Here is a 53,838-nt window from a genome sequence, read left to right as displayed (position 1 = left end):
GCCGACATCGTGCAGGAAGGCCAGGTCGCCGAGCAGCACCCGAGTCACCCCGGGGGCGCCGTCCGCCTGGCTGGCCAGCGCGATGCCGATGCCCGTCGCCACCGTCCCGTCGATGCCCGCCAGCCCCCGGTTCGCGTGCACCGGCACCTTCTTGCCGCCGAGCACCTGATCCGCCACACGCACCAGGCGCGACGATCCGAACATGAGCCGGTCGTGCGGCCAGGTTGCGCGCCACACGGCATCCACCAGGATCTGCCGGTCGACGCGCCTGCGCACCGCGTCGAGCTCGGCACGCACCGCATCGAGGCGTACGGCGCTGTCATCGGAATACAGTCCCTTCTGGTCGGGCGCCGGCGCGCTGAGGTCGACCGTGCGCGCCTGCGAAGCCGACATCCACTCCCCCAGCCAGGCCCGATCGGCCGCACCGGGCTCGACGGCGAGCGCGGCGGCGGGACGGGTGCGTCGGTTGAGATTCAGCTGCTCGCCGCCGCGTCGCACGGCGATCACCTCGATGTCGGGGCGCGCGAGCAGCGCGGCGACCTCACGGGTGAGGGTGGGATGCCCGAACACGACAACCCGTTCGATTCGGCCTCCGAGTGCCGCATCGCGCAGCAGCTCCCGATACCCGTGCACGAGCAGGCGCCCGAAGCGCGCGCCGCTGACGATCTCGGCGATGAGGGGCCAGCCTCCGTCGTGCGACAGCTCTTCGGCATCCGGTCCGGCATCCGCCCCCGCGACGACCACCGTGCGGGGCCCGCGCACCAGCACGACGGGCTCGACGGCGTCCGACGCCGGCAGCCGGCCGGGCGCGGCCGCGACGTCGCCGGGCGCCGACAGCGGCTCGCGACTGGGCAGGTTCAGGTGCACGGGGCCGCGGACCCCCGCGAGGCCGTCTCCGTCGAGACCGAGCGCTGCGCGCACGGCCCGCTCGCCCAGGCCCGACCACGCCGTCTGAGATCGCAGATCGTCCGCTCGTGCACCGGCGTGTTCACTCTCGACACTCCCCCGCGGAACCGATCCGTCTGCGATCTCCGACACGGCATCCACCGAGTCGGGCACGTCGGCATCGACGTGCAGGCGGACGAACGGGCCGAAGAGGCCCGGCTGCACGGTCGCCTGGTTCGCGCCCACGCCGCGCAGCTCGGGAGGCCGGTCGGCGGTCAGCAGCAGAAGGGGCACTCCCGAGTGGTAGGCCTCCATGGCCGCAGGCAGCAGGTTGCCCGCCGCCGTGCCCGACGTGCAGACGACAGCGACGGGAGCGCCTGTCTCGCGCGCCAGTCCGAGCGCCGTGAACCCCGCTGCCCTCTCGTCGATGCGCACGTGCGATCGCAGCGCCCCGGTGCGAGCGAGTGCGGTCGCCGCGAGCGCGAGGGCCTGCGAGCGCGAGCCCGGTGAGAGCACGAGGTCGCGCACGCCGTGCGCGATGAGCTCAGTGAGCAGGTCGGCCGCCGCGTCGCTCGCCGGCGATCCCGTCACGGGCGAGGTTCCGTGCCGTCGGTCTCGTCGTCGAGGCGCGCGAGCTCCTCTTCCAACTGCCGGATCCGGGCATCCTGCTCCGTCGAGCTCATGCGCTGCAGGGCAACCGGGTCGTCGTCCGGCCCGGTCACGAAATCGCTGATCAGCTCGCCGCGGCGGCGGCGGCCGATCCAGAACCAGAGGATGCCGCCGATGACCGGCAGCAGAACGACGATCAGAACCCACGCGCCCTTCGACACTCCGCGGTGCCGGCCGGCAGGCTGCGCGGCCACGTCGACGATGCTGAACACCCAGAAGATGACAGCCAGAAAACCGCCGACGATCAGGAGACGAGCCATACTCCCAGTGTAGTTCGCCCCGGACCGCGTGGGTCCGGGCAGTCAGCGCACAGCAGGCGCCTAGGCCGCGCTCGTAGACTGTCGGGGTGAAGCTGCCACCCCTCCTCGTGTACACCGTGCTGCGGCTGCTGGCGTTCGTCGTGCCGCTGGGGATCCTGTGGCTTTTTCCCGTCTTCCGCGAGTACTGGTGGCTGGCTGCGCTGTTCGCCGCCCTGATCGGCATGAGCATCTCGCTGCTGTTCCTGCGGGCGCCGCTGTCGCGCGCATCACGCGAGATCTACGCCAAGCGCAACCGGGATCGCGGTCACACCGACGAGGACGCAGAGGATTCCGCCTCCGGCGCGTGACGCGATTCAGCCGGCGGATGCCGGGTTGCTGGCCTTGCCGTCGAGCCACAGCGTGTCGGACGCATCGGCGTGCGCGCCGTCGCCGCCGACGTGCTTGTCGCTGATCTGCGGCCCCCTGGTGATCACGTGCACGAGTGCCATGCCGTAGCCGCGCGAGAGGTCGTAGTCGGCCTTGAGCCATTCGAGGATGGGCGCTGCTTTACTGCTCTTCGACCCGCGGCGTTCAGCCCACGAGCGCCCAGTAGATCAGGCCGGCGTAGGCCAGCGCAGTCAAGGACGTGAGCCCCAGCGCGACGACCAGTTCGCGGGGGTGACGGTGGAACCAGACGATGATGATCGCCACCAGCCCTGAGAGCAGCGCGAGCATCGAGAGCCACGCGATCGGGTAGAGCACGGCGATCCACGCAGCCAGCACGAACGGGATCACCACGAACACCGTGAACAGCACCTTCGTCGCGCGCCTGCCGATCAGCACCGAGAGGGTGCGCTTGCCGACGGCACGATCCTGATCGATGTCACGCAGGTTGTTGGCCAGCAGCACCGCGCAGGCGAACAGTCCCGCGGCGACGGCGACGACCCAGGCGACGGAAGGCAGATACTGCACCTGCACCCACGTCGTGCCGAGAGTGGCGACAAGCCCGAAGAACACGAAGACGAACAGCTCGCCCATCGCGTTGTAGCCGTACGGGCGCCTGCCTCCGGTGTAGAACCAGGCGGCGACGATGCACAGGGCCCCGACCGCGAGCATCCACCACTGCTGCGATCGGACGACGATGGTCAGACCGACCACGGCGGCGAGCGCGAAGAAGACGAGCGCGACCAGCAGCACCCGTTTCGCCGGGACGCGGCCCGACGCGGTCAGGCGGGCAGGACCGACGCGGTCGGCATCGGTGCCCCGGATGCCGTCGCTGTAGTCGTTGGCGAAGTTCACGCCGATCTGCAGCAGCACAGCGACGGCAAGGCAGGCGAGCGCGATGACCCAGTGGAAGAGGTGATCGACGGTCTGCGCCGCGCCGGTTCCGAGCACGACCGGGGCCACGGCGAGCGGCAGGGTGCGCAGACGGGCGGCGCCGATCCAGTCCTTCGCCGTCACCGGCTCGAGGGCGAGCACCGGGCGCTTCGCCGGGTTGCCGCTGGTGCGACGCCGCTGCGGAGCGCGCTTCTTCGTCTTCTTGGAGGAACCTGCCACGGCAGAGATCCTACTGTTCACGCCTTTGCTCGCCGCCGCCCCTCCCCGCGTCAGGCGGGTGCGACGATCGGCCGACGCTCGTAGAAGGTCTGCAGCACGACCGTGGTCCGCGTGCGGACGTTGGCCGCGATCCGGATGTCGCGGACGAGCTGCTCGAGGGAGCGGGGTGACTCCACCCGCACGAACAGCATGTATGCGGCGTCGCCCGCGATCGAGTGGCACGCCTCGATCGCGCTGAGGTGCTCGAGCATCTCGGGAGCGTTGTCGGGCTGGGCGGGATCGAGGGGCGTGATCTCGATGAACGCCGACAGGGGCGCGCCCACCTGCTCCGGATCGAGCACCGCCTGATAGCCGACGATCACGCCACGTGACTCGAGCCGCTTCAACCTCGACTGCACGGCCGAGGTCGACAGCCCCACCGCATCCGACAGCTGCGCGAGCGTGGCTCGCCCGTCGCGCGAGACGGCGGCGAGGATCGCGTGATCGACAGTGTCATCCATAGATGGAATAATAGAGGTGAAACATGTCTGCCACCGGAAATTTTCCGGTCTGTCACGCGATCGGAGGGTTCGATGTCCACCATCACCAACGCCACTCAGAGCATCATCGGCGAGCCCGAGGTCGTCGAGGACCCCTCTGCAGCCGAGCACAGCGCAGCGTGGAAGCTACTCAAGGACGCTGCGATCGCGATCCGGCCGCTGCAGGTCAAGGACGGTTCGATCCCTTCGACAGGCTCAGCGACCCAGGGGGAAGGCTCAGGGGCCCAGGCGGATGCCCACGAGGCGGCGGCACGTCACGTGGCGGCGATCATCTCCGGCATCCGGGCTCTCGCCCCCGCCTTCCCGCACGACGCGGCCTACCTCGACGCGCTCGTCGTCGACTTCCAGCGCTGGGCCGATGACGGTTTCGGCGTGCCGGATTTCCTCGACTCGCTGGTCGCCTTCCAGCCGCAGGAGCACCGCGTCGACGGCATCCGCCACCTCGTCGTCTTTCCGATGTACACGCAGAACGGCTCGAGCGACCGACTCGTCGAGGCGCTGATCGTCGAGACCATCTGGCCGGAGTTCATCGCCGAGCTCGAGGCGGGCGACTACGGCAACAAGCTGTTCGTCTCGCTGCGCCTGGTCGATTTCACCCCCGGCTACGACACCAACTCCGCCGTGCTGTTCCCCGAGACGGTCGCCATGCGCGAGATCCCCTCGTTCACCTGGGGCGCGATCTTCCAGGACCGCGAGGCCGCGCGCTACCGCCGCGTGGTGCGCGCGGCGTCGGAGATCACGAACCTCGACCTGCCCGATCGCGCCAAGGCGATGCTGGATGACCAGCAGATGACCGAGAAGACGTTCGTGATGTGGGACATCATCCACGACCGCACGCACATGCGCGGCGACCTGCCGTTCGACCCGTTCATGATCAAGCAGCGGATGCCCTTCTTCCTCTACTCGCTCGAGGAGATGCGCTGCGACATGACCGCGTTCCGCGAGTCGGTGAAGATCGAGCGCGCGTTCGACGTCCGGGTAGCGGCCGGTGAGACCCTCACCGAGACCGAGCAGGAGATGCACGATTACGCGCACCTCGTGCAGTACGCCGTCATCTTCGACCGCATCTTCCGGTTCGCGATCACCGGCAACCGGGTGCGCAACTACGACGCCGTCGGCGGTCAGCTGCTGTTCGCCTGGCTGCACCAGCGCGGTGTGCTGCACTGGACCGACACCGCGCTCGCGTTCGACTGGGAGAACGTGCCCGACGCTGTCGTCGCGCTCGGAGATGCGATCGACGACCTGTACTGGCACTCGATCGACCGCCCCAAGGTGGCGCACTGGCTCGCCGCGTACGAGCTCGTCCGCGGCACCCTCACCCCGCACCCGGCATCGCAGTGGGCGCGGGGGCTGTCTGACGAGGTCCTCGCCGGCGCGCCGAAGGGCTACACCGATGCCGTGCTGGACGACGAGTTCCCGCTGTCGATGTTCTTCGAGACGCTCGACAAGAAGATGAAGCCGGTGATCGAGTCGACCGTGGGCATCCGGGGCACCGACAGCTGACACCGTCGTTTCAGGGAGCGCATCATGAGCATCCACCGCACCGTCGTCCTCGCCGGCGCCACCAGCGACGCGGGTCTCGCGACCGCCTCCGCGCTGATCGCCGCCGGAGCGCGAGTGATCGCGACGGGCCGCTCGGAAGAGCGTCTGACCCCGTTGCGGAATGCCGGGGCGCAGATTCAGGTCGCCGATGCGACCTCGTTCGCCGAGATGACCGCGCTTGCGGCGCGGCTGGGCACCGTCGACGCCGTGATCCCGCTCGTCGGCGGCTGGCGCGGCGGTGGCGGGCTCGCCGGGCAGAGCGATGCGGACTTCGACGCGCTGCTGCCGGCTCTGCAGGCGGTGCGCGCGACGAGTCGCGCCTTCGACGCGGCCATCAGTGCGTCGGACGCCGGTCGCTTCGCGATCGTGTCATCGACCGTCGTGACCAGACCGCTCGCGGGCGGGGCCAACTACGCGGCCATCAAGGCGTCGAGCGAGGCGTGGACGCGTGCCGTCGCGCAGGGGTACGCCAGGGCGGCGCGGGATGCCGGCGCCGCCCTGCGCACGGCATCCGTCATCTTCCGTGCCGAGGGCGCCCTGCAGCCGGACGCGCTGTCGCGGGCGGTGGTCGCGCTGTGGGATCGGGATGCCCCGGACCTGAACGACACCGTGATCACGCTCGGCTGAGCACGTCAGAGTACGAGCCGCATCACGGCACGCCGGGGACGATCGGGCGCGTTACCTCGCGGAATCCGGCCGCTGCGAACCGGACGACCCCTTCCATGGCACGGGCGAGTTGAGCAGCCGCGCGTACAGGCTGCGCCGGTCACGCGGACTCCTCCGCCTCGACTGCCTCAGGTTCCGCGGGTTCGGGCGCCTGGGCGTACAGCTCGGTGAGCAGTCGGTACGAGCGCGTGAAGAACGCGAGGCCCGCCGCGACGACCATCACCAGGCCCGCGAACAGGCAGACCAGGGCGATACCGCGCGCCTGGCCGTCGCCGAGCAGCCATTCCCACCGCATCCGGCCCCCGTCGCTGCGCGTGTAGGGGATGATCAGGAACTCCGCGATCGGCGCGATCAGGAACGCCGTGACCGGAGCTGCAGCAGCCTCGATCGCCTGTGCCACGCCGAAGACGCGACCCTGCCTGGCGTACGGGACGACCTTCTGGATCACGGTCTGCTCTGCCGCCTCGACCGGTGGGATCATCATCATGTACAGCCACATGCCGACGACGAACAGCGGCCACCACTCGCGCAGCGTGAACACCGCCCCGATGATGCCCATGCCCGCGACGACGAGCAGCATGGTGCGCACGGGGCGACTGCCGAGCCCGAACTTCGCGACCAGCGCGCCGCCGATGAGGAATCCGGTCGAGGAGAAGGCGAGCGCGATCCCCCACATCTGAGCGGAGAAGAGCGTGAGCCCGTAGGGGTCCATCAGGGCCATGTACACACCGCCGATGAGGTTGTTGAACGTCGAGAACACGATCAGCGCGAACAGGCCGGGAGCGGCGCGGATGGCCTTCACGCTGCCGTGGAAGTCGAGTGCACTCGGCGCATCGGGATCGCGCTGCGGCGCCTCCTCGGGGATGCGCACGAACAGCAGGTGCCCGAATGTCACGATCATCGCGACGATCGCGATGATCAGTGTCCATCCCATGCCGAGGAAGCCGATCGACAGACCTGAGAACACGCTCGTCACGAGAAACGCGATGCCCTGCACGGTGCCCACCAGGCCGTTCGCGTTGGCGTGCCTCTCTTCGGGGATCAGCAGCGTGACCGTCGTCGACAGCGCGATGTTGCGCAGTTGCTCCACGACGCCGCCGATGAGGATGATCAGCGCGAACGCCCAGAACCACGGACCGCCCATCTCGAGCAGCGCCGACTCGGGCTGCCACAGATAGAGCACACCCGCCGCGCCGAACGCGACGGCGGACACGACGCTCGAGATGAGCATCACGGTGTGCTTGCGGTAGCGGTCGACGATGGTGCCGAACACCATCGAGAAGAAGGCGATGAGCAGCATGTACGCCCCGCCGATGATGCCCGTGGCCAGCACGGACCGCGTCTCGATGTACACCCAGAACGTGAGCGCGAACCACAGGAAGCTGGTCGTCACGTTGGCGATCAGCGTGTTCACGAGCACGTTCGTGAACGCCCTCGTCTTCGCCGTTGCGGTCACGGGTCGAGGGTAAACTTGGCCACCGACATCCGACAGGTGCCCGCCGCAGATCCGCACATCCGCCAACCCCTAAAATCAGACGGTGAGCACTCTGCATGACAGCGCCGTCCGCGGCTTCGCATCCGACAACTACTCCGGCATCCACCCCGAGGTGCTGGCCGCGATCTCCGCCGCCAACGGCGGTCACCAGGTCGCGTACGGGGAGGACCAGTACACCGAGAGGCTGCAGCAGGTGTTCCGACGCCACTTCGGCGACAGTGCGCAGGCGTTCCCCGTCTTCAACGGCACCGGCGCGAACGTCACCGGCCTGCAGTCGATGATCCCCCGCTGGGGCGCGGTCATCGCGGCATCCACCGCGCACATCAACGTCGACGAGGGCGGCGCCCCCGAGCGCATCGGCGGCTTCAAGCTGCTCACCGTGCCGACCGACGACGGCAAGCTCACCCCCGAGCTGGTAGACCGCGAGGCGTGGGGCTGGGGCGATGAGCACCGCGCGCAGCCGCTGGTCGTCTCGATCACCCAGTCGACCGAGCTCGGCACCCTCTACACGGTCGACGAGATCAAGGCTCTCGCCGACCACGCGCATGAACGCGGGATGAAGCTGCACCTCGACGGCGCCCGCATCTCGAACGCGGCCGCGGCCCTCGACGTGCCGCTCGGCGCCTTCACGACCGACGTGGGTGTCGACGTGCTCAGCTTCGGCGGCACGAAGAACGGCGCGATGCTGGGCGAGGCGATCGTGGTGCTGAATCCGGATGCCGCCGAGGGCCTGCTGTACAGCCGCAAGTTCAACATGCAGCTGTCGTCGAAGATGCGCTTCGTGTCGGCGCAGCTGATCGCCCTGCTCGAGGGCGACCTGTGGTTGCGCAACGCCCGTCATTCCAACGCCATCGCGCAGCGTCTGCGCGCCGAGGTAGAGCAGGGCATCGCCGACGGCAGCATCCACGGCGTCGACTTCACCCAGCCGACCCAGTCGAACGGCGTCTTCGCGACCCTGCCGGACGGAGTCGCCGACCGGCTGCGCGAGAAGTTCCGCTTCTACGACTGGGATGCCGCCCGCAACGAGGTGCGCTGGATGTGCTCGTTCGACACGCAGGAGTCCGACGTCGACGCATTCGTCGCCGAGCTCGCGCGTCTCACATCACGCTGACACGGCGACCTCGTCAGCGCAGCAGTCCGAGGTGCGCGAGCGCCTGGCGGATGAGAGTGCCCCGGCCGCCTTCGAGGTCGGCCGCGAGCGAGTCGGACGCCGCCTCCTCGGGTGAGAACCAGGTCACCTCGAGCGCGTCCTGCCTCGGTTCGCAGGTGCCGGTGACGGGCACGACGAAAGCGAGCGACACGGCGTGCTGGCGGTCGTCATGGAACGCGCTCACGCCGGGGATCGGGAAGTACTCCGCCACCGTGAACGGCGCCGGCGACGCCGGCAGCAGCGGGAACGCCATGGGGCCGAGATCGTTCTCGACATGGCGGAACAGCGCATCCCGGATCGTCTCGCCGTATCGCACTCGCCCCGAGACGATCGTTCGGGTGATCTCGCCGAGCGGGGTCGATCGCAGCAGCACGCCGATCGACGTGACCTGACCCGACCCGTCGGTGATCACGGGGACCGCCTCGACGTACAGCATGGGCAGGCGGCGACGGGCCTCCTCGAGCTCGATGTCGGTGAGCCAGCCCGGGTTCGCGTCGGCCTGACGCGCGCCGTCGTAGCCGAAGTCGTCGTCGGGCTCGGGGCCGGGATCAGGAGTGCGCACCGCCATGGCTTATTTCTACCAGCGTCGGAGACGACTGGCAGGATGTCAGCGTGACAGTCTCGATCGATTCCTCCGTGACGCTGTGGTCGCCTGAGCCGCGCGACGGCAAGCCGCTGCTGGTGCTGCTGCACGGCTACGGCGCCGACGAACGCGACCTGTTCGGGCTGATCCCGTACCTGCCCGAGGGCATCGCGGTCGCCGCCGTCGGCGCGCCGCTCACGCCGCCGTGGCCGATGCCGGGCCGGTCGTGGTACGCGATCGATTCGCTCGACACTCGGGATGCGGCGGGCATCACCACCGCGGCAGAGGCGCTGCTCACGTGGCTCGACGAGGCATCAGCCGGCGCCCCCTCGATCGCCCTGCTCGGTTTCTCGCAGGGCGCGGCGGTCTCGCTGCAGGCGCTGCGTCTCGACCCCTCCCGGATCGACGCGGTCGTGGCGCTCAGCGGTTACGTGGCGACGGGTGATCTGCCGAACGACGAGGTGCTGCGCGAGCAGCGTCCGCCCGTCTTCTGGGGGCGCGGCACGCAGGATGACGTCATCCCCGCGGGCCTGGTCGACCACACGGCGCAGTGGCTGCCGGCGCACACCGAACTGTCGGGGCGCGTCTATCAGGGGCTCACGCACTCGATCTCGGAGCAGGAGCTGTCCGACGTGCACGTCTTCCTCTCGCAGTGGAACGATGCGGTCGAGAAGAAGGCCCCCTGAATCGCGACACACCCGGTTGCGCATCGCCGGAGCGCGCAGGTAAAGTCACAGCGTCCTGTCCGCCGTGTCTGGAAGTCCCTTGATCTGATCCGTCGCCTCCGCGTATCCATCCACGCGCTGATCCGACGATCCTTCCCGCCGCACAGGCATCCACTCCGGAATCGCCATCTTCGACGTTCCTCGAGGTCTCTTCCGAGACCGTTCGTCGGCATCCGCGCCCCCGCACACTTCCGGGAGTCGCTCATGTCATCACCGCACACCTCCACCCCTGCCGTCGCCCTCGATCGGGTCTCGTTCACCTGGCCCGACGGCGCCACCGCCCTCGACTCCGTGTCCGGGTCGTTCGAATCGCATCGCACCGGCCTCGTCGGGCGCAACGGCGCCGGCAAGTCGACGCTGCTGCGTCTGATCGCGGGCGAGCTGACGGCCACGTCCGGTCAGATCCTGCGCTCGGCGGCCGTCGCACACCTGCCGCAGCGCCTCACCCTCGAGACCGATCGTCGTGTCGCCGACCTGCTCGGCATCGCGACCCGGCTCGACGCGGTGCGGGCCATCGCCACGGGAGACGTCGACCCCGCGCGCTTCGACGCCGTGGGCGACGACTGGGACATCGAGGCGAGGGCCGAGGCATCCCTCGCCGAGGCCGGACTCGATCCGGGGTTCCTCGACCGCACCGTGGGCGAGCTGTCGGGTGGCGAAGCCGTGCTCGCCGCCGTCGCCGGCATCCGCTTGCGCCGCGCACCGATCACGCTGCTCGACGAGCCGACCAACAACCTCGACCGGGAGGCGCGCGCGCGGCTCGGCGAGATGGTGCGCGCCTGGAAGGGGGCGCTGATCGTCGTGAGCCACGATCTGTCGCTGCTCGAGCTGATGGATGACACCGCTGAGATCCACGGCAGCGAGCTGAGCATGTTCGGCGGCCCGTACTCGCAGTGGCGGACGTGGCTGGATGCAGAGCAGAGCGCATCGCGGCAGGCGGAGCGTGACGCCGCGCAGGCGTACCGCAAAGAGAAGCGGCAGCGGATCGAGACGGAGGCGAAACTCGCCACCCGGGCACAGATGGGCCGCAAGGCGTTCGACGAGAAGCGGGTGCCGAAGATCGTCGCCAACGGTCGCAAGATGGCCGCGCAGGTGTCGGCGGGCAGGCTGCGCACCGAGGCAGGGGGCAAAGAGGATGCCGCCCGTCACGCCTTGGATGCCGCAGGGCGGCGGATCCGCGACGACGACACCATGAAGATCGACCTGCCCGATCCGGGGGTGTCGACGTCCCGCCGCATCGCGACGATCGGCGACGGCGCGCGCACGTGGATCGTGCAGGGACCGGAGCGGGTGGCACTGATCGGCCGAAACGGGGTCGGCAAGACCACCCTGCTGCGCCGGCTGGTGGCATCCTGTGCTCACAACTCAGGAGCTTCCGCCGGACCGGGGTCGGAAACCGCCGTTCCCGAGGTGCTGCGGCCGGTTCTCCTGAATTGTGAACCGCACACCGACCGCATCGGGTACCTCTCGCAGCGGACCGACGGGCTCGATGAGCAGGCGTCGGTGGTGCAGAACGTCGCCGTGGCTGCGCCGCAGGTGCCCGACAGAGAGCTGCGCAACAGGCTCGCGCGGTTCCTGATCAGAGGCGTCGCGATGGACCGGCCTGTCGCGTCACTGTCTGGTGGCGAGCGGTTCCGGGTCGTGCTGGCGACGCTGCTGCTCGCCGACCCGGCCCCGCATCTGGTGGTGCTCGACGAGCCGACGAACAATCTCGACCTCGACACGGTCGACCAGCTCGTCGAGGCGCTGCGGGCCTACCGCGGCGCCGTGCTGGTCGTGAGCCACGACGACGTGTTCCTGGGGCGGCTGGGGGTGGACCTCACGCTCGAGCTGGATGCTGAAGGACGGCTCACCGAGGTGAGCTGACTACGAGCGTGGCGGGCGGGCCGATGCCCCGCCGCCACCCTCTTCGCGCTCCTACGCCTTCCGACTGGAGCGCATGGCGCGCGTGTGGGCGATCGCCGGGTCGGCGGCGAGCGCGGCGTACTCCTCGGAGTCGCGCGGGAACATCGCGACGCGGCCGTGCTCGTCGTGATGAGTGCCCCAGCCGTAGCGCTTGCCGAGTGGTGATGCGCGCAGGCAGGCCTGCCCCTTCGAGAAGAACTCGGCCCTGGCATCCGCATCGCCCGGATCGATGCCCTTGCGCAGCGCGTGCGTCTCGAACAGCACGTCATCGGACGTGCGGGTGTACGGCTCTTCGCTGAGCAGGCGGTAGTGCAGGGCGGCGATCGACAGGTTCTCGGCGATCGGCGGCTCGACCCCGTACGCGGCCGGGCAGTCCTCGCTGACCTCGATGAACGTGTTCGTGTAGTTCGTCGTGTGCGCCATGGCGCCAGCATCCCCTACCCCTCCGACGTTGTCGAGAGCAAGGCACAGGTGCAGTGTCGGGGGCCTGGCCCATCATGGAGGGATGAGCGATGTGCTCGACAGATTCACGCCCGCGACGCAGGACTGGTTCCGCGGGGCGTTCGACGCGCCCACGCCCGCGCAGGCCGGCGCGTGGGACGCGATCTCCGCCGGACGAAACGCCCTTGTCGTCGCGCCGACCGGGTCGGGCAAGACGCTGTCGGCGTTTCTCTGGGCGATCGACCGCGTATTCCGCGAGCGGGCGGCCGGTGCGGCCGCGACACCGGATGCCGAGCAGCGCGCTTCGCGCACCCGCGTGCTCTACATCTCGCCCCTGAAGGCTCTGGGCGTCGACGTCGAGCGCAACCTGCGCTCACCGCTGATCGGGATCGGGCAGTCGGCGCGACGCCTGGGCGTGCCCGCCCCCGAGATCACCGTGGGGGTGCGCTCAGGCGACACGACCTCGAGCGATCGGCGCAAGCTCGTCAGCGACCCGCCCGACATCCTCATCACGACCCCCGAGTCGCTGTATCTCATGCTCACCAGCCGCGCCGGTGAGACGCTGCAGAACGTGCACACCGTGATCATCGACGAGGTGCACGCCGTGGCCGCCACCAAGCGCGGGGCGCACCTGGCGGTCAGTCTTGAACGCCTCGACGCGCTGCGTACCGCCCGGGGCGCGGAGACGCCGGCGCAGCGGATCGGCCTGTCGGCGACCGTGCGACCGATCGACGAGGTCGCCCGATTCCTCGGCGGGTCCGCTCCGGTCGACATCGTCGCCCCCCGCGCCGTGAAGACCTTCGAGCTCGGTGTGGTGGTGCCGATCGACGACATGCGCAATCCTCCCCCACCGCCCGGCCCTTCGACAGGTTCAGGGGGTCACAACGGCGAGCCGGCCGAGTACACCGAGATCACCGGATCGGTGTGGCCGCACGTCGAGGAGGCGATCGTCGACAGGGTGCTCGAGAACCGTTCGACCATCGTGTTCGCGAACTCCCGCCGCCTGGCCGAGCGCCTCACGGGCCGACTCAATGAGATCTACGCCGAGCGCATCGGGATGCCGGTGCCGGAGAGCTCAGCCCCTCCCGCCGCGATGATGGCGCAGGCAGGCGCCACCGCAGGTGCGGAGCCGGTTCTCGCGAAGGCCCATCACGGGTCGGTGTCGAAAGAGCAGCGGGCGATCGTCGAAGACGAGCTGAAGTCGGGCGCGCTGCGCTGCGTCGTCGCGACGAGCAGCCTCGAGCTCGGCATCGACATGGGCGCCGTCGATATGGTCATCCAGGTCGAGGCGCCGCCGTCCGCAGCGTCCGGTCTGCAGCGCGTCGGCCGCGCCGGCCACCAGGTCGGTGAGATCAGCCGGGCATCGCTGTTCCCCAAGCACCGCGGCGACGTGCTGCACACCGCGATCGTCACTGAGCGGATGCTCGCCGGGCAGATCGAGGCGATCGCCGTGCCGCGCAACCCGCTCGACATCCTCGCGCAGCAGACCGTCGCCGCCTGCGCCCTCGAGGCGATCTCGGTCGAGGAATGGTTCGAGACCGTGCGGCGCAGCGCGCCGTTCCAGACGCTCCCCCGCTCGGCGTACGAGGCGACCCTCGACCTGCTCGCCGGCAAGTACCCGTCGGACGAGTTCGCCGAACTGCGCCCGCGGGTCGTCTGGGATCGCGATGCCGGCACCCTGACCGGCCGGCCGGGAGCCCAGCGCATCGCCGTCACCAGCGGCGGCACCATCCCCGACCGCGGGCTGTTCGGCGTGTTCGTCGCCGGCGAGACCACGGGGGCTCGGGTCGGCGAGCTCGACGAGGAGATGGTCTACGAGTCGCGCGTGGGCGACGTCTTCACCCTCGGCACGACCAGCTGGCGCATCGCCGAGATCACCCACGACCGGGTCAACGTGCTGCCGGCGTACGGCCAGCCGGGCAAGGTGCCGTTCTGGCATGGCGACGGCATCGGCCGCCCCTTCGAGCTCGGTGAAGCCCTCGGCCGGTTCTCGCGCGAGGTCTCGACCGCCGCACCTGCGAAGGCGCAGCAGCGTCTCATCGACGCGGGCCTCGACGAGCGCGCCCGCGACAACCTCATGGGATATCTGACCGAGCAGCGCGAGGCGACGGGAACCCTGCCGACCGACCGCACGCTCACGGTCGAGCGGGGCCGTGACGAGGTCGGCGACTGGCGGATCATCCTGCATTCCCCGTACGGCATGAAGGTGCACGCGCCGTGGGCGCTGGCCCTGAACGCGCGGGTGCGCGAGCGCCTCGGCGTCGAGGGGTCGGCCGTGGCGAGCGACGACGGGATCATCGTGCGGATCCCGGATGCCGATGCGCAGCCACCCGGTGCAGACCTGTTCGTCTTCGACGCCGACGAACTGGAGCAGATCGTGACCGCCGAGGTGGGCGGGTCGGCGCTGTTCGCCTCCCGGTTCCGGGAGTGCGCGGCCCGCGCCCTGCTGATGCCGCGGATGAATCCCAACAAGCGCACGCCGCTGTGGCAGCAGCGCCAGCGCTCGGCGCAGCTGCTCGAAGTCGCACGGCGGCATCCGACCTTCCCCGTGATCCTCGAGACGCTGCGCGAGGTGCTGCAGGACGTCTACGACCTGCCGTCGCTGCGACGGCTGATCACCGACATCGCCGAGCGTCGCATCCGGCTGGTCGAGACCGAGCCCGCACAGCCCTCCCCCTACGCGCGCGATCTGCTGTTCGGGTACGTCGGCGCGTTCATGTACGAGGGCGACTCCCCGCTGGCAGAGCGGCGTGCCGCGGCGCTGTCGGTCGATCCGGCGCTTCTCGGAGAGCTTCTCGGCACGGTCGAGATGCGCGAGCTGCTCGACCCCGACGTCATCGCGCAGTTCGAGCGCGAGGCGCAGCGGCTCGACCCGCAGCGCCGGGTGCGCGGCGTGGAGGGCGTCGCAGACCTGCTGCGCATGCTCGGGCCGCTGGATGCCGAGGAGGTGGCGCTCCGGCTCGAGGGCACCTCGACGGGCTCGGGGACGGGCACTGCCACCGAGGGGACGGGATCGGCAGCGCCGGGCACGGATGCCTCGGCCCCGTCGTCCCCACATCCCGCATCGGTGACGGCAGTCGATGCTGCCGCCCTGCTCGCCGAGCTCGTCACCGCCCGCCGCGTCATTCCCGTCACCATCGCCGGCCGCTCGCGGTTCACCGTGATCGAAGACGCCGGCCGCCTGCGCGACGCGCTCGGTGTCGCACTTCCCACGGGCATCCCGGTCGCCTTCCTCGAGCCAGTGGCCGATCCGCTGGGCGACCTCGTGTCGCGCCATGCGCGCACGCACGGTCCGTTCACCACAGGCGACGTCGCCGCTCGCTTCGGCATCGGCGCGGCGGTCGCGCGGCACACGCTCCAGCGCCTCGAGTCGGCCGGGCGGCTCACGAGCGGGTTCTTCCTGCCCGCCGCGTCAGCCGCAGCCGACGGGTCGAAGGAGTGGTGCGACGCCGAGGTGCTGCGCCGTCTGCGGATGCGCTCACTCGCGGCGATTCGCGGCAGTGTCGAGCCGGTCAGTCCACAGGCGTACGCGCGGTTCCTGCCCGACTGGCAGCATCTTACGCGCCCGACGGAGGGCGTCGACGGCGTGCTCAGCGTGATCGAGCAGTTCGCCGGTGTGCCGATCCCCGCCAGCGCTTGGGAGTCGCTCGTTCTGCCCGGCAGGGTGCGCGACTACTCGCCCGCCCTGCTCGACGAGCTCACCGCCGCCGGCGAGGTCGTGTGGGCAGGCCACGGATCGCTGCCCGGTCGCGACGGCTGGGTCTCGCTGCACCCCGCCGACCTCGCGCCGTTCACCCTTCCGATGCCGGAGGAGGTGCCGGCGGCCGGCTCTCTCGAAGAGAAGGTGCTCGATGTGCTGCGCCTCAGCGGTGCGTCGTTCGCCGGCGCGCTGAAGGCGATGACCGGCGCCGAGAACCAGCAGGCGGTGCTCGAGGCGCTGTGGTCGCTGGCCTGGCAGGGGCACATCACGAACGACACCTTCGCTCCCGTCCGTGCGCTCATCGCGGGTGGGTCGCAGGCGCACAAGACCGCGCGGCGCGCCCCGCGCACCCGCACGTACCGCGGCATCTCGCTCGCGCGTCCGAGCGCCCAGCCGTCGACCGCCGGTGCCGGTGGCCGCTGGGCGGTGCTGCCGGAGACCGATCCGGATGCCGCGCGCCGCGCCACCGTGACCGCGGGGCTGCTGCTCGATCGCTACGGCGTCGTCACTCGCGGGGCTGTGCAGGCGGAGGGCGTCCCCGGCGGCTTCGCGCAGGTGTACCGCGTGCTCGCGGGGTTCGAGGAGGCCGGCCACTGCCGCCGCGGATACGTGATCGAGAAGCTCGGTGCGGCCCAGTTCGCGGCGTCCACCACCGTCGACCGCCTGCGCACCTTCGCGGGCCTCGCCGATCCGCCGCCGCGCAACGCGGTCACCCTCGCCGCCACCGACCCGGCCAATCCGTATGGCGCCGCGCTCGCCTGGCCGCGTCTGGAGACGGTGTCGCACCGCCCCGGCCGGAAGGCCGGCGGTCTGGTCGTGCTCGTCGACGGCGAGCTCGTGTTGTACCTCGAGCGGGGCGGGCGCACGGTACTCGCCTTCGACGACGACCGCGACGTGCTGAGAGCCGCCGCCGCCGACCTGGCCGCCACCTCGAGGGCGCGCCGGCTCGAGACGCTCACCGTCGAGAAGATCAACGGCGAGGGCGTCTACGGCACGCCGTTCGCGCTCGCCCTGCAAGAGGCCGGGTTCGTGGCGACGCCGCGCGGCTACACGCTGCGCAAGGTCGTCTGATTGACTTCACCCATGGTCAGCGAGTTCGGCACCGGCATCCGCTACCTCGGACGCGGCTTCGGATACTGGCGGCGACGCCCGGGGCTGATGGCGGTCGGCCTGGTGCCCGGTCTCATCGCGCTCGCCCTGCTGGCCGCCGCGATCATCCCGCTGCTGCTGAACCTCGGCGGCATCACCGCGTGGGCGACGCCGTTCGCCGACGCGTGGGCACCGTTCTGGCGGGATGCCCTGCGCACCGCCCTGGGAGTGGTCGCGGCGATCGCTGTGCTGGCGTTGGCGAGCGTGACGTTCACCGCGCTCACGCTGCTGATCGGAGACCCGTTCTACCAGCGGATCTGGCGCGCGATCGAGACAGACCTCGGCGGCGACGTGCCCGAGGGGGACGGCGGATTCCTCGTGGCGCTCGGTGAGAGCATCCGCCTGATCGCGCTCGGTGCGCTCGTCGCTCTGCTGGCCCTCGCGATCGGCTTCCTCCCGCTCGTCGGCGCCCCGCTCGCCGCCGTCTCGAGCGTGCTGCTGACCGGACGCCTGCTCGCCCGCGAGCTCACCGGCCGGGCGCTGAACGCCCGCGACGTCCCGTCCGTCGAGCGCTCGCGGCTGTTCGCAGCACGTCGCGCACGCCTGCTCGGGTTCGGCGCCGCCACGCAGCTGTGCTTCATGGTGCCGCTCGGGGCCGTGTTCGTCATGCCGACGGCGGTCGCCGGCGCCACCGTGCTGGCGCGTGACCTGCTGCGCGAACGCTCGTCGACGGTGGAGCGTCATGCCTGAGGGCGACACGATCTATCGCGCGGCTCGTCGCCTCGACACCGCGCTGCGCGATCAGGAGTTGACGCGGTTCGACCTGCGCGTGCCGCGGCTCGCGACTGCAGACCTCACCGGGCAGATCGTGCACGATGTCGTCCCCCGCGGCAAGCATCTGCTGATGCGGATCGGCGAGTTCACCCTGCATTCCCATCTGCGCATGGACGGCGCATGGTTCACGTACCGCCCCGGCGAGAAGTGGCGTCATCCCGCGTTCAAGGTGCGTGCGATCGTGGGCACCGCCGAGCACGAAGCCGTGGGGGTCGACATCGCCGAGGTGAAGCTCGTGCCCACCCGCAGCGAGGGTGAGCTGGTCGACCACCTCGGACCAGATCCGCTCTCCGAGGAGTGGGATCTCGACGAGGCCATCCGACGCCTCGCCGCCGACGCACGACCGATACACGTCGCCCTTCTCGACCAGCGCAACGTCGCCGGATTCGGCAACGAGTACGCGGCTGAACTGCTGTTCCTGCGCGGCATCCTGCCCGAGACGCCGGCGCCCGAGGTCGATGTCGCCGCCCTGCTGGACCTCGGTGTGCGGACGATCCGGGCGAACCGCGACCGGATGGATCGCACCTTCACCGGCGACGCCAGACGCGGCTTCACCGACTGGGTATACGGGCGCGCGGGGCGCTCGTGCCGACGCTGCGGCACGCCGATCCGCAAGGGCGAACTGGGGGCCGACCCGACGCGCGAGCGCGTCACGTTCTGGTGCCCGAGCTGTCAGCGGTGAGCTAATCCCTCCCGGGGAATGAATCAAGCCCCCTCCTGGTTGTAGATATATCCGGAAGACTCCGGAACACGGGAGGAAACGTGGGCAAGAACTACATCGATATCGAGGACGACCAGGGCGCCACCCTGCGATACCGCAAGCACGTCAACGGCCGCGGGCTCGTCGCGCATGGCGCGAAGGTGCACCCGAAGGCTCTCATCGAGGCCGGTGCCTATGTCGAACCCGGCGCTCGAGTGGGCGCCGGAGCGCGGGTCGCGCGCGGCGCCTGGGTGGAGCCGGATGCCGTGATCGGCGAGAACGCGCGGATCGACGCGCACGCGCACATCGGCGCGGGCGCAGCCGTCGGCGACGGTGCATGGATCGGCGTCCGCACCGAGATCGGCGCGGGTGCGCACGTCTCACGGGGCACGCGCATCGGGCACGACGAGAGCGTCGCCCCTGGTCTCACGATCATCACCGACCGGAAGGGTCTCTGGCTGGCAGCCTGAGACCCTCACATGAAGAGCCCGCGCGGTCGCATCGGCCGGCGGGCTCTCGCATGCTCGTACGTCTTCGCCTTCGACGGCCGTGCGGACGGGCGATCGGCTCAGCGCCTCCGCTGCTGCCAGCCGTACCCCTGCCCCGCTTCGAACGCTCATCCTGGAGCATCCTTTCTAAATGAGGTTATTGCTAAAATTAGAAGTGAGAGCTTCCACAGAGAAGAAGCTCTGCTCTCAGAGAGGCATCATGGACATCTCCGCACGGGCGTCGAGCATCGGGGCTCTCGCCGATGAGACGCGGCGGGCGCTCTACGAGCACGTCGTCAGCCAGCCCGACGCGGTCACCCGCGAAGCGGCCGCCACCGCTGTCGGCGTGCCGGCGCACATGGCACGCTTCCATCTCGACAAGCTCGTCGAGGCGGGACTTCTCGAGACCGAGTTCCGACGACTGAGCGGCCGCGCGGGCCCAGGCGCCGGCCGCCCATCGAAGCTGTACCGGCGAGCCGGCCGCACGGTGAGCATCTCGCTGCCCGAGCGCCGCTACGACCTGGTCGGGCACGTGCTCGCCGGCGCGATCGAGCGTGCCGACGCGGGGATGCCGTTGCGGGATGCCCTCGACCAGGTCTCGCACGACGAGGGCCGCTCGATCGCCGGGTCTGCCGCAGACGCCGACGATCGTGACGAGGTCGACCGACTCACGGCCGTGCTGACCGCGCAGGGCTTCGAACCGCGACGCGAAGCCGATGGCGCCGCCGGCGGCGACGCCGTCATCCTCTCGAACTGCCCGTTCGACTCCCTCGCCCGGGAGCACACCGAGCTGGTCTGCTCCGCCAATCTGTCGCTGCTTCGCGGCGTGCTCGACGGCCTGCACTGCGACCATCTGCGTGCGTTCGGCGAGCCACACGCGGGACGCTGCTGCGTGGTGATCCGTCCGCAGCGCTGATCGCGCAGGCGACCGGCCGTCCTCGTCGGGCCGGCGCACCGGCCACCGCGACGCGCCGGCGACGCGGCGGGTACGCTGAACCGGTGAAGAACGACCGTCGCCGCGCTCCGAAGGGCGGGCGGCCGCGCCCCGCGAAGACGCAGAGGCCGGCGCAGAAGCGCACTCCGCGCCCCTCGCCGCAGCCCGCACCCACCCCTCCGATCGATGAGACACCGCGCGTGTTCCGCCTCGGCGTGATCCCCGGCGCCACCCCGGGCAAGTGGGTGGATGCCTGGAAAGGGCGGATGCCGCACGTCGACATCGAGCTCGTGCCCATCACGGTCGCCGGTCAGCGTGCGGCCGTCGACGACCTGGATGCCGCTCTGGTGCGCCTGCCGCTCGACGACCGCGAGCACCTCCACGTGATCCCGCTCTACGACGAGATTCCCGTGGTCGTGTCACCCGTCGATTCCTTCCTGATGGCGACCGATCGGCTCACCGCGGACGACCTCGCCGGGCAGGTCCTGATCACCCCGGGCGACGACGTGCTCGGCCCGCTCGATCTGCCCACGCAGGCGCCGTCGTTCCCGACGATCGCCTCCACCGAAGACGCCGTCGCGACCGTCGCCTCGGGCGTCGGCATCCTGGTCGTGCCGATGTCGCTCGCCCGGCTGCACCACCGCAAGGACGTCGACTACCGCCCGCTCCTCGGCGGACGCACCTCGACGGTCGCCCTGGCGTGGCCGCGCGCGGCGACGACACCCGACGTCGAGGCATTCGTCGGCATCGTGCGCGGACGCACCGCGAACTCGTCGCGCTGAGTCGTCAGCGCGGCCGGCGGTATCCCGGCCAATAGACTCGGCGCATGTCCTCGGTGCTGTACGTCTGCGTTCGACCTGAACGGAGCGCGGCAGATGCCGAGCACCGGTCGTTCCGTCGGGGGCTGGGCCTGGCGGCACTCGACCGCATCGATCTGCTGCACGCCTCTCTCGAAACGGTGGAGTGGCAGCAGTACGAGGGATTCGTCATCGGCGGGTCGCCGTTCAATGTGACGGATGCCGAGAAGGGCGAGCACCAGAGGGCGGTCGAGCACGACCTCGAGCGCATCGCGAAACGCGTGCTCGACGGTGCCGCGACCGCGCTGTTCACCTGCTACGGCATCGGGGTCGTGACGCGGATGCTGGGCGGCAGTGTGCACACCGCTCAGCCCGAGCAGGCCGGCGCGGCCACAGTGCATCTCACCGATGCCGGGATGGCGGATCGGCTGTTCGGCCCGAGCGCTCCGAGCATGTCGGTGTTCACCGCGCACAAGGAGTCGGCACGCGAGACCCCTCCCGGCGCGGTGCTGCTGGCCACGAACGACGCGTGCACCGTGCAGGCCTACCGCGTCGGCGACCGGCTGTACGCCACGCAGTTCCACCCTGAGGCGTCACCGCAGGACTTCGCCGATCGGATGGCCGTGTACCGGGCATCCGGCTACTTCGACCCGCGCGAGTACGAGAGCACCGAGCGCGCCGTGCTCGATGCATCGGTCGAAGGCGAGGACCTGCTGCGGCGGTTCCCTGGACTGATACGAGGCTGAGCCCGTCCCTTCGGCAGGCTCACGGACCCAGGTCGGATCAGGGGCCGAGGGCGAGGGCGATCCGCTCGTCGAGGTACCCGCGCAACGGCACGAGCGCGCCGCCCGGCGACCAGCGCACGCCCGGCACCCCGTCGAGCAGGGCGAGAGGTCCGGACTCCCCGCCGGCATCCACGGCCGCGACGTCGAGCACCTGCCAGCCCACGTGCACGACCTCGCCTTCGGCGAAGCCGCCCCTGCGCGCCTGCGCCCGCCGCTCCGCTCTGGCTCGCGCGGATTCGGCCGGATATCCCCGGCGCACGGGGTCGGCCGCGCGCAGGATCTCGGCGGTCGACAGCACGCCTTCATCGGTGAGCAGCAGCACCCCGAGATGCCAGGCGGAACCCGCCGGGACGATCCGATCGGCACGCCACCGCGAGGTGCGCTCGCGGCCGAGAGACTCGCGCGGCACGCCGACCAGGCGCGACCGCGCATCCCGCAGCAGCTCCTGAGTCGCACCCATCCGACAAGGGTAACGATTGGGCGCGGCCTGCAGGATGCGGGCAGAATCGACAGACACCCCAGTTCAGGAGCATCCATGCCGCACACCGACACCGCACGCCTTCTCATCGCCTGCGACGACCAGCCGGGAATCGTCGCGGCTGTCGCCGGAGTGCTGGCCGCGCACGGGGCGAACATCATCTCCCTTGATCAGCACTCCACCGACGAGGAGGGCGGCCGGTTCTTCCAGCGCACCGTCATCCATCTCGAGGGGCTCTCGGCCAAGCGTCCCGAGCTCGAGGCGTCGATCGCCGAGGTCGCCGACCGCTTCGGCATGGAATGGTCGCTGCACGACACGTCGAAGCGCAAGCGCGTGGCGATCTTCGTATCGAAGTACGACCACTGCCTGCTGGAGCTGCTCTGGCGCACGCAGCGCGGCGAGCTCGACATCGATGTGACCATGGTGATCTCGAACCATCCCGACCTCGCCGGGTCGGTGCGCTCGTTCGGCGTGCCGTTCATGCACATCCCCTCAGGCGACAAGGACGCGATGGAGGCCCGCCAGCTCGAGCTGCTGCAGGGCAACGTCGACCTGGTCGTGCTGGCCCGGTACATGCAGATCCTCACCGACGACTTCATCGAGCGCCTCGGAGCCCCGGTGATCAACATCCACCACTCTTTCCTGCCGGCGTTCATCGGCGCCAACCCGTATGCGCGGGCCAAGGATCGCGGCGTGAAGCTGATCGGCGCGACCGCGCACTACGCGACCGCAGACCTCGACGAGGGCCCGATCATCGAGCAGGACGTCACGCGCGTCACGCACGCGGAGTCTGCTGCGGAACTGCAGCGGCGCGGTGCCGATGTCGAGAGGTATGTCCTCGCTCGCGCGGTGAAGTGGCACACCGAGGACCGTGTCATCGTGCACGGCCGCTCGACCGTCATCCTCTGACCCTCGAGCACACCCCGCCGGTCGGGGTCAGCCGGGCAGCCCCGCCACCAGCTCGGCGAACACCTCCGCCGCCGTGCGACCTCGCGACAGGGGCGCCGATTGGCCGAGCCACAGCGACTGCAGCTCGCCAATGCCGCGTTGACCGGCGATCGCTCGGAAGCGTCCGGTCAGCCAGTTCTGTGCGGGGAACGGTGCGACGACTCCGGATGCCTCGATCTCGCGCACCGCGCGATTCGCCGCGCCTCGCGACAGCCGGCCGCTCATCGCGCGGGTGAGCACGCTCTCGTCGGCGGCCGTCGAGCGGATCGCCGCGCGGTGCGCGTCGTTCGCCGCCGACTCGGCGGTGACGAGGAACGATGTGCCGACCTGCACGCCCGACGCACCCAACGCGAATGCGGCCGCGACGCCGCGCCGATCGGCGATGCCGCCGGCGGCGACGACAGGCACGCGCACGGCATCCGTCACCTGCGGCACCAGCGAGACGAGCCCGACCAGCGACTCCTCGGCGGGCTTCAGGAACGACACCCGATGTCCGGCGGCCTCTGCACCGGTGGCGACGATGGCGTCCACACCCGCAGCCTCGAGGGCGCGCGCCTCGGCGACGGTCGTCGCGGTGCCGATGAGCCGGATGCCTCTGCTGTGCGCCTCGTCGACGATCGCGCCCGACGGCACGCCGAAGACCACGCTCAGCACGGCCGGGGCCGCCTGCCAGATCGCGTCGAGCTGCTCGTCGAGGCTCGGCAGGTACCGGTCGGGGCGTGCGGGAGGGTCGATGCCGACCTCGTCGAAGAAGTCGGCGAGCGCGGCGGCGTATCCGTCGTGCTCGGCGCTGGGCTCGGCCTCGTCGCCGGTCGGCAGCCAGATGTTCAGCGCGAAGGGTGCCGGGGTGGCGGCGCGCAGTGCCGCGGCGGTCTCGCCGATCCGCGCGGCGTCGTACCCGTAGAGTCCGTACGAGCCGAGACCGCCGGCATCGCTCACCGCCGCGGTCAGCTCGATCGACGAGAGGCCGCCGTAGGGCGCGAGGACGACCGGATGCCGGATGCCGAGCAGTTCCCGCAGATCACTCATGCTTCGAGGCTACGCCCGCGCCGTGAACGTGTTTCAGCCGCGCAGCGGCCGCCGCCCCGGGATGGGCGAGGGCTTCTGCGCCCGGTTCGATGCGTTGGCGACCGCGAGGTCGAGCGCCTCGAACAGCTGCGCGAAGCTTTGGAACCGCGTCGTCCTCGGGCACGGCGTGCGCAGCCAGAGCACGTCGAGCACGCCGGTCGGCGAGCGGTCGACATACGCGATCAGGCAGTCCGCGTCGGCATGCCGCCGCGCGGGGTCGCAGATGCGCCAGCTGTTGCGGCCCAGTGGCGTGAGCTCCCAGTCCCCGTGAGGGGTGGCTGGTATCGGGTCATCGAGCATGACAGTCATAGCGCCTTACCTCCTGTCACCGCGAGCACCGTGCCCGAGGTGTACGAAGACTCGGCAGCGGCGAGGTACACGTACGCCCCGGCGAGCTCGGCCGGCTGACCGGCCCTGCCCAGCGGGGTGTCGCTGCCGAACTGCTCGACCTTCGTGTCGTCCCAACCGGTGGCGGGGATGAGCGGGGTCCAGATGGGCCCCGGTGCGACGGCGTTCACGCGAACTCCGCGCTCGCCCGCTTCTGCTGCGAGCGCCTTCACGAATGCCACCTGAGCGGCCTTCGTCATGGCGTAGTCGATGAGGCCCGGCGATGGGTCGTAGGCCTGGATCGACGCGGTCACGATGATGCTCGCGCCGTCCTCGAGGTGCGGGTACGCTGCGCGCGCCGTGAACAGGGTTCCGAGGATGTTGGTGTCGAACACCCGACGCATCTCGTCGGTCTTCAGCGACTCGAAGCCGTCGACGTCGTGCTGGTACGCCGCGTTGAGCACCACGATGTCGAGGCCGCCCAGAATCTCTCGAGCACGTGCGACCGCTTCCTCGGCGAACTGCTCATCACGCAGGTCGCCGGCGATGCTCAGTCCCTGACGTCCAGCGTCGGTGACCAGCGCGATCGTGTCATCGGCATCCTTCTGCTCCTCCGGCAGGTGCACGATCGCGACATCCGCACCCTCCCGGGCGAACGCGATGGCGACCGCGCGGCCGATGCCGGAGTCGCCGCCCGTGATGAGCGCGCGACGGCCCGCCAGCCGGTCATGACCCTGATACGACGACTCGCCGTGGTCGGGGGTGGGCCCGGTCTCGTCTGTGAGGCCGGGCTGAGTCTGCTGCTGAGGAGGGAACTTCTCGTCGTGGTGCTGGTGGCGAGGATCTGGGGTGTTGTCGCTCATCGTGCGCCTCTCTGAAGTTGGGGTGGGGAGTGCCGGCACCTCTGCCAGTCTGCTCACCCTCTCCCGGCGCGCTCGTTCCGGCCAGGGGGTTGACAGTCTTGCGACGCCCGTCGCAGGCGCGAGGGCGGGCTCGGCCGGATGCTGTCAAGGGGCGTGCTGCGACCACCCTGGATCGCGCACGCTGGGTGTCCACGACGAAAGGACTGCACCATGAGCAGCGATTCCCTCATTCCCGACGACGACTCCACCACCGAGGTCCCGGCGACGGATGCCGCTGTCGCGGGCCGACCGGACCTGCAGCCCGACTCGCAGGGCGACGTGCCTCTCGACGCCGAGTTGGGCGAAGACGGCCAGGGCGACCTCGCCGAGGGTGACGAACAGCTCCACTCAGGTGACGCGCCCACGGATCTGCGCACCGAGGCACCCTCGGGCGAGGTACACGAGGAGAGCGCTCAGGCGACCGACTCAGCGTCGGGCGACACCCGGAACCAGCGGAACCCGTAGCCGTCGAGCAGCTGCTCGGTGTGCTCGCCCTGGGGTGCGCTGCCACGATTCTCGAGCAGCACGGTGGCCGCGCATCCCTCGTCGAGAGGCTCGAGGCGCGCGGTCACCGGCTCGGCCGAGAAGTTGTGGACGGCGATGAATGCGGCGTCTCCGTAGGTCGCCTGGTGCACGAGCACCCGCGGATCACCGGCATCCTGCACTCGCACCTCACCCCACGCGATCTCGGGCGTGGAACGGTAGCGGCTCGCCAGCATTGCGACGAACGACCACAGCGATTCCGGATCGCGTCTCTGATCGTGCACGTTCACGTGCGCGGGCGCGTATGCACCGTCGGCGATGGGCCTGCGCAGCTTCGACGGCTTCGAGGTGGTGAATCCGCCGAGCGGTCCCGCGTCCCACTGCATCGGTCCGCGAACGGCACCGCGCCCCAGCTCCACGCTCAGCTCGCCCATCCCGATCTCCTCGCCGTAGAAGATCATCGGCGCCCCCGGCAGGGAGAACAGCAGGCTGTACGCCAGGCGCAGCCGGCGGGGATCCGACTCGAGCATCGGTGCCAGGCGTCGCACGATGCCGCGGTCGTACACCCGCTGATCGGGATCGGGGGCGAACGTGTCGAACACCTCCTCCTTCTCGGCGTCGTCGAGCAGTCCGAGATTGAGCTCATCGTGGTGACGCAGGAAGATCGCCCATCCGTGCCTGGCATCCACTGTCGGACGCGCCGCGAGCGCTTCCGCGAGCGGCGTCGCCTGCTGTCTGCCCAGCGCCAGGAACAGCTTCGCCGTGGTGAGGAAGTCGAACTGCAGGTCGAGCTCGCTGCCCTGGTCGCCGAAGTAGGCGAGCTGCTCCTGGTGCGGGAGCCCCACCTCGCCGAGCAGCATCGCCGAGGCCTCCCGCCTGCTGACGAAGCGACGCAGCTCGCGCAGGAAGGCATGAGGGTCCTGCTCGTCGGCGACCCCCTCACCGGTGATGAGGAAGGGCACTGCGTCGACGCGGAACCCGTCGACGCCGAGCTTGAGCCAGAACCCGATGATGCGCGCGACCTCGGCGCGCACTTCGGGGTTCGCGAAGTTCAGATCGGGCTGGTGGCGATAGAAGCTGTGCCGGAAGTACTGCTCGGTGCGTTCGTCGTACTCCCACATGCTCGTCTCCTCGCCGGGGAACACGAGCTTCTCCTTCTTGCGCGGCGGCGTGTCGCGCCACACGTAGTAGTCGCGGAACCTCGAGGTGCGCGAACGCCGCGCCGAGACGAACCACGGGTGGCGGTCGGAGGTGTGGTTGATCACGAGATCGATGACGACCCGGATGCCGCGGTCGTGGGCGACCCGGATGGCCTCGACCACGCGTCCGAGGTCACCGAAGCGGGCGTCGACGCTGTAGAAGTCGGAGATGTCATAGCCGTCATCGCGCTCGGGCGTGGGCTGGAACGGCATGAGCCATATGCACGTGACCCCGAGCGCGTCGAGGTCGTCAATCCGCCTGGTGAGCCCGGCGAAGTCGCCGTGCCCGTCGCCATCGGAGTCCTGGAACGTCTCGACGTCGAGGCAGTAGAAGACCGCCGTGCGCCACCACAGATCGCTCGTGTCGGCCGGGTTCACAGCCGCTCCCTCAGCAGTGGCAGCAGCTCCCGTTCGCACCGGTCGAGGAATCCGCGCTGATCACGACCGACCTGGTGCAGGAACACCCGGTCGAATCCGGATGCGGCGGCGGCGATCCGGTCGGCGACGTCGGCGGCGTCGGATCCGACCACCACGGCGGCTCGCAGCTTCTCGTCAGTGGGGTCGGCGTGCGCCTCGAACTCCTCCGGGTCGCTCAGCTCCCACATCAGCTGGGGCGGCACCGTCGCCTGCGCCCACTGCTCGCGCGCGGCGGCCAGGGCCTGCTCGTCGGTGTCCTCGAGACTGATGTGGATCTGCAGCAGCACGTCGCCTCGGCCTCCCGCATCCCAATACGCCGTCACCGTCTGCGCCGTCGCCTCCGGGTCTGCGCCGACGGTGATCAGGCCGTCGGCCCATGCCGCGACCTGGGCGGCCGTTCGGGTGCTGATCCCCGCGGCCAGCAGCGGCGGCGGCGTCTCGGGCAGCGACCAGAGCTTCGCCTCGTGCACGCGCACCGGGCCGTCTGCGTCGACCTGCTCGCCGGACAGCAAGCGACGCATCACGTCCGCCGCGGCGTGCAGTCTCTCGTCACGCTGCTCTTTGGGGGGCCACTCGTCGCCGGTGACGTGCTCGTTGAGCGCCTCACCGCTGCCGAGCGCCGCCCACGCGCGATCCGGGAACATCTCGGCCAGGGTGGCCAGTGCCTGCGCGGTGATGACCGGGTGGTAGCGCTGACCGGGAGCGGTGACCACACCGATCGGGAAGCGCGTGAGAGCCAGTGCCGCCCCGAGCCACGACCACGCGTGACCGGACTGCCCCTGCGCCTTCAGCCAGGGGGCGAGGTGGTCTGAGCACATCGCCTCGTCGAACCCGATGCGCTCGGCGTGGGCGATGTCTCTGAGAAGCCTGCCCGGGGCGTGCTGCTCATGGGAGGCGTGGAACCCGATGCGAGTCATCGTCTGCGGTCCTCTCGTCGGAGGACAGCAGGTTAGACAGACCGCGGATGCCGATACACGGGGTTGACCCTGGCATCGGCGCCGTGCAACGCCAGCGCGATCAGCCCTCGATGCCGGCGTTCGGGTCGTCCGGCGGCTCGGGCACCATGTGCAGGCCGGTCGGGGTGTTGGCCGTGTAGGCGAGCGCCTCGATCCAGGCGCGATTGATGGCCGGCTGACGGCTGCCGAAGTACTTGAACACCAGCGAGCTGCTGGGCTGCACCCAGACGGTGGTGCGCCCGCCGCCGACGCTGGCGTCTTCGCGCCAGCTGAACGGGAAGGGCTCACCGCGGCGCAGCTTCGCCGTCATCACGAGCTGCAGGTGGGTCAGGGCGCGGTCTTCGATCTCGGTCTTGACCGAGCCCTCATAAACGAACTTTCCCAAGGAAGTGCACCTCTCCGACGTCCGACATTGCTCTGGCGTCCCCCGAACGCCTGCAGTTAGCTTAGTCAGATGGGCATGCTCTTCTACGGCGCCAGTCCGGATCCCATCGAGATCGAGGACCGTGCGCTCGCTCACCTCAAGGTCGTCATCGCCACGAAGCTGCGCCGCAACGAATCGTTCACTCTGTCGTGGCAGCATCCGCATCTCAACCCCACCGGCCGGTCGACCATCTGGTTGCACCCGTCCATCCCCCTGCGCTTCGTCTTCGATCAACCGGAGACACCCGAGCTCAGCAGCGCGTGGATCATGGCTCTCGCGAACTCCGCCAGCAGCAGCGGGGGGCTGTGCCTGCTGCCGGAGCACCTCGAGGGCTGAACGTTCCTGCTCGGGAGATCACTCCGACTCCTGAGCGGCGACGGTATGCGGCAGCCCGGTGGGCTTCGACTCCGCCGAACCGCGCTGACGGAGGAAGATCGAGAAGGCGACCATCGTCCCCACCGCGAGGAACTCGCTCTGCCAGTTCTGCAGCGTGCGGTCCCAGAACTCGGGTGACACGACGTACTGCGCCCAGTCGATCGCGGGCTCGCCGTGCTGCGCGTTCTCCTCGTTCATCACCACCAGCCCGCTCAGCGACTGCAGCAGCCATGAGCCGAGGAAGATCGCGCCCATCACGAGCACCAGCGAGTTCTCGTACACCGTGCGCCGCAGGCCTGCGACCCGGGCCCAGCGTGGGCCGTCGGCAGGCGCGTACGCGCCGACCATCTGATTCTCATCGGTGTCGACACCCTCGTCGCCGGGCTTCTTCGACTCGGGTGAGCCGCGCTGAACCAGCCAGACGGTGGCCGCGATGAAGAGCAGGAACTGCAGGAATTCGCTCTGCCAGTTCTCGGCGACGTCGACGACGAAATCACTCGAGAGGACGAAGGAGAGATAGGTCTCGGGCGGCTGTCCGTGCTGGGCGAGCTCCTGGTTCGTGCGCAGCAGCCCGGCGACCGATTGGCCGAGCAGAGCGAGGGCGAAGAGTGCGAAGAAGAACAGGCTCAAGCCGTTGTCGCGAAGGAACCTCTTCATGATCATCGCCCGCTTCCGACCACGGCGAACATGACGGCGAAGCCGGCGACGATCGTGCCCATCCACATCCAGAACATGACCCGTGGGCCGAAAGCATCCTGTCTCGACTCGTGCTGCTGCGACATCCGCTTCTCCTTGTCGTCAGGCCCTCCCCACCTCGGATGCTGGCCAGATCACAGCGGAAAGAGAACGGGGTTGACGAGCAGGCAGCAGGCTGTCAACCCCATTACCGCCGCGAATCAGTCTGTCTACGGTCGAGATCACTGATGGAGACAGGCGAACACCGAGGCGGGAAGGAACGCGACCATGACACGGACGCGAGACATCATGACACCGAACGCACAGTGCATCGGCGAGAACGACGCACTCTCGATCGCCGCCGAGCGGATGCTCGAGCTGGATGTCGGCGCCCTGCCGATCTGCGGAGAAGACGGCCGCCTGAAGGGCATGCTCACCGATCGCGACATCGTCGTGAAGGCGATCGCGGCGGGGCTGGACCCTGAGACGACGAACGCCGGGCGGCTCGCCGCCGGGGTGCCGGTGATGGTCTCCCCCGACGATGACATCGACCGCACTCTCGCACTCATGCGCGAGCACCGGATCCGCCGTGTCCCGGTGCTGGAGGACGACCGCCTGGTCGGCATGATCAGCCAGGCCGACATCGCCCGGCACCTCGCCCCGTCGACCACCGGCGAGACAGTGGGAGTCATCTCCCGCTGACGCCGTTCACGGGCTCCGCCCCGGACCGCCCGAAGCCCATCCCCACAGAGGAGGATCACATGACCGACCAGACCGCCGGCACGACACCCGCGCACAGCGCACCCGATGTCGATGACCAGCTCGATCAGCTCGCGAACTCGGACGGCGCGCAGCCCACGACCACGCACGCCGAGCGAGGGGCAGGGGAGCCGCACCTGCGCATCACGAGCCCGGAGGGTGATCGAAGCCGTCTCGAGCTCGTCGACGAGCGCACCACGATCGGCTCGGGCGCGGAGTGCTCGCTCGTGATCGCCGGCGCAGACCCCGTGCACGCGACGATCGTGCACGATGAGCGCGACGAGTACGTCCTGACACTGCACGGCGAGGGCCTGATGAATGCGAACCCGGCCGAGGGCATCGCCGGGGACCGCAGCGAGATCTTGCGCACCGGCGCGCGATTCACCGTCGCCGACTGGATCCTCGTCTTCGGCCGCGAAGAGTTCGCCGACCACGGTCGTCCGTTCGGCGGTCGCGAGGGCGGTGAGCTCGATGACCAGCCGCCGCAGCCGGCGCGCCCCGACTATGCGGACGGCGACGCCGACGGGCAGCACGGTGACCTGGAGGTCAAGGACGGCTGAAGCCCCCGGAGGGTGAGAAGGGCGAGGGGACGGCGGTCCTCTCGCCCTTCGCATGTCCGCGACCGGATGGAGTGGTACCGTCGGGCCGGAAGGAGGGGTGATGATCGACGCGATCGGGACGCTGCTGAGAACGCTGCTCGTGGCGCTCGGCGCCGTGCCCCTCCCCCCTGGGCTGACCGCCGGAGGCATGCTCGGCATCGCCGCGATTCTCGTCGCGGCGACCGTGCTCGCGATCGCGCTCGCTCTGCTGACACCGCGGTTCGGCGTCCGTTCGGCGCCGTATCCGCAACGCGCCATCGGTGCGTCTGTGCTGCTCGCGCAGAGCGATCCGGACGCCGACGGTCATCCTCGTCCGCGAGCGCCGGGGGCAGCGCCCGCCGCCTGATCCGTCCTCGCACTCGCTGAGGGGCGGGTCTCGTGGCCTCCGGCCCACCCCCCTCTCTGCGAACGGACGTTCATGGACATCTTCGCCTTTCCTCCACTGACCCTTCTTCTCGACGCCGCCTACTCGGCACTGCTCTCGCTCTCCGGGGTTCTCGACCCCGTTGCCGGCTCGGCGTCTGCCGCGCTGGCGGTGATGCTCGTGACCATCGGGGTGCGCGCCGCGCTCATCCCCGTCGGCATCTCCCAGGCCAGGGCCGAGCAGCTGCGCGCTCGACTCGCTCCGCGTCTGCGCGCTCTGCAGCAGCGCCACGGCAGAGACCGCGAGCGACTGCAGCGCGAGACCATGGCGCTGTACCGCGACGAACAGGCGTCGCCGCTGGCCGGCTGCCTGCCGCTGATCGTGCAGGCTGCCGTCGTCGGGGTGCTGTACACGCTGTTCCTGCGCCCCGAGATCGCCGGCCACCCGAACGCGCTGCTGGCGCACGACCTGCTCGGGGCTCCGCTGGGCGACTCGCTGATCGCGGCGGTCGGGGTGGGCCTCGACGGGCAGACCGCCGCCGTCTGGGCGGTCGTGCTCGTGGTGATCGTGGTCGTCGCCGACATCACCCGCCGCGTGTTCCGGCCGCAGGTACCGACGGAGGGCCCGCTGGCGACCCCTGGCGTGCTCGGCGCGATGAACGCGCTGCACTACCTCACCGCGGTTTTCGCGGCGTTCGTGCCGCTCGCCGCAGCCCTCTACCTCGTGGTCACCGTCACCTGGACGCTCGGACAGCGCTGGGTGCTGCGACGACGCTACCCCCTGCCGGATGCGTGACAGGCGGGCCGCATCGGGGCGGGCGGATTAGGCTCGTAGCCATGCCTGCCGTCTCCGCCGCCCACACGCATGCCGCCGATCTCGCCGACTTCGTCGCCGCCTCGCCGTCGAGCTACCACGCTGCCGAAGAGGTCGCGCGTCGTCTTGAAGAGGCCGGCTTCACCCGCCTCGACGAGACCGCCGAGTGGCCGGCACAGGCGGGCGGGCGATTCGTCGTCGTGCGCGACGGCGCCGCGATCGCCTGGTCGGTGCCGACGGATGCCGCGGCGACCACACCCGTGCACGTGCTCGGGGCGCACACCGATTCCCCCGGCTTCAAGCTCAAACCCAAGCCCACGACGGGTGTCCGCGGCTGGCTGCAGGCCGCCGTCGAGGTGTACGGCGGACCGCTGCTGAACTCGTGGCTCGACCGCGAACTCCGCCTCGCCGGGCGCCTCGCCCTCGCCGACGGTCGCGTCGTGCTCGCGGCGACCGGCCCGCTGCTGCGCCTGCCGCAGCTCGCGATCCACCTCGACCGCGGTGTCAACGACGGCCTCGCGCTCGACAGGCAGACGGGCACCCAGCCGGTATGGGGGCTGGGGGATGCCGAATCCGCCGACATCCTCGCCGAGCTGGCGGCCTCCGCAGGAGTCGACGCGGCCGACATCCGCGGCTTCGACGCGGTGGTGGCGGATGCCGCGCGCGGCGCCGTCTTCGGCAAGGACGACGCGTTCTTCGCATCCGGCCGCCTCGACGATCTCGCCTCGGTGCACGCCGGAGTGGTCGCGCTGATCGAGACAGACGGCGCTTCGGCAGGCTCAGCGGCCCCGGGTGAGTCAGACGGCGCTTCGGCAGGCTCAGCGGCCCAGGGTGAGACAGACGGCGCTTCGGCAGGCTCAGCGGCCCCGGGTGGGTCAACGGCCCAGCCGGTGATCCCGGTGCTCGCCGCCTTCGACCACGAGGAGCTCGGATCCGAGTCGCGCTCGGGCGCGGCCGGCCCGTTTCTCGAAGACGTGCTCGCGCGCGTGTACGCGTCGCTCGGCGCCGACGCCACCGAGCAGCGCCGCGCGTTCGCCGCGTCGTGGCACTTGTCGAGCGATGTCGGGCACTCGGTGCACCCGAACCATGCCCACAAGCACGACCCGGTCGTGCAGCCGGTGCTCGGCTCGGGCCCGATCCTGAAGATCAACGCGAACCAGCGCTACGCCACCGACGCGGTGGGGGCTGCGGCCTGGGCGCGCTGGTGCGAGTCGGCGGGCGTCGCCTCGCAGGAGTTCGTGTCGAACAACGCCGTCCCGTGCGGGTCGACGATCGGCCCGATCACGGCGACGCGCTTGGGCATCCGCACGGTCGACGTGGGCATCCCCATCCTCTCGATGCACTCCGCACGTGAACTCGCGGGTGTGAGCGACCTGTACGACCTGTCGCGCGTCGCGCGCGCCTTCTTCGCCGGCTGAGAGGCAGAGCCCGACCGGCGCTCAGATCAGTTCGGCGACTAGCTTCTCGATGCGTGAGCGGATCTCGTCGCGGATCGGGCGGACCGCGTCGATGCCCTGTCCCGCCGGGTCGTCGAGCTTCCAGTCCTCATAGCGCTTACCAGGGAAGAACGGGCAGGCGTCCCCGCAGCCCATCGTGATCACGACGTCCGACGCCTGCACAGCCTCGGGCGTGAGCACCTTGGGCTGCTCGGCCGTGATGTCGATCCCGAGCTCGCCCATCGCCTCTACGGCGACCGGGTTGATCTGATCTGCCGGCATCGAGCCTGCGGAGCGCACCTCGATGCGGTCGCCCGCAACATCGCGCAGGAACCCTGCGGCCATCTGCGAGCGGCCCGCGTTGTGCACGCACACGAAAAGGACGGAGGGCCTGGTCGCGCTGTGTGTCATCGAAGCTCCTGAGGGCGGGGTGCGGGGGTGCGTGGTCAGCCTACGTGATGCCGCCGCGGGCCGGCCGGAGAAGGCCGGCCCGCGAGGATCGCACGCTGTCAGCAGCACTCGGAGACACAGGTTCCGTCGTCGAGGATCTCGCAGCAGTCGTCCATCTCGCACCTCCATTCATCGATGTTCATCAATGTTTTGCGACCCCATCGTCGCGCATATATTGACGTTCGTCAATACATGAACCACAATCGATTCGTGCCCACTTCCGAGCTGATCCCCCTGCGCGATCTGCGCTCCTGCTGCGCGCCGCTCACCCGGGTGCCGATCTCGGGCGAGAACGCCGAGTCGCTGGCATCCTCGCTCAAAGCACTGGCCGACCCTGCTCGCCTGCGGTTGATCTCGATGATCTCGGCGCACGCCGACGGCGAGGCGTGCGTGTGCGATCTGACCGAGCCTCTGGGCCTGAGCCAGCCGACGGTCTCGCACCATCTTCGGGTGCTCGTCTCCGCCGGATTCCTCGAGCGCGAGAAGCGCGGCACCTGGGCGTACTTCCGCCTCGCCGACGGAGCGATCGACGCCGTCGCGGAGCTGCTCGGCCGCTGAGCCCCGTTGTTGCACCCGAGGCGCCGACGGCGGTGCCAGGATGAGGGCATGACCGATACCACGTCGCCCGCGCTCATCGAACGAGCGGGCATCGAGATCATCCCCGAGTCGCAGCGCACGGCGAAGCCGCGCGATCTGTTCTGGCCGTGGTTCGCCGCCAACGTGTCGGTGTTCGGCATGAGCTACGGCTCGTTCGTGCTGGGCTTCGGCATCTCGTTCTGGCAGGCGACGCTCGTGTCGATCATCGGCATCGTGGTGTCGTTCTTGCTGTGCGGGCTCATCGCGATCGCCGGCAAGCGGGGCTCGGCGCCGACCATGGTGCTCTCGCGCGCCGCGTTCGGCGTGCACGGGCAGAAGGTGCCCGGCATCGTGTCGTGGCTGACCTCGATCGGCTGGGAGACGTTCCTCGCGATCATGGCGGTGCTCGCCACGGCCACCGTCATCACCCAGCTCGGCGGTCCGGGTGACAGCGTCGCCCTGAAGATCATCGCCACCATCGTCGTCGCGGCGCTCGTCGTCGTCGCCTCGGTGCTCGGGTACCACACCATCATGAAGATGCAGTCGGTGCTGACCTGGGTCACCGGCGCCGTCACGATCCTCTACATCATCCTCGCGAGCAGCCGCATCGACCTGGGCGCAGTCATGTCGCTCCCCGATGGGAGCGTCGGCGCGGTCATCGGCGCGCTGGTCATGGTCATGACCGGGTTCGGGCTGGGCTGGATCAACATCGCCGCCGACTGGTCGCGCTACCAGAAGCGCACCGCGTCCGACGGCGCGATCGTCTTCTGGAACACCTTCGGCGGCGCGGTCGCGCCGGTGATCCTGGTCATCTTCGGTCTGCTGCTCGGTGGCTCCGACCCGAAGCTGATGGATGCCGTCGGCGCCGACCCGATCGGCGCCCTCGCCAGCATCCTGCCGATCTGGGTTCTCGTGCCGTTCCTGCTCACCGCCGTGCTCGCGCTCGTCTCGGGGGCCGTGCTCGGCATCTACTCGTCCGGACTCACGCTGATCAGCCTCGGCATCCGCATCGCCCGGCCGGCCGCCGCCGGGGTCGACGGCGTCATCCTCACCCTCGGCACGATCTACGTCGTGTTCTTCGCCGCCGACTTCCTCGGCCCGTTCCAGTCGTTCCTCATCACGCTCGGCGTGCCGCTGGCCGCGTGGGCGGGCATCCTCATCGCCGACATCCTGCGTCGCCGGCGCGACTACGACGAGGCGGCGCTGTTCGATTCGAACGGCCGCTACGGCGCGTGGGACTGGACCTCGATCGGCACCATGGTCGTCACGTCGATCATCGGCTGGGGTCTGGTCGTCAACCTGTTCGCCGAGGATGCGGCGTGGAACAACTGGCAGGGCTACCTGCTGCCGCTCATCGGCGGAAAGGACGGCGAGTGGGCGTATGCGAACCTCGGCGTCTTCGTCGCCCTGGTGCTCTCCTTCGTCGTCACGTGGTTCGCGCGCGCCGGGCGGATCCGCCGTCAGGAGCAGGCGTGACGGATCAGTGGCTGGTCGTCATCGACCCGCAGAACATCTTCGCCTCGCCAGAATCAGAGTGGGGGTCGCCGTTCTTCGCCGAGGCGATGCAGAACATCGCGCGTCTCGCCGAAGGGTTCGGCGCGCAGGTGCTGGTGACCCGATGGATGCCCACCGCCGACCGCACCACGTCGTGGGGCGAGTACTTCACGGCGTGGCCGTTCGCCGACCAGCCGCCCAGCGACGAGCTGTTCGACCTCGTGCCCGCGGCGCGCGGTCTGTCATCGCACCCGACTCTCGACCTGCCGACGTTCGGCAAGTGGGGCGGTGAGCTGGAAGCGATCGTCGGACGCGGCGCGCACGTCGTGCTCGCCGGCGTCTCGACCGACTGCTGCGTGCTGTCGACCGCGCTGGCCGGGGCGGATGCCGGTGCGCACCTCACCGTCGCGACCGACGCCTGCGCGGGATCGACAGCCGAGAACCACGCCGCCGCAGTGCACGTGATGGGGCTGTACCCGCCGCAGATCGCACTGCGCACGACGGCGGAGATCCTGGGCTGACCCTTCGGCAGGCTCAGGGGCCCAGCGAGTGCAGGGTCACTGGGTGGCGGCCCTTCGGCAGGCCCCCGGCCCCAGGGGCTCAGGGCTGCCAGGCGTGCACGGGCTCGCCCGAGTGCATGTGCTGCAGGTAGTCGTCGAGCATCCCGTGCAGCGCCTGGTGACGCGACTCGCCCGCCGCCTCTCGGGCTGCGACGTTCGCACGCTGCCAGGTGGCCCCGTTGCGGCCGGTGACGCAGCGCTGCTCGATGATGCCGAGGTACCTCTCGCGCGCCGCGGTAGAGACGCCGTAGGCCTCGAGCCCCTCCGCGGCGAGCGGCAGCAGCCGGCGCAGCACCAGCTCCCGCGGTCCGACCCAGCCCAGCTCGGGCCAGTACAGCTGCGACTCGATGCCCTGCCGCGCCGCGGCGTGCAGGTTCTCGTGCGCGGCGTCGAAGGTCATCTGGCTCCACAGCGGACGCTCGCTGCTGGCGAGGGTGTGCAGCAGCCCGTAATAGAACGCGGTGTCGGCCAGGGCATCCGCCATCGAGGGCGATGCGGGCAGCACCCGATTCTCGAGTCGCAGGTGGCAGCCGCCGTTCTGCGTGTCGTAGATGGGGCGATTCCAGCGGTAGACCGTGCCGTTGTGCATCCGCAGCTCGCTCAGATCGGGCGCAGTGCCTGATCGCAGCGTCTCCAGCGGGTCCTGGTCGGAGCTCTCCGGCAGCAGGGCCGGGAAATAGCGCGAGTTCTCTTCGAAGAGGTCGAAGATCGACGTGATCCAGCGCTCGCCGAACCACACGCGCGGGCGCACGCCCTGATTCTTCAGCTCCTGCGAGCGCGTGTCGGTGGCCTGCTCGAACATCGGGATGCGCGTCTCATGCCACAGCGCGCGGCCGGCGAAGAACGGCGAGTTGGCGGCCAGCGCCACCTGCACGCCGGCGATCGCCTGCGCCGCGTTCCAGTGCGGGGCGAAGTCCTCGGGCTTGACCTGCAGGTGCAGCTGCATCGACGTGCACGCGGCCTCGGGCACGATCGTGTCGCAGATGATGTCGAGGTCCTCCGGATCGGCGGTGTCGATGAGGGGGACACCGTCGAGGCGCAGCTCGATGTCCTCGCCGCGCGCGGCGAGGATCTGCTGCCCGAGCATCTTGTAGCGCGGCTCCCTCGACAGCCAGCGCTCGGTGAAGTGCGTCTCGTCGAGAGTGGGCAGCATGCCGATCATCGCGAGATCGCTGCCCGCGCTGTGGGCGCGCTCGTCGGCGGCGGAGAACGCCGAGCCCAGCACCTTCTCGAGCTCGGTGAGGCTGTCACCGCCGAGCGGCCGGGGTGCCACGTTGATCTCGACGTTGAACCGTCCCAGCTCGGTCTGGAAGGCCGGGTTCGCGATGGCCTCCAGCACCTGCTCGTTGGTCATGGCGGGGTTGCGGTCGCCGTCGACGAGGTTCAGCTCGAGCTCCAGGCCCAGCTGGGGCTGCGACGCCTCTTGGAACCAGCCGTCGCCGAGCATGAGCTCGAGCGCCTCCAGCCCGCGCTGCACCTGCTCCCGGAACCGCGCGCGGTCCTGCCGGGTGAACCGCTGTGAACTGATGCTGTCTCCCATGTTCGGAAGAATATCCGCTGCCGCTCGATCACCTCGGCTCGGACGCCCCCCCTTGCCGATGCGGGCGGTGGGTGCTAACCGAGGGTAGTTTCACCATTGTGACGACCGCCACGAAACTGATACGTTTCCCGCATGGTCGCAGCCGACAATGAACGCCCCCTTGAAGACGGCATCGTCACCGACCTCAAGGATCGGATGACGTACGGCTCGTACCTCGACCTGGATCGGCTGCTCGGTGCACAGCATCCGGTCTCGCAGCCCGAGCACCACGACGAGATGCTGTTCATCATCCAGCACCAGACGACCGAGCTGTGGCTCAAGCTCGTGCAGCACGAGCTGGGCACCGCCCGCGACCGCCTGGCCGGCGACGACCTGCGCTCGGCGCTCAAGCACATCGCGCGGGTGAAGCACATCCAGGAGGTGCTGACCCAGCAGTGGTCGGTGCTCGCCACGCTCACCCCCACCGAGTACGCGCAGTTCCGGGGCGACCTCGGCAACTCGTCCGGGTTCCAGTCGGTGCAGTACCGCGCGGTCGAGTTCGCCCTCGGCAACAAGAACGAGCGGATGCTCAACGTGTTCCGCGACCATCCCGAGAACCTCGCGATGCTCAGGGCCGAGTGGGAGCGTCCGACCCTGTACGACGAGTTCCTGCGATACGCGTTCCGTCGCGGCCTGCCGATCCCGGCTGAGGTGCTCGAGCGCGACGTGCGCCAGCCCTACCGCGAGCATCCCGAGCTCGTCGCCGCGATCCGCGAGATCTACGAGAACCCGCACGAGCACTGGGACCTCTACGAGGCGTGCGAAGAGCTCGTCGACGTCGAGGACAACTTCCAGTTCTGGCGCTTCCGGCATCTGCGCACCGTCACCCGCACGATCGGCATGAAGGTCGGCACGGGCGGATCGAGCGGCGTGAGCTTCCTGCAGCGCGCGCTCGATCTCACCTTCTTCCCCGAGCTGTACAGCGTGCGCACCGAAATCGGCCGCTGAATGCGGGCGGTCACGTTCTTCGACGGCGAGGCGATGCGCGAGGGCAGCCTCACGCTCGGCTCGTGGGCTCCTGAGCTTTCCGAAGGGCCGCCGCCCGCCGGAACACCCCGCCTCGAGGGCGTGATCATGGGTCTGTTCACCGACCATCACGTGCACCTGCAGCTGGTCGACCCGGCCCTGCTGCCGGCGTCGCGGCTCGGCCGGGTGGTCGATCTGGGCGCGGATCCGGAGTGGATCGCCGAGGTGCTGCGCAGCCCCGTCGTCGAGTACGCCGGGCCGTTCCTCACCGCACCCGGCGGCTACCCGTCGGATCGCGCGTGGGCTCCGACCGGTTCGGTGCGGGAGATCGTGGATGCCGAGCACGCGGCCCGCACGGTCGACGAGCTCGCCGCCGCCGGCGTCTCGCTGATCAAGGTCATCGCGCACAGCGACGCGGGCCCGGTGCTCGACGACGATGCCTTCCGCACCGTCGTGCATCAGGCCGCCGTGCACCACCTGCCCGTCGTCGCCCATGCCGAAGGTGCCGGCCAGGCGCAGCGCGCGGTGCGCCTCGGCGCGACCCGCCTCGCGCACGCCCCGTTCAGCGAGCGCCTCACCGAGACCGAGATCGCGGCGCAGGCGGCATCCGCATCCTGGATCTCGACTCTGGCGATCCACGACGGCGACGTGCTCGCTCTCGCGCTCGACAACGTGCGGCGCTTCATCGCCGGCGGCGGCGAGGTGCTCTACGGCACCGACATGGGCAACGGGCCCGCACCCGTCGACCTGCGCGAGGCGGAGATCGACCTGCTGCGGGCCGCCGGCCTCGACGGGCTCGGCCTGCTGGCATCCCTCTCCCCCGCGGACCCGCGCGCGGGCGGACCTCTGCTGCTTCTGCCCGACGGCGATCCGAATCGGGCCCACCGCCTCACACCAGCCGACATCGACACCGACATCACGGAGCCGTGACATGACCGACATCACCGCCGACCTGCTCGCCGAGGCCCGCAAGCTCGACCAGGCCGACCCGCTCGCTCACCACCTCGCCGAATTCGCCGACGCCCCTGGCGTCATCGCCTACCTCGACGGCAATTCGCTGGGCCGCCCGCTGCGCGATCTGCCCGAGAAGGCCGCGGCGTTCGTCCGCGACGACTGGGGCACGCGTCTCATCCGCTCGTGGGACGAGCAGTGGATGCAGCTGCCGATGCACCTCGGTGATCGCATCGGCGCGATCATCCTCGGCGCCGCGGCCGGCCAGACCGTGGTCGCCGACTCGACCAGCGTGCTGCTCTACAAGCTCATGCGTGCCGGTGTCGCCGCGCGACCGGGTCGGGACGAGATCGTCATCGAAGCGGGCAACTTCCCCACCGATCGCTTCATCGCCGCCGGTGTCGCGAACGAGACCGGCGCGACGCTGCGCTGGGTCGAGCCCGACCCGATCCTCGGGGTCACGGCCGATCAGGTCGCATCGGTGGTCTCCGAGCGCACCGCACTCGTCGTGCTCAGCCACGTCGACTACCGCTCGGGTTCGCTCGCCGACATGCCGTCGATCACCCAGGTGGTGAAGGCTGCCGGAGCGCTGATGCTCTGGGATCTGTGCCACTCGGCCGGCGTCGTGCCCATGCAGCTCGACGACTGGGGAGTCGACATGGCCGTCGGCTGCACCTACAAGTACCTCAACGGCGGGCCGGGATCGCCGGCGTTCGCGTACCTGTGCACCGAGCACCACGGCACGGTCGTGCAGCCGATCCACGGCTGGTGGGGTGCCGCCGACATCTTCGCCATGGGCCCCGAGTACACGCCGGTCTCGGGCATCCGGCAGCTGCTCAGCGGCACCCCGCCGGTGCTGTCGATGCTGCCGATGCAGGGCATGCTCGACCTGATCGAGCTGGAGGGGGTCACCGCCCTGCGGGTGAAGTCGATCACGCTCACCGAGTTCGCGATCCGCGCCTACGACGCGCTGCTCGCACCGCTCGGCGTGCGGCTGCTCTCGCCACGCGAGGCCTCGCGCCGCGGCGGCCATGTCACGATCGGACACGACTCGTTCCAGGAGGTCACGACGCAGCTGTGGGCCGACGGCGTGATCCCCGACTTCCGCTTCCCCGACGGCATCCGCTTCGGCCTGTCACCGTTGAGCACCTCGCATGAGGAGACGCTGCGCGGCGTGATCGCCGTGCGCGACGCCCTGCAGCCATGACCGCGCCCTCAGCGGCGGTGCTCGACGACATCGAGGCGCGGCCGGGCAGCGCGACCTCGCTGCTGCGCACCCTGATCGGGCTGTACCTGCGCCCGCTCGGCGGCCGCATCTCGTCGGCGGCGCTCGTGCGGCTGGCCGGCGACCTGAGCATCCCGGCCGCCCGCGCGCGCACTGCGATCACCCGGCTCAAGCAGCGCGGTCTGCTTATCGCGACGCCGGATGCGGGGTACGCCCTGAGCCTTGCGGCGCTGCCGATGCTCGAGCGCGGTGACCGTCGCATCTTCGCGGTGCGCACCATGGCGGCGGGAGAGGACTGGCTGCTCGTCTCGGCAACCATCCCCGAGACGCGTCGCGACCTCAGACATCAGCTGCGCCGCCGGCTGCAGTTCCTGGGCGCGGGCGCCGTCACGGCGGGGCTCTGGATCCTGCCCGGCCATCTGTCCGACGAGGCGGAGCAGCTGCTGGCCGAGCTGGATGCCCGCGCCTACGCCACCCTGTTCCGCACGAGCGATCCGGTGCCGTCCGAGCCCCTCGCCGACGCCGCCTCGCGCTGGTGGAACCTGGGCGCACTGCGCGCGGAACACGAGCGGTTCCTGGCATCCCTTGACGACCTGGATGAGGCCGAGCCGTTCGCCGCGTATGTCCGCCTGATCGACAGCTGGCGAGTGCTGCCCTACGTCGACCCGGGCCTGCCCGCGACCCTGCTGCCCGATGACTGGCCCGGCGAGCGCAGTGCCGGCGAGTTCGAGCGGCTGTCGCGGGCACTCGCCGCGTCGGCGCTCGCCCACGCACGGGATGCCGTCGGCGGCAGCTGACAGGATCGAGGCATGAAGAACTCCGTCAAGGCCGTCATCATCACCGGCGGCCTGGTCATGGTGCTGCTGATCGGTGTGCTCGTGTGGGCCGTCGCGCAGCGCGCCGAGTCCGAGAACGACCCGAAGCCACAGGTGCTGCGCGAGGAGTCGCACGTTCTCGACGATGCCGGGCGGGATGCGGTCACCGTGGTGGAGTTCCTCGACTTCGAGTGCGGGGCGTGCCGCGCCGTGTACCCCGAGGTCGAGCAGCTGCGACAGAAGTACGACGGGCAGATCACCTACGCGGTGCGGTACTTCCCCCTGCCGGGTCATGTGAACTCGATGCCCGCGGCGCTCGCCGCCGAGGCCGCCGGGGAGCAGGGCGAGTTCGAGGCGATGTACCACCGGCTGTTCGAGACCTTCGCCGAGTGGGGCGAAGCCGCCGAACCGACCCCGGAGGTCTTCCGCGCCCTCGCCGACGAGCTCGGGCTCGACATGACGGCCTATGACGGGGCCGTCGCCGACCCGGCCACCACCGAACGCGTGCGACGCGACAGATCCGAGGGCACCTTCCTCGGCGTCGAGGGCACGCCCACGTTCTTCGTCGACGGGCGGATGGTCGCGCTCACCGGCCCGGGTGACCTCGAGAGGGCGATCGTCGAGGCCCAGTCGCGCTGACGCCTGCGGGCGGAGCGGGGCATTGTGTCGCCCCGTGTCGGGTCTTCTCGACGCTCGCCGGAGCCGGACGTATTCTCGGTGAACCCGATCGTGAGGAGATGCACCGTGAACACGCCGCCCACCCGCTTTTCGCCCCTCGAGGTGCGTGAGCGTGCGGCGTGCATGTGCGACCACGGGGACGTCTGCTCGTCGTACACTCCCGGTCATGCCCTGCATCTGATCCAGGCGCGGATGGCGTCGGCTACGCCGCTCGGCTGGGTGGATGCCATCGTCGAGGCGACAGATGCGGCATCCGGAGCTCTTCGTCTGCGCACCCTCGACGGCGGCCCGCATACGGTGTGGAGCGCAGCCGGTGCGGCGCTCGAAGCGCCCGCGGGCACGCCGGTCGCACTGCACGCCGACTATGACGTGCTGGCCGTCGGCCGCGTGCTCTACAACGTCGCGCGCTGACCCTTCGGCGGGTTCCGGGACGCAGGAACGGCAGGCTCAGGGACGAGGGAGGGACGTCGCCCGTCAGGAGGCCATCTTCGTCATGGCGTCGCGCATGGCCATGCACGCGTCCATGCACGCCCTGCACGCCTGAGCGCACATCCGGCAGACGTCGCTGTTCTCGGCGTGCGCCTGACAGGCCTCCATGCACATCCGGCACATCGCGATGCAGGCGTCGAGCATCGACATCATCGCCTGCGCCGTCATGCCCTGCATGCGCAGCATCGAGCGCATCATCGTGCCGCACATGTCGGCGCAGTTCATGCACGCGACGCTGCAGTCCATCATCTGCGTCGAACAGACCGTGCACGCCTGCTCGCACGCGGCGCAGGCGTCGATGCAGGCCTGCATGACCGCCATGTCGATCATCTCCATGCCGGACGTCTTCATCTCGGACGCCATCGCGTCCATCATCATCGAATCCATGGTTCGCTCCGCCTGGGTCGTCGGCTTCTCGCCGAAGGGTCGAGACGGGGCAGGTCGTCCCGCCTGCGGCCAGGGTACGCCTGCTCGTGCCGCAGGTCGATGGCGGGAGTAGTGTCGGCCTGTGCCCACGTTCACCCGCCTGCAGCGACTGGTCGTCGCGGTCGCCGTGCTGGCCTCGTTCGTCACCTTCCTCGACGGAACTGTGGTCACGGTGGCGCTGCCGGCGATCAGCCGCGAGCTGGGCGGCGGCATCGCCACCCAGCAGTGGGTGGTCGACGCATACCTGATCACCCTGAGCGCGCTGATCCTGCTTGCGGGGTCGCTGTCGGATGCCTACGGCCGCGTGCGCGTGATGCGGATCGGCCTGATCGCCTTCGGCATCGCGTCGGTCGCGGTGGCAGCGGCTCCCGACCCGCTGGTGCTGATCATCGCCCGCGCTGCGCAGGGCGCCGCGGGCGCCCTGCTCGTGCCGAGCTCGCTGGCGCTGATCACCGCGACCATGCGCGGCGAGCTGCAGTCGCGGGCCATCGGGGTGTGGACGGCGTTCACCACCGCCGCGCAGCTGGTCGGGCCGCTGATGGGCGGTCTGTTCGTCGACCTGCTCTCGTGGAGGTTCGTCTTCCTCATCAACGTGCTGCCGATCGCCGCGACCCTGGTGCTGCTCGGCCGGCTGGATCTGCCCGAGCACGAGCGCGATGTGCGGGTCGACTGGACGAGCGGCATCCTCTGCGCGCTCGGACTGGGCGCGGTCGTCTTCGCGCTGATCGAGCAGGAGCGGCTGAGCTGGTCGAATCCGGGGATCTGGATGCCCGGAGCCGCGGGCGTGGCGCTGCTCGCCGTCTTCCTGTGGCGCCAGGCTCGTGCGGCGCATCCGCTGCTGCCCCTGTCGATGTTCACGGTGCGCAATTTCGGCTGGGGCAACGTGTCGACCCTGTTCGTGTACGCGGCGCTGTCGCTGAACGGCTTCGTGATCGGCGTCTACCTGCAGCAGGGGCCGGGGCTCAGCGCGACAGCGGCGGGGCTCGCGAGCCTGCCGGTCACGGTGCTGATGATCCTGCTGTCGTCGCGCGCCGGAGCCTGGGCCGGGCGGCTCGGGCCGCGCCTGTTCATGACCGTGGGCCCGCTGCTGATGGCGGTCGGGTCTCTGCTGCTGCTCACGGTCGCCCGTGACTTCGACTACTGGTGGCAGGTGCTGCCGTCGATGATCGTGCTCGGTCTCGGCCTGGCCCTGACGGTCGCGCCGCTGACGTCGGCGATCCTCGGTGCGATCGACGAGCGTCGCAGCGGCATCGCGTCGGCCGTGAACAACGCCGTCTCACGCGTCGCCGGGCTGCTGGTGGTCGCCATGCTGTCGACCATCGTCGGCGGGGCGCTCGACCTCGACGGCTTCCACAGCGCCGTGATCGTCACCGCCGTGCTGTTCGCCGCGGGCGGTGTGGTGTCGTGGATCGGCATCCGGCGAAATTCCGCCGAGCCCGCGGACCCGCTTCCCGCCGGCGACCCGACTCAATGAGCGCAGGAGAACACGCGAGATCAGGTGAATTCGGGCCTGATTCGCCTACCTCGGCGTGTTCCCCTCCCTCGGATGCGTGGGCGCCGGATGCCCCGCGCGCAACCCCTCGCGCCGAACGCGCGCGGCATGATGTGCTGATCCCATGACACGCAGGCGGCGAGCACGAGGGCACCGACGCCCGGCGTCGGCTGCGTTTCTGGCATCCGGAATCTGCTACGTCGCCAACTGCGCCCTCGGCACCGCCGTCGCGACCAGAATCGTCGACACCAGACGCTTCCGGTGGGTGCACCACGCGCTGTACATCGCGACCGTCTCGACCACGATCCTGGCGCTGGTCGTCGGCATCCGCCACGACCGGCGCGCTGCCCTCGCCCTCGCCCCCGCGCTGGCGCCCCTCGCCGTCATCCCGTATGCGGGAACGCACACCCGCCGGCATCCCGCCATAGCTCTCACCGCCGCGCCGTTCATCGCCGCCGGCGTCGTCCTCACCCGCCGATAGGAGCACCATGGAATTCCTCGACGTCATCCGCCGCCGCAAGACCACGAACGGGCCGTTCCTGCCCGACGCCGTCAGCGACGAGCACCAGCGGCTGCTGATCGAAGCTGCGAGCCGCGCCCCCTCGCAGCTGAACAGCCAGCCGTGGCGTTTCGTCGTGATCGAGCAGCGCGAGACGATCCAGCGGATCGCGAAGATCTCGGGCGAGAGCATGACCGAGGTGATGTCGAACGGCACGTTCTTCGAGCGCTACAAGCCCTACTTCCGCTTCAGCGAAGCCGAGATGGAGCAGAAGCGCAGCGGGATGCTGTTCGACAAGCTGCCCGCGCTGCTGCGCCCGTTCACGAGCCAGGTGTTCACCTCACGCGGCCAGAAGCTGATGAACTCGCTCGGTGTGCCCAAGACCCTGGGCGCCGAGAACGCCAAGCTCGTCGCCGGTTCGCCGCTGCTGCTCGGCGTGATGCTCGATCGCAGCGAGTACCGCCCCGGCGAGCTGTCGTCGTTCTACTCGGTGTTCAGCATGGGCGCGGCGATGGAGAACATCTGGCTGACCACGGTGGAACTCGGCATGGGCATCCAGTTCATCTCGTTCCCGATGGAGGCGCCGGGCCGCTGGGACGAGATCGTCGAGCTGCTGCACGTTCCCGACGATCTCGAGCTGATGGCGGTGTACCGCCTGGGCTATCTGCCGCCCGAGCAGCGACGCCCCGCCATCGACTGGTCGAGCTCCCAGCGCAAGCTGCCGTCGCAGTTCGTGTTCCGCGAGACGTGCGAGACGCCGCAGCAGGGCTGGGACGGGTGACGATGGCGGCCCCCGAATCCGATGGGCCGCGGGATGCCCTGGTCGGGCCTCGCGGAGCGCCCGACGTGCACGTCATGACCTTCAACATCCGCCGCGCCGCGGACGACATGCTGCGCCGTCGCGCCGACCGGTGGTCGTGGCGTGCTCCCGCCGTGCACGAACTGCTGGCCTCGGAGCGGCCGACGCTCCTCGGCCTGCAGGAGGCGCTGCCGCGCGTCATGCCGCTCGTACACGAATCGCTCGGCCCCGATCACCGTGCGATCGGCACCGGAAGGGCAGCCGGGGGACGCGGCGAGGGCGCGCCGATCCTCTACGACGCCGCGAGTCTCGAGCTGCGTGACTGGGGGCAGCGCGCACTGTCGGACCGTCCCGACCTGGCGGGCTCCACCGGGTGGGGCAACCTGCTACCCCGGATCCTGGTCTGGGCCGAGTTCGCCGAGCGCAGCACCGGCACGCGATTCGTCGCGGTCAACACCCACCTCGACCATCTCTCCGCGTCGTCGCGGAAGCGCTCCGTGCGGAGCATCCGTCGGCTCGTGGCCCAGCGCGGCATGCCGGCGGTCGTGACCGGCGACCTCAATGCCGACGCCGGCTCGACGGCCGTGCGTGCATTGCAGGCGGGCCGCGCTCTGGTCGACAGCTGGGAGGCCGCAGAGCGGACGGCCGGTCCGCGCTGGGGCACCTACCCGCGGTACGGGCGACCGCGCGTCGGTGGCCGGCAGCTGGACTGGATCATGACGACGCCGGATGTGCGCGTGCGCGCGGTCGGCGCGAACGCACGCACACCCGGCGGACGCCGGCCGTCGGATCACCTGCCGGTGCAGGCGGTTCTGCGCTTCGGAGAGGATGCCGCATGAAAGAGGACTTCCTGCGGCCGCCGCGCACCGCGGCGGAGTGGACGGCCGACGCGCTGCGCCTCGTCGGCATCCTGGGTGTGATCGCGGCGGCCATCCGGCTCGAGCCGACGGATGCCGGGATCGCGGCGCTGGCTCTGCCCGCGCTCGTGCTGCCGCGGATGCTCGGCATGCGGGCCTGGTTCGACACCACCGCCGGCGCGACCGTTCTCGCCGCCGCGTGGAGCAACGTGTTCGAGCTCTACGCCGCGATCTCGTGGTGGGATCTTGCCATCCACTTCGCCTGCACCGGGGTGCTGGCGATCATCACGGCAGAGGTGCTGACGCGGGCCGGCGTCGTCGACATCACCGCATCGGCGACCTCGAGGTCGCGGACGCCCCTGGTGCTCATGCCGCTGATCGCCCTCGCGCTCAGCGCGGTCTGGGAGATGATCGAGTGGTTCGGGTCGGCGTACATCAGCGATCAGATCCACGTCGGCTATCAGGACACGATCGGCGACATGGTGCTCGGCGGGCTCGGCGGAGTCGTGGCGGGCGTGATGCTGGCGCTGAGCGACGTGCGTCGTGTGCCGGGCCCGGAGCACCTGGCGGACGCTGTCCTGTCGGATCGGCGCGGATGATACCCCTCGAGGTGCTGGCCGTCACGGCCCTGCCTCGATCGCCCGCGAAGAGCTGATACTCAGGGCATGACTCACCACAACGGAAACCCCGACGACCTGCACGACGACGCGGCCGCAGACTCCCCTCAGGCTGCGGACGGCGCGAACGGCGACCCGCAGACTGCTGACGAGGCGCTGCCGGACGGCCAGTTCGACAGCCAGAACATGCCGACGACGGATGGCGAGCCCGCCTCGGGCGACGATCCCGCGGCGAGCGCCGGCGCGGAATCGCCCGAAGAGGGCGACGCCGCCATGAGGGCGGCCGAAGAGGCGACGAAGAACGACTGATCGCCCACGCGATAAGGTCACTCGCATGAGCGAAGCGGGTGACTTCCAGAAGATCGCCGCCGAGCTGTACGCCGGGACGCCTGAGGACTTCATCGCGTCGCGGAACGCGCGCGCGAAGGACACCGATGACCCCGCGCTCTCGGCGGCGATCCGCGCGCTGCGCAAGCCGAGTGTCGCCGCGTGGGTGGTGAATCTCTTCGCCAGGCAGCGCGCCGCCCGGCTCGGCCAGGCGCTGCAGCTCGCCGCCGAGTTGCGCGAGGCCCAGGAGGATCTGGATGCCGCGACGCTCTCGCAGCTCGGGCGGCAGCGCCGGGCGCTCACCGATCAGCTTGCGACGGAGGCGGCATCGCTCGCGACGGCAGAGGGCGGGCGAGTGACGGACGCCACACTCGAGGCGGTGCGGCAGACGATCTCCGCGGCATTCTTCGATCCCGACGCGGCTGCAGCCGTGGCATCCGGACGCCTGGTGCAGGGCCTCGAGCCGACGGGGTCGTTCGATGTGGACTCGGCCGTCGGAGGCGGACGAGCGGATGCTCCGGTCACCGCGAAGCCCGCGGCCGACGAGGTGGGCGCGCGGCGAGAGCAGCGCAGCGCCGAGCGGGCGCTGCGCGAGGCGGAGAAAGCGCATGACCGTGTCGAGAAAGCCGCTCGTCGCGCCGATGACGACGCGAAGGAGGCCGACGAGCGGGTCAACCGGCTCTCGCAGCGCATCGCCGAACTCGAAGACGAGCTGGAGCGCGCACGCCACGACGCGACCCAGGCGGAGAAGGACGCTCGCGCCGCGGCCGATCGGCGGCGACGGGCGGCAGCGGAACGGGCATCCGCTGCGCATGCCGTCGGCCAGGCGCAGCAGGCGCTCGATGAGCTCTGAGTCGGATCGGGTCGGCGCGTGCAGATGATACTCGCGACTGCGCCCGGCGTCACGGCCCTGCCGGATGTCGGGGCGATGCGGTGTGCTCACGGTATGACAGGCAGCCACGGCGACGAACACCGCGACACTCATGACGTGACCGAGACGGCGGAAGAGGACGCGCGGGACGACGCGCGGACGTCCGGCGGCCTCGGCGACGACGGCACGATCCCCGACGATCCCGAAGGCATCGCGGCGGGGCACACCGGCACCGCGTCGACGTTCGAGCCTGAGGAGGACGAGCTCGCCGACGAGCCGTGACCCGACGCCTGTATGACCGACCACTGAACCGACTGCTGAGGAGCGAGCGATGGCCCGGAATGTGAGGGTGCTGCACTGCACTCCGGAAGACGTCTTCGAATCACTGGGAGACGGGTGGCTGTACCCCGCGTGGGTGGTCGGCGCCTCGCGCATGCGTGCCGTGGATTCGACCTGGCCGACGCCGGGATCCGAGCTGCACCATTCGTTCGGAGTATGGCCCCTCCTGATCAACGACAAGACCATCGTCGAACAGCACGAGCCTCCGCGCAGGATGGTGCTGCGCGCACGAGGGTGGCCGATGGGCGAGGCGCGGGTGACGATCGAGGTGCGCGCGAAGGGCGACGGCTCCCTGGTGCGCATCCAGGAGGAGCCGATCGCCGGACCGGGCCGGTTCGTCCCGCGGCCGATCATGGACGCCCTGGTGCGCTGGCGCAATGCCGAGACGCTGCACCGTCTGGCGTACCTCTCCGAGGGCAGGGCGGCCGCCCGCACGCGGGAAGGGTCACCGGAGGTGACGACGCCGCCGGACCGATCGCCTGCCCCGGAGCCCGAGGCGCCGGAGCTGTGACCGCCCGGCGTCATTCCGGTGGGGATGGCCTCGACGTCGTCGTGGTCGGAGCGGGCCCGAACGGGCTCGCGGCCGCAGTGACACTCGCCAGGGCGGGTCTGCGCGTGCGCGTCTATGAGCGCGAGAGCCGGCCGGGCGGCGGCGCCGCCACCCGCGAGCTCACCCTGCCGGGCTTCCAGCACGACGTCTGCTCCGCCGTGCATCCGATGGCCTTCGAGTCGCGCTTCTTCCGCGACTTCGGGTTGCGTGATCGCGTCGAGTTCATCACCCCGGAGGTGTCGTTCGGCCAGCCCCTGGACGGTGGACGCGCGGGCATCGCCTACCGCGACCTCGGCCGCACCGCCGATGCGCTCGGAGCGGACGGACGGGCGTACCAGCGACTTCTGCGACCGCTGGTCGAGCGGGCGACCGAGGTGGCCGACTTCACCGGCTCCTCCCTGCTGCAGATACCCCGGCACCTGCTCACCGCGGTGCTCTTCGGTCTGCGCTCCCTCGAGCAGGGCAGCCCCGCGTGGAATGCGCGCTTCCGGGAAGACGTCGCGCCCGCCATGCTCACCGGCGTCGCCGCGCACACGATCCTCGCGCAGCCCAGCATCGCCGGCGCCGGCGCCGGCTTGGCCCTCACGACGTACGCGCACGCGCAGGGCTGGCCGATACCGATCGGCGGAAGCCAGGCCATCGCGGATGCCATGGTCGACGATCTGCGCCGCCACGGCGGCGAACTGGTACTGGATCACGAGGTCGAATCGTTGAGCGCGCTCCCCGACGCATGGGCCACACTTCTCGACGTCACCCCGCGAGCGCTCCTGCGCCTGGCGGCCGACGTCATGCCGTCCGGCTACCGGCGTGCGCTGCAGCGGTTCCGCTACGGGGATGGCGTCGCGAAGGTTGACTTCGCGGTGAGCGACCCGGTGCCGTGGTCGAATCCCGAGCTGCGCCGCGCGGGAACGCTGCACGTCGGCGGCGCACGCGCCGAAGTGGCGGATGCCGAGAACCAGGTGCACCGTGGGCGGCTCCCCGACCGCCCGTACGTGCTGGTGTCCCAGCCGACGCTGTTCGACCCGAGCCGCGCTCCCGCGGGAAAGCACACGCTGTGGACCTACACGCATGTGCCCGCGGGAAGCACTGCGGATCGCAGGGAAGCGGTGATCGGCCAGATCGAACGGTTCGCCCCTGGCTTCCGCGACACCATCCTGGCGACGAGCTCGCGCAGCGCACGGGAGGTGGAGCAGCACAACCCGAACTATCCGGGCGGAGACATCGCGGCCGGCGCACCGAACCTCTGGCAGCTGTTCCGTCGGCCGGTGCTCAGCCCGGATCCGTGGCGCACTCCGATCCCCGGCGTATACCTGGCCTCCGCCTCCGCATCGCCCGGGCCGGGGGTCACCGGGATGCCCGGGTGGCTGGCGGCTCTGAGCGCGCTCCGCCACGAGTTCGGCATCCACGACCTTCCGGACCTCTCGCCCGGACTTACACCGTAAACCGAAGCAGTGCAAGGGGCCTGGCCGGATGGTCGCCCGGGCTTAGACATGGGACACCGATCCTCCGATCGGTCCGCGAAAAGGAGCACTCATGTCGGACAATTTCGAGACGACCAGCCCGAGCGGTTCGGGAGCGCCCGCGCACGGGGCGGGCGCACAGCCGTATGATTCGGGCTCGCAGCCCTCGGGCTCGCAGCCCTCGGGCTCGCAGGGCAAGGTCGATGCCGCCAAGCACGAGGCATCCGATCTCAAGGACAGCGCCACCGGGCATGCGAAGGATGTCCTCGGCGCAGCCAAGGACGAAGCGTCGAGCGTCGTCGGTGAGGCGAAGATGCAGGCGAAGGACCTGTACGCGCAGACGCAGCGCGAGCTGCGCGACCAGGCCGGCACGCAGCAGCAGCGGCTGGCTACCGGCCTTCGCTCCGTCGGTGACGAGCTGGGAGCGATGGCCTCCAACTCGACGGGCAGCGGGATAGCCGCGGACCTGGTTCAGCAGGCATCCGGACGGGTGTCGGCAGCGGCGAGCTGGCTCGGCGACCGGGATCCGGGCGCGGTGCTCACCGAGGTGAAGCGCTACGCACGACGCAAGCCCGGCACGTTCATCCTCGCCGCGGCGATCGGCGGAGTGATCGTCGGGCGGCTGACGCGCGCACTGGCTTCCGACGCAGCAGATCAGAAGCACGCGGCCGCGCAGACGCCCGCCGCGCCGCCGGCTCCTCCGGTGCCGCCCGCCCCACCGGTGCCTCCGGTCACGCAGGTACAGCCGGATCACTCGGTGCCCACTCCGGTGAGCGACACATCGACGTCGGCTGCGGAGACGCCACTGTACAGCCAGACCCGCTCGACCAGGGCGGATGCCAGCGGGGAGGACGGCTATGACCGACCCCACACCGTCTGAGCAGAGGGCAGCCTCGTCATCGCTCGGTGAGCTTCTCGGCGAGGTGTCGCGTGACATCTCGACGCTGATGCGGCAGGAAGTCGCACTGGCGAAGGCAGAGCTCAAGGATTCGGCGGCGAAGTCCGCCAAGGGTGCAGGCCTGATGGGCGCAGCCGGGTACGGCGCGCTGATGGCCGTGTTCTTCCTGTCGATGGCGCTCTGGTGGGCGCTGGGCACCCTCATCGGCGGCGGATGGTCTGGCGTCATCGTCGCCGTCATCTGGGCGCTGATCGCCCTGGCCCTCTTCTTGGTCGGACGTGGCCAGCTGCAGGAGGTCGAAGGAGCACCGCAGACCGTGGAGACCCTCAAGGAGATCCCGGACACGCTGAAGAGAAATGAGGAGAACCGATGAGCAATTCAGCCGATGAGATCCGCTCTGACATCGAGCGGACCCGTCAGGACCTCGGCATGGACGTCGACGCCCTGGCCGACAAGGTCACCCCGTCGAAGATCGTCGATCGGCAGATGGGCAAGGTGCGGGGCGCGTTCGGCTCGGTGCGCGACCGTGTCATGGGCGCTGCGGACGACGCCGGCTCGTCGATGTCCGACGCCGGGGCGCACGCGGGTGACGTGAAGGATCGCGTCGTGGCGAAGGCCGAGGGCAACCCGCTCGCCGTCGGGCTGATCGCCTTCGGTGCGGGACTCGTGCTCGCGTCACTGATCCCCGCCTCGTCGAAGGAGAAGGAACTCGCGTCGACGGTGAAGGACCAGGCACAGCCGCTGATCGATGAGGCGACCGACGTCGCCAAGGAGGTCGGCGAGCACCTGAAGGAGCCGCTGGCCTCGTCGGTCGAGTCGGTCAAGGCATCCGCGCAGGACTCGGCCGCCGCCGTCAAGGACGAGGCGCAGTACGCCGCGAACGAGGTCAAGCACGACGCTCAGGATGCTCGCGACAACGTCACGAACAGCTGACGCTTTTCCCCCCTGGGCGGGCGGGCTCCGATTCCGGAGCC

Annotated in this window: 62 protein-coding genes and 1 pseudogene (1 of these 63 only partly in view); 43 read left to right on the top strand and 20 right to left on the bottom strand. The window is 70.1% G+C overall.

Going from position 1 to position 53,838, the window contains the following annotated elements:
* Together menD and ACWGSM_RS05450 are read right to left on the bottom strand one after the other, a co-directional pair.
* Positions 1-1,476, bottom strand: the 5' portion of a protein-coding gene (menD, locus tag ACWGSM_RS05455) for a 2-succinyl-5-enolpyruvyl-6-hydroxy-3-cyclohexene-1-carboxylate synthase (RefSeq protein WP_452321945.1). It extends 279 nt beyond the left edge of the window; the window shows 1,476 of its 1,755 coding nt (coding positions 1-1,476); it begins with the start codon at positions 1,474-1,476; the stop codon falls past the left edge of the window.
* A complete protein-coding gene (locus ACWGSM_RS05450) occupies positions 1,473-1,814 on the bottom strand; it encodes a PLD nuclease N-terminal domain-containing protein (RefSeq protein WP_452321944.1) in 342 nt (113 codons plus the stop codon). The genes menD and ACWGSM_RS05450 overlap by 4 nt, the downstream gene beginning before the upstream one ends.
* Positions 1,815-1,900: 86 nt before the next feature.
* Between ACWGSM_RS05450 and ACWGSM_RS05445 the strand changes: the two genes are divergently transcribed.
* Positions 1,901-2,161, top strand: a complete 261-nt coding sequence (locus ACWGSM_RS05445; RefSeq protein ID WP_452321943.1) for a DUF4229 domain-containing protein — start codon at positions 1,901-1,903, stop codon at positions 2,159-2,161.
* 6 nt (positions 2,162-2,167) lie between these two features.
* Here ACWGSM_RS05445 and ACWGSM_RS05440 read toward each other — a convergent pair.
* The 3 genes and pseudogenes from ACWGSM_RS05440 to ACWGSM_RS05430 all read right to left on the bottom strand — a co-directional run.
* A pseudogene (locus ACWGSM_RS05440) lies at positions 2,168-2,386 on the bottom strand (DUF4287 domain-containing protein); the annotation flags it as partial.
* Positions 2,385-3,350 (bottom strand): 1,4-dihydroxy-2-naphthoate polyprenyltransferase, encoded by a 966-nt coding sequence (locus tag ACWGSM_RS05435; RefSeq protein WP_452321942.1) that lies wholly within the window; start codon positions 3,348-3,350, stop codon positions 2,385-2,387. The pseudogene ACWGSM_RS05440 and the gene ACWGSM_RS05435, both read right to left, overlap by 2 nt.
* Positions 3,351-3,400: 50 nt before the next feature.
* Positions 3,401-3,850 (bottom strand): Lrp/AsnC family transcriptional regulator, encoded by a 450-nt coding sequence (locus ACWGSM_RS05430; protein WP_452321941.1) that lies wholly within the window; start codon positions 3,848-3,850, stop codon positions 3,401-3,403.
* A 72-nt stretch (positions 3,851-3,922) separates the two neighbouring features.
* Here ACWGSM_RS05430 and ACWGSM_RS05425 point away from each other — a divergent pair, with 72 nt between their 5' ends.
* Both ACWGSM_RS05425 and ACWGSM_RS05420 read left to right on the top strand, forming a co-directional pair.
* Positions 3,923-5,392, top strand: coding sequence for a DUF6421 family protein (locus tag ACWGSM_RS05425; RefSeq protein ID WP_452321940.1), 1,470 nt, complete (start codon positions 3,923-3,925; stop codon positions 5,390-5,392).
* Positions 5,393-5,416: 24 nt separating this feature from the next.
* Positions 5,417-6,058 carry an SDR family NAD(P)-dependent oxidoreductase gene (locus ACWGSM_RS05420; protein ID WP_452321939.1) on the top strand — a complete coding sequence of 214 codons (642 nt, stop codon included), beginning with the start codon at positions 5,417-5,419 and terminating at the stop codon, positions 6,056-6,058.
* Between the two features lie 139 nt (positions 6,059-6,197).
* Here the strand turns inward: ACWGSM_RS05420 and ACWGSM_RS05415 are convergent, their stop codons facing one another.
* Complete coding sequence (locus ACWGSM_RS05415; protein ID WP_452321938.1) at positions 6,198-7,553, bottom strand: MFS transporter; 1,356 nt, start codon at positions 7,551-7,553, stop codon at positions 6,198-6,200.
* 82 nt (positions 7,554-7,635) lie between these two features.
* Between ACWGSM_RS05415 and ACWGSM_RS05410 the strand changes: the two genes are divergently transcribed.
* Complete coding sequence (locus ACWGSM_RS05410; protein ID WP_452321937.1) at positions 7,636-8,703, top strand: threonine aldolase family protein; 1,068 nt, start codon at positions 7,636-7,638, stop codon at positions 8,701-8,703.
* A gap of 13 nt (positions 8,704-8,716) precedes the next feature.
* On the opposite strand, the gene ACWGSM_RS05405 is transcribed toward ACWGSM_RS05410, so the two are convergent.
* Complete coding sequence (locus ACWGSM_RS05405) at positions 8,717-9,310, bottom strand: NUDIX hydrolase family protein (protein ID WP_452321936.1); 594 nt, start codon at positions 9,308-9,310, stop codon at positions 8,717-8,719.
* A 44-nt stretch (positions 9,311-9,354) separates the two neighbouring features.
* Here ACWGSM_RS05405 and ACWGSM_RS05400 point away from each other — a divergent pair, with 44 nt between their 5' ends.
* On the top strand, positions 9,355-10,011 hold the full coding sequence (locus tag ACWGSM_RS05400) for an alpha/beta hydrolase (protein ID WP_452321935.1): 657 nt from the start codon (positions 9,355-9,357) through the stop codon (positions 10,009-10,011).
* 243 nt (positions 10,012-10,254) lie between these two features.
* Positions 10,255-11,916, top strand: coding sequence for an ABC-F family ATP-binding cassette domain-containing protein (locus ACWGSM_RS05395; RefSeq protein WP_452321934.1), 1,662 nt, complete (start codon positions 10,255-10,257; stop codon positions 11,914-11,916).
* Between the two features lie 51 nt (positions 11,917-11,967).
* On the opposite strand, the gene ACWGSM_RS05390 is transcribed toward ACWGSM_RS05395, so the two are convergent.
* Positions 11,968-12,378, bottom strand: a complete 411-nt coding sequence (locus tag ACWGSM_RS05390) for a DUF6157 family protein (protein WP_452321933.1) — start codon at positions 12,376-12,378, stop codon at positions 11,968-11,970.
* A gap of 82 nt (positions 12,379-12,460) precedes the next feature.
* Here ACWGSM_RS05390 and ACWGSM_RS05385 point away from each other — a divergent pair, with 82 nt between their 5' ends.
* The 7 genes from ACWGSM_RS05385 (at position 12,461) to ACWGSM_RS05355 (ending at position 21,684) form a co-directional block, all read left to right on the top strand.
* Positions 12,461-17,167 carry an Lhr family ATP-dependent helicase gene (locus ACWGSM_RS05385; protein WP_452321932.1) on the top strand — a complete coding sequence of 1,569 codons (4,707 nt, stop codon included), beginning with the start codon at positions 12,461-12,463 and terminating at the stop codon, positions 17,165-17,167.
* Positions 17,168-17,179: 12 nt separating this feature from the next.
* Positions 17,180-17,935, top strand: coding sequence for an EI24 domain-containing protein (locus ACWGSM_RS05380; RefSeq protein WP_452321931.1), 756 nt, complete (start codon positions 17,180-17,182; stop codon positions 17,933-17,935).
* Positions 17,928-18,701 (top strand): DNA-formamidopyrimidine glycosylase family protein, encoded by a 774-nt coding sequence (locus ACWGSM_RS05375; RefSeq protein ID WP_452321930.1) that lies wholly within the window; start codon positions 17,928-17,930, stop codon positions 18,699-18,701. The genes ACWGSM_RS05380 and ACWGSM_RS05375 overlap by 8 nt, the downstream gene beginning before the upstream one ends.
* Before the next feature lie 80 nt (positions 18,702-18,781).
* Positions 18,782-19,189, top strand: a complete 408-nt coding sequence (locus tag ACWGSM_RS05370) for a transferase (RefSeq protein ID WP_452321929.1) — start codon at positions 18,782-18,784, stop codon at positions 19,187-19,189.
* Between the two features lie 238 nt (positions 19,190-19,427).
* Positions 19,428-20,123 carry a helix-turn-helix transcriptional regulator gene (locus ACWGSM_RS05365; RefSeq protein ID WP_452321928.1) on the top strand — a complete coding sequence of 232 codons (696 nt, stop codon included), beginning with the start codon at positions 19,428-19,430 and terminating at the stop codon, positions 20,121-20,123.
* An 83-nt stretch (positions 20,124-20,206) separates the two neighbouring features.
* Positions 20,207-20,923 (top strand): LysR substrate-binding domain-containing protein, encoded by a 717-nt coding sequence (locus ACWGSM_RS05360; RefSeq protein WP_452321927.1) that lies wholly within the window; start codon positions 20,207-20,209, stop codon positions 20,921-20,923.
* Positions 20,924-20,967: 44 nt separating this feature from the next.
* Complete coding sequence (locus tag ACWGSM_RS05355; RefSeq protein WP_452321926.1) at positions 20,968-21,684, top strand: glutamine amidotransferase-related protein; 717 nt, start codon at positions 20,968-20,970, stop codon at positions 21,682-21,684.
* Between the two features lie 37 nt (positions 21,685-21,721).
* On the opposite strand, the gene ACWGSM_RS05350 is transcribed toward ACWGSM_RS05355, so the two are convergent.
* On the bottom strand, positions 21,722-22,183 hold the full coding sequence (locus ACWGSM_RS05350; protein WP_452321925.1) for a glutaminase: 462 nt from the start codon (positions 22,181-22,183) through the stop codon (positions 21,722-21,724).
* A 75-nt stretch (positions 22,184-22,258) separates the two neighbouring features.
* Between ACWGSM_RS05350 and purU the strand changes: the two genes are divergently transcribed.
* The gene (gene purU / locus ACWGSM_RS05345; protein WP_452321924.1) at positions 22,259-23,110 is read left to right on the top strand and encodes a formyltetrahydrofolate deformylase; all 852 of its coding nucleotides are present in this window, start codon (positions 22,259-22,261) and stop codon (positions 23,108-23,110) included.
* Positions 23,111-23,137: 27 nt separating this feature from the next.
* Here the strand turns inward: purU and ACWGSM_RS05340 are convergent, their stop codons facing one another.
* The 3 genes from ACWGSM_RS05340 to ACWGSM_RS05330 are packed head-to-tail and all read right to left on the bottom strand — an operon-like array spanning position 23,138 to position 25,407.
* Positions 23,138-24,178, bottom strand: coding sequence for an NAD(P)H-dependent flavin oxidoreductase (locus ACWGSM_RS05340; protein WP_452321923.1), 1,041 nt, complete (start codon positions 24,176-24,178; stop codon positions 23,138-23,140).
* A gap of 33 nt (positions 24,179-24,211) precedes the next feature.
* On the bottom strand, positions 24,212-24,526 hold the full coding sequence (locus tag ACWGSM_RS05335) for a hypothetical protein (RefSeq protein ID WP_452321922.1): 315 nt from the start codon (positions 24,524-24,526) through the stop codon (positions 24,212-24,214).
* The gene (locus tag ACWGSM_RS05330) at positions 24,523-25,407 is read right to left on the bottom strand and encodes an SDR family oxidoreductase (protein WP_452321921.1); all 885 of its coding nucleotides are present in this window, start codon (positions 25,405-25,407) and stop codon (positions 24,523-24,525) included. Before ACWGSM_RS05330 ends, ACWGSM_RS05335 begins: the two co-directional genes overlap by 4 nt.
* A 210-nt stretch (positions 25,408-25,617) precedes the next feature.
* Here ACWGSM_RS05330 and ACWGSM_RS05325 point away from each other — a divergent pair, with 210 nt between their 5' ends.
* Positions 25,618-25,911: a hypothetical protein gene (locus ACWGSM_RS05325; RefSeq protein WP_452321920.1), complete on the top strand. Its 294-nt coding sequence runs from the start codon at positions 25,618-25,620 to the stop codon at positions 25,909-25,911.
* Here ACWGSM_RS05325 and ACWGSM_RS05320 read toward each other — a convergent pair.
* From ACWGSM_RS05320 to ACWGSM_RS05310, 3 genes are all read right to left on the bottom strand, one after another.
* Positions 25,860-27,506, bottom strand: a complete 1,647-nt coding sequence (locus ACWGSM_RS05320) for an alpha-amylase family protein (RefSeq protein ID WP_452321919.1) — start codon at positions 27,504-27,506, stop codon at positions 25,860-25,862. The two genes, ACWGSM_RS05325 and ACWGSM_RS05320, sit on opposite strands and share 52 nt — an antisense overlap.
* Positions 27,503-28,462: a TIGR03885 family FMN-dependent LLM class oxidoreductase gene (locus tag ACWGSM_RS05315; RefSeq protein WP_452321918.1), complete on the bottom strand. Its 960-nt coding sequence runs from the start codon at positions 28,460-28,462 to the stop codon at positions 27,503-27,505. The genes ACWGSM_RS05320 and ACWGSM_RS05315 overlap by 4 nt, the downstream gene beginning before the upstream one ends.
* 100 nt (positions 28,463-28,562) lie before the next feature.
* Complete coding sequence (locus ACWGSM_RS05310) at positions 28,563-28,886, bottom strand: DUF7882 family protein (RefSeq protein WP_071641600.1); 324 nt, start codon at positions 28,884-28,886, stop codon at positions 28,563-28,565.
* A gap of 69 nt (positions 28,887-28,955) precedes the next feature.
* Between ACWGSM_RS05310 and ACWGSM_RS05305 the strand changes: the two genes are divergently transcribed.
* A complete protein-coding gene (locus tag ACWGSM_RS05305) occupies positions 28,956-29,261 on the top strand; it encodes a DUF7882 family protein (RefSeq protein WP_071641605.1) in 306 nt (101 codons plus the stop codon).
* A gap of 18 nt (positions 29,262-29,279) precedes the next feature.
* Here the strand turns inward: ACWGSM_RS05305 and ACWGSM_RS05300 are convergent, their stop codons facing one another.
* Positions 29,280-29,957: a DUF6766 family protein gene (locus ACWGSM_RS05300; RefSeq protein WP_071641810.1), complete on the bottom strand. Its 678-nt coding sequence runs from the start codon at positions 29,955-29,957 to the stop codon at positions 29,280-29,282.
* Between the two features lie 2 nt (positions 29,958-29,959).
* Positions 29,960-30,082 carry a hypothetical protein gene (locus ACWGSM_RS05295; protein WP_256221014.1) on the bottom strand — a complete coding sequence of 41 codons (123 nt, stop codon included), beginning with the start codon at positions 30,080-30,082 and terminating at the stop codon, positions 29,960-29,962.
* Positions 30,083-30,263: 181 nt separating this feature from the next.
* Between ACWGSM_RS05295 and ACWGSM_RS05290 the strand changes: the two genes are divergently transcribed.
* The 5 genes from ACWGSM_RS05290 to ACWGSM_RS05270 all read left to right on the top strand — a co-directional run bounded on the left by ACWGSM_RS05290 (position 30,264) and on the right by ACWGSM_RS05270 (position 33,928).
* Positions 30,264-30,677 carry a CBS domain-containing protein gene (locus ACWGSM_RS05290; protein ID WP_452321917.1) on the top strand — a complete coding sequence of 138 codons (414 nt, stop codon included), beginning with the start codon at positions 30,264-30,266 and terminating at the stop codon, positions 30,675-30,677.
* A gap of 59 nt (positions 30,678-30,736) precedes the next feature.
* On the top strand, positions 30,737-31,294 hold the full coding sequence (locus ACWGSM_RS05285) for an FHA domain-containing protein (protein WP_071641609.1): 558 nt from the start codon (positions 30,737-30,739) through the stop codon (positions 31,292-31,294).
* 100 nt (positions 31,295-31,394) lie between these two features.
* Positions 31,395-31,679 (top strand): DUF6412 domain-containing protein, encoded by a 285-nt coding sequence (locus tag ACWGSM_RS05280; protein ID WP_452321916.1) that lies wholly within the window; start codon positions 31,395-31,397, stop codon positions 31,677-31,679.
* 72 nt (positions 31,680-31,751) lie between these two features.
* Positions 31,752-32,492, top strand: a complete 741-nt coding sequence (locus ACWGSM_RS05275; RefSeq protein ID WP_452321915.1) for a YidC/Oxa1 family membrane protein insertase — start codon at positions 31,752-31,754, stop codon at positions 32,490-32,492.
* 41 nt (positions 32,493-32,533) lie between these two features.
* Positions 32,534-33,928, top strand: coding sequence for a M18 family aminopeptidase (locus tag ACWGSM_RS05270; RefSeq protein ID WP_452321914.1), 1,395 nt, complete (start codon positions 32,534-32,536; stop codon positions 33,926-33,928).
* A gap of 21 nt (positions 33,929-33,949) precedes the next feature.
* On the opposite strand, the gene ACWGSM_RS05265 is transcribed toward ACWGSM_RS05270, so the two are convergent.
* Positions 33,950-34,357 (bottom strand): arsenate reductase ArsC, encoded by a 408-nt coding sequence (locus ACWGSM_RS05265; protein ID WP_452321913.1) that lies wholly within the window; start codon positions 34,355-34,357, stop codon positions 33,950-33,952.
* 249 nt (positions 34,358-34,606) lie between these two features.
* Between ACWGSM_RS05265 and ACWGSM_RS05260 the strand changes: the two genes are divergently transcribed.
* The 3 genes from ACWGSM_RS05260 to ACWGSM_RS05250 are packed head-to-tail and all read left to right on the top strand — an operon-like array spanning position 34,607 to position 36,987.
* Entirely contained in the window at positions 34,607-34,954 is a 348-nt protein-coding gene (locus ACWGSM_RS05260; RefSeq protein ID WP_452321912.1) for an ArsR/SmtB family transcription factor, read from the top strand.
* Positions 34,955-35,002: 48 nt separating this feature from the next.
* Complete coding sequence (locus ACWGSM_RS05255) at positions 35,003-36,448, top strand: purine-cytosine permease family protein (protein ID WP_452321911.1); 1,446 nt, start codon at positions 35,003-35,005, stop codon at positions 36,446-36,448.
* Positions 36,445-36,987, top strand: coding sequence for a cysteine hydrolase family protein (locus ACWGSM_RS05250; protein WP_452321910.1), 543 nt, complete (start codon positions 36,445-36,447; stop codon positions 36,985-36,987). Before ACWGSM_RS05255 ends, ACWGSM_RS05250 begins: the two co-directional genes overlap by 4 nt.
* A 79-nt stretch (positions 36,988-37,066) precedes the next feature.
* On the opposite strand, the gene ACWGSM_RS05245 is transcribed toward ACWGSM_RS05250, so the two are convergent.
* Positions 37,067-38,566 carry a glutamate-cysteine ligase family protein gene (locus ACWGSM_RS05245; RefSeq protein WP_452321909.1) on the bottom strand — a complete coding sequence of 500 codons (1,500 nt, stop codon included), beginning with the start codon at positions 38,564-38,566 and terminating at the stop codon, positions 37,067-37,069.
* 132 nt (positions 38,567-38,698) lie between these two features.
* Between ACWGSM_RS05245 and kynA the strand changes: the two genes are divergently transcribed.
* The 6 genes from kynA to ACWGSM_RS05215 all read left to right on the top strand — a co-directional run bounded on the left by kynA (position 38,699) and on the right by ACWGSM_RS05215 (position 43,651).
* On the top strand, positions 38,699-39,553 hold the full coding sequence (gene kynA, locus ACWGSM_RS05240; RefSeq protein ID WP_452321908.1) for a tryptophan 2,3-dioxygenase: 855 nt from the start codon (positions 38,699-38,701) through the stop codon (positions 39,551-39,553).
* The gene (locus ACWGSM_RS05235; protein ID WP_452321907.1) at positions 39,554-40,501 is read left to right on the top strand and encodes a hydrolase; all 948 of its coding nucleotides are present in this window, start codon (positions 39,554-39,556) and stop codon (positions 40,499-40,501) included.
* 1 nt (position 40,502) lies between these two features.
* The gene (locus ACWGSM_RS05230) at positions 40,503-41,729 is read left to right on the top strand and encodes a kynureninase (protein ID WP_452321906.1); all 1,227 of its coding nucleotides are present in this window, start codon (positions 40,503-40,505) and stop codon (positions 41,727-41,729) included.
* The gene (locus ACWGSM_RS05225) at positions 41,726-42,544 is read left to right on the top strand and encodes a PaaX family transcriptional regulator (RefSeq protein WP_452321905.1); all 819 of its coding nucleotides are present in this window, start codon (positions 41,726-41,728) and stop codon (positions 42,542-42,544) included. The genes ACWGSM_RS05230 and ACWGSM_RS05225 overlap by 4 nt, the downstream gene beginning before the upstream one ends.
* A 12-nt stretch (positions 42,545-42,556) precedes the next feature.
* Positions 42,557-43,201, top strand: coding sequence for a DsbA family protein (locus ACWGSM_RS05220; RefSeq protein ID WP_452321904.1), 645 nt, complete (start codon positions 42,557-42,559; stop codon positions 43,199-43,201).
* A gap of 105 nt (positions 43,202-43,306) precedes the next feature.
* Positions 43,307-43,651 carry a hypothetical protein gene (locus ACWGSM_RS05215; RefSeq protein WP_452321903.1) on the top strand — a complete coding sequence of 115 codons (345 nt, stop codon included), beginning with the start codon at positions 43,307-43,309 and terminating at the stop codon, positions 43,649-43,651.
* 63 nt (positions 43,652-43,714) lie between these two features.
* Here the strand turns inward: ACWGSM_RS05215 and ACWGSM_RS05210 are convergent, their stop codons facing one another.
* The gene (locus ACWGSM_RS05210; RefSeq protein ID WP_452321902.1) at positions 43,715-44,065 is read right to left on the bottom strand and encodes a hypothetical protein; all 351 of its coding nucleotides are present in this window, start codon (positions 44,063-44,065) and stop codon (positions 43,715-43,717) included.
* 172 nt (positions 44,066-44,237) lie between these two features.
* On the opposite strand from ACWGSM_RS05210, the gene ACWGSM_RS05205 reads away from it, so the two are divergent.
* From ACWGSM_RS05205 to ACWGSM_RS05145, 13 genes are all read left to right on the top strand, one after another.
* Positions 44,238-45,629 carry an MFS transporter gene (locus ACWGSM_RS05205; protein ID WP_452321901.1) on the top strand — a complete coding sequence of 464 codons (1,392 nt, stop codon included), beginning with the start codon at positions 44,238-44,240 and terminating at the stop codon, positions 45,627-45,629.
* A 142-nt stretch (positions 45,630-45,771) separates the two neighbouring features.
* Positions 45,772-46,128 (top strand): hypothetical protein, encoded by a 357-nt coding sequence (locus tag ACWGSM_RS05200; RefSeq protein WP_452321900.1) that lies wholly within the window; start codon positions 45,772-45,774, stop codon positions 46,126-46,128.
* A 7-nt stretch (positions 46,129-46,135) separates the two neighbouring features.
* Complete coding sequence (locus tag ACWGSM_RS05195) at positions 46,136-46,927, top strand: nitroreductase family protein (RefSeq protein ID WP_452321899.1); 792 nt, start codon at positions 46,136-46,138, stop codon at positions 46,925-46,927.
* A gap of 74 nt (positions 46,928-47,001) precedes the next feature.
* Positions 47,002-47,784, top strand: coding sequence for an endonuclease/exonuclease/phosphatase family protein (locus ACWGSM_RS05190; protein ID WP_452321898.1), 783 nt, complete (start codon positions 47,002-47,004; stop codon positions 47,782-47,784).
* Positions 47,781-48,401 carry a DUF2238 domain-containing protein gene (locus tag ACWGSM_RS05185; RefSeq protein ID WP_452321897.1) on the top strand — a complete coding sequence of 207 codons (621 nt, stop codon included), beginning with the start codon at positions 47,781-47,783 and terminating at the stop codon, positions 48,399-48,401. Before ACWGSM_RS05190 ends, ACWGSM_RS05185 begins: the two co-directional genes overlap by 4 nt.
* A 66-nt stretch (positions 48,402-48,467) precedes the next feature.
* Positions 48,468-48,728 (top strand): hypothetical protein, encoded by a 261-nt coding sequence (locus ACWGSM_RS05180; protein WP_452321896.1) that lies wholly within the window; start codon positions 48,468-48,470, stop codon positions 48,726-48,728.
* 25 nt (positions 48,729-48,753) lie between these two features.
* Entirely contained in the window at positions 48,754-49,599 is an 846-nt protein-coding gene (locus tag ACWGSM_RS05175) for a transposase (protein WP_452321895.1), read from the top strand.
* Between the two features lie 135 nt (positions 49,600-49,734).
* Positions 49,735-49,899, top strand: a complete 165-nt coding sequence (locus tag ACWGSM_RS05170) for a hypothetical protein (protein ID WP_452321894.1) — start codon at positions 49,735-49,737, stop codon at positions 49,897-49,899.
* Between the two features lie 49 nt (positions 49,900-49,948).
* Positions 49,949-50,467, top strand: coding sequence for an SRPBCC family protein (locus tag ACWGSM_RS05165; RefSeq protein WP_452321893.1), 519 nt, complete (start codon positions 49,949-49,951; stop codon positions 50,465-50,467).
* Entirely contained in the window at positions 50,464-51,948 is a 1,485-nt protein-coding gene (locus tag ACWGSM_RS05160) for a phytoene desaturase family protein (RefSeq protein ID WP_452321892.1), read from the top strand. The genes ACWGSM_RS05165 and ACWGSM_RS05160 overlap by 4 nt, the downstream gene beginning before the upstream one ends.
* 91 nt (positions 51,949-52,039) lie before the next feature.
* Positions 52,040-52,846 carry a hypothetical protein gene (locus tag ACWGSM_RS05155; protein WP_452321891.1) on the top strand — a complete coding sequence of 269 codons (807 nt, stop codon included), beginning with the start codon at positions 52,040-52,042 and terminating at the stop codon, positions 52,844-52,846.
* The gene (locus ACWGSM_RS05150; protein ID WP_452321890.1) at positions 52,824-53,237 is read left to right on the top strand and encodes a phage holin family protein; all 414 of its coding nucleotides are present in this window, start codon (positions 52,824-52,826) and stop codon (positions 53,235-53,237) included. The genes ACWGSM_RS05155 and ACWGSM_RS05150 overlap by 23 nt, the downstream gene beginning before the upstream one ends.
* Positions 53,234-53,797: a DUF3618 domain-containing protein gene (locus ACWGSM_RS05145; protein ID WP_452321889.1), complete on the top strand. Its 564-nt coding sequence runs from the start codon at positions 53,234-53,236 to the stop codon at positions 53,795-53,797. Before ACWGSM_RS05150 ends, ACWGSM_RS05145 begins: the two co-directional genes overlap by 4 nt.
* The last annotated feature ends 41 nt before the right edge of the window (positions 53,798-53,838 follow it).

It is taken from the genome of Microbacterium sp. NPDC055521, from assembly GCF_053619695.1.
The sequence above is the reverse complement of the archived record's forward strand: the minus strand, read 5'-3'. Positions and strand labels throughout refer to the sequence as shown.

What these genes read in the sequence shown, in the direction of transcription:
- ACWGSM_RS05280 (WP_452321916.1), top strand. Translation starts at nt 31,395, where the DNA reads ATGATCGACGCGATCGGGACGCTGCTGAGAACGCTGCTCGTGGCGCTC.
- ACWGSM_RS05230 (WP_452321906.1), top strand. Translation starts at nt 40,503, where the DNA reads ATGACCGACATCACCGCCGACCTGCTCGCCGAGGCCCGCAAGCTCGAC.
- ACWGSM_RS05290 (WP_452321917.1), top strand. Translation starts at nt 30,264, where the DNA reads ATGACACGGACGCGAGACATCATGACACCGAACGCACAGTGCATCGGC.
- ACWGSM_RS05405 (WP_452321936.1), bottom strand. Translation starts at nt 9,310, where the DNA reads ATGGCGGTGCGCACTCCTGATCCCGGCCCCGAGCCCGACGACGACTTC.
- ACWGSM_RS05150 (WP_452321890.1), top strand. Translation starts at nt 52,824, where the DNA reads ATGACCGACCCCACACCGTCTGAGCAGAGGGCAGCCTCGTCATCGCTC.
- ACWGSM_RS05385 (WP_452321932.1), top strand. Translation starts at nt 12,461, where the DNA reads ATGAGCGATGTGCTCGACAGATTCACGCCCGCGACGCAGGACTGGTTC.
- ACWGSM_RS05300 (WP_071641810.1), bottom strand. Translation starts at nt 29,957, where the DNA reads ATGAAGAGGTTCCTTCGCGACAACGGCTTGAGCCTGTTCTTCTTCGCA.
- ACWGSM_RS05275 (WP_452321915.1), top strand. Translation starts at nt 31,752, where the DNA reads ATGGACATCTTCGCCTTTCCTCCACTGACCCTTCTTCTCGACGCCGCC.
- ACWGSM_RS05295 (WP_256221014.1), bottom strand. Translation starts at nt 30,082, where the DNA reads ATGTCGCAGCAGCACGAGTCGAGACAGGATGCTTTCGGCCCACGGGTC.
- ACWGSM_RS05305 (WP_071641605.1), top strand. Translation starts at nt 28,956, where the DNA reads ATGGGCATGCTCTTCTACGGCGCCAGTCCGGATCCCATCGAGATCGAG.
- ACWGSM_RS05325 (WP_452321920.1), top strand. Translation starts at nt 25,618, where the DNA reads ATGAGCAGCGATTCCCTCATTCCCGACGACGACTCCACCACCGAGGTC.
- ACWGSM_RS05145 (WP_452321889.1), top strand. Translation starts at nt 53,234, where the DNA reads ATGAGCAATTCAGCCGATGAGATCCGCTCTGACATCGAGCGGACCCGT.
- ACWGSM_RS05285 (WP_071641609.1), top strand. Translation starts at nt 30,737, where the DNA reads ATGACCGACCAGACCGCCGGCACGACACCCGCGCACAGCGCACCCGAT.
- ACWGSM_RS05235 (WP_452321907.1), top strand. Translation starts at nt 39,554, where the DNA reads ATGCGGGCGGTCACGTTCTTCGACGGCGAGGCGATGCGCGAGGGCAGC.
- ACWGSM_RS05450 (WP_452321944.1), bottom strand. Translation starts at nt 1,814, where the DNA reads ATGGCTCGTCTCCTGATCGTCGGCGGTTTTCTGGCTGTCATCTTCTGG.
- kynA (WP_452321908.1), top strand. Translation starts at nt 38,699, where the DNA reads ATGGTCGCAGCCGACAATGAACGCCCCCTTGAAGACGGCATCGTCACC.
- ACWGSM_RS05350 (WP_452321925.1), bottom strand. Translation starts at nt 22,183, where the DNA reads ATGGGTGCGACTCAGGAGCTGCTGCGGGATGCGCGGTCGCGCCTGGTC.
- purU (WP_452321924.1), top strand. Translation starts at nt 22,259, where the DNA reads ATGCCGCACACCGACACCGCACGCCTTCTCATCGCCTGCGACGACCAG.
- ACWGSM_RS05425 (WP_452321940.1), top strand. Translation starts at nt 3,923, where the DNA reads ATGTCCACCATCACCAACGCCACTCAGAGCATCATCGGCGAGCCCGAG.
- ACWGSM_RS05335 (WP_452321922.1), bottom strand. Translation starts at nt 24,526, where the DNA reads ATGACTGTCATGCTCGATGACCCGATACCAGCCACCCCTCACGGGGAC.
- ACWGSM_RS05265 (WP_452321913.1), bottom strand. Translation starts at nt 34,357, where the DNA reads ATGACACACAGCGCGACCAGGCCCTCCGTCCTTTTCGTGTGCGTGCAC.
- ACWGSM_RS05340 (WP_452321923.1), bottom strand. Translation starts at nt 24,178, where the DNA reads ATGAGTGATCTGCGGGAACTGCTCGGCATCCGGCATCCGGTCGTCCTC.
- ACWGSM_RS05270 (WP_452321914.1), top strand. Translation starts at nt 32,534, where the DNA reads ATGCCTGCCGTCTCCGCCGCCCACACGCATGCCGCCGATCTCGCCGAC.
- ACWGSM_RS05195 (WP_452321899.1), top strand. Translation starts at nt 46,136, where the DNA reads ATGGAATTCCTCGACGTCATCCGCCGCCGCAAGACCACGAACGGGCCG.
- ACWGSM_RS05185 (WP_452321897.1), top strand. Translation starts at nt 47,781, where the DNA reads ATGAAAGAGGACTTCCTGCGGCCGCCGCGCACCGCGGCGGAGTGGACG.
- ACWGSM_RS05315 (WP_452321918.1), bottom strand. Translation starts at nt 28,462, where the DNA reads ATGACTCGCATCGGGTTCCACGCCTCCCATGAGCAGCACGCCCCGGGC.
- ACWGSM_RS05210 (WP_452321902.1), bottom strand. Translation starts at nt 44,065, where the DNA reads ATGGAGATGATCGACATGGCGGTCATGCAGGCCTGCATCGACGCCTGC.
- ACWGSM_RS05365 (WP_452321928.1), top strand. Translation starts at nt 19,428, where the DNA reads ATGGACATCTCCGCACGGGCGTCGAGCATCGGGGCTCTCGCCGATGAG.
- ACWGSM_RS05395 (WP_452321934.1), top strand. Translation starts at nt 10,255, where the DNA reads ATGTCATCACCGCACACCTCCACCCCTGCCGTCGCCCTCGATCGGGTC.
- ACWGSM_RS05420 (WP_452321939.1), top strand. Translation starts at nt 5,417, where the DNA reads ATGAGCATCCACCGCACCGTCGTCCTCGCCGGCGCCACCAGCGACGCG.
- ACWGSM_RS05165 (WP_452321893.1), top strand. Translation starts at nt 49,949, where the DNA reads ATGGCCCGGAATGTGAGGGTGCTGCACTGCACTCCGGAAGACGTCTTC.
- ACWGSM_RS05245 (WP_452321909.1), bottom strand. Translation starts at nt 38,566, where the DNA reads ATGGGAGACAGCATCAGTTCACAGCGGTTCACCCGGCAGGACCGCGCG.
- ACWGSM_RS05355 (WP_452321926.1), top strand. Translation starts at nt 20,968, where the DNA reads ATGTCCTCGGTGCTGTACGTCTGCGTTCGACCTGAACGGAGCGCGGCA.
- ACWGSM_RS05175 (WP_452321895.1), top strand. Translation starts at nt 48,754, where the DNA reads ATGAGCGAAGCGGGTGACTTCCAGAAGATCGCCGCCGAGCTGTACGCC.
- ACWGSM_RS05430 (WP_452321941.1), bottom strand. Translation starts at nt 3,850, where the DNA reads ATGGATGACACTGTCGATCACGCGATCCTCGCCGCCGTCTCGCGCGAC.
- ACWGSM_RS05375 (WP_452321930.1), top strand. Translation starts at nt 17,928, where the DNA reads ATGCCTGAGGGCGACACGATCTATCGCGCGGCTCGTCGCCTCGACACC.
- ACWGSM_RS05255 (WP_452321911.1), top strand. Translation starts at nt 35,003, where the DNA reads ATGACCGATACCACGTCGCCCGCGCTCATCGAACGAGCGGGCATCGAG.
- ACWGSM_RS05220 (WP_452321904.1), top strand. Translation starts at nt 42,557, where the DNA reads ATGAAGAACTCCGTCAAGGCCGTCATCATCACCGGCGGCCTGGTCATG.
- ACWGSM_RS05190 (WP_452321898.1), top strand. Translation starts at nt 47,002, where the DNA reads ATGACCTTCAACATCCGCCGCGCCGCGGACGACATGCTGCGCCGTCGC.
- ACWGSM_RS05390 (WP_452321933.1), bottom strand. Translation starts at nt 12,378, where the DNA reads ATGGCGCACACGACGAACTACACGAACACGTTCATCGAGGTCAGCGAG.
- ACWGSM_RS05180 (WP_452321896.1), top strand. Translation starts at nt 48,468, where the DNA reads ATGACTCACCACAACGGAAACCCCGACGACCTGCACGACGACGCGGCC.
- ACWGSM_RS05200 (WP_452321900.1), top strand. Translation starts at nt 45,772, where the DNA reads ATGACACGCAGGCGGCGAGCACGAGGGCACCGACGCCCGGCGTCGGCT.
- ACWGSM_RS05380 (WP_452321931.1), top strand. Translation starts at nt 17,180, where the DNA reads ATGGTCAGCGAGTTCGGCACCGGCATCCGCTACCTCGGACGCGGCTTC.
- ACWGSM_RS05225 (WP_452321905.1), top strand. Translation starts at nt 41,726, where the DNA reads ATGACCGCGCCCTCAGCGGCGGTGCTCGACGACATCGAGGCGCGGCCG.
- ACWGSM_RS05155 (WP_452321891.1), top strand. Translation starts at nt 52,040, where the DNA reads ATGTCGGACAATTTCGAGACGACCAGCCCGAGCGGTTCGGGAGCGCCC.
- ACWGSM_RS05330 (WP_452321921.1), bottom strand. Translation starts at nt 25,407, where the DNA reads ATGAGCGACAACACCCCAGATCCTCGCCACCAGCACCACGACGAGAAG.